General features: G+C 62.1%; 51 protein-coding genes and 2 tRNA genes (1 of these 53 only partly in view). 35 read left to right on the top strand and 18 right to left on the bottom strand.

Annotation, left to right across the window (positions count from 1 at the left end; all coding sequences use genetic code 11):
• The 3 genes in view from carB to F6X59_RS08775 are tightly spaced (each overlapping or abutting the next) and all read left to right on the top strand, a layout consistent with a single transcriptional unit that may run on beyond the window.
• Positions 1–2042, top strand: the 3' portion of a protein-coding gene (gene carB, locus F6X59_RS08785) for a carbamoyl-phosphate synthase large subunit (protein WP_152955899.1). 1180 nt of this gene lie to the left of the window's left edge; the window shows 2042 of its 3222 coding nt (coding positions 1181–3222); its start codon lies off the left edge, out of view; it ends in the stop codon at positions 2040–2042.
• On the top strand, positions 2039–2521 hold the full coding sequence (gene greA, locus F6X59_RS08780; protein ID WP_152955898.1) for a transcription elongation factor GreA: 483 nt from the start codon (positions 2039–2041) through the stop codon (positions 2519–2521). The genes carB and greA overlap by 4 nt, the downstream gene beginning before the upstream one ends.
• On the top strand, positions 2499–2948 hold the full coding sequence (locus F6X59_RS08775) for an MFS transporter (RefSeq protein WP_079226471.1): 450 nt from the start codon (positions 2499–2501) through the stop codon (positions 2946–2948). Before greA ends, F6X59_RS08775 begins: the two co-directional genes overlap by 23 nt.
• 12 nt (positions 2949–2960) lie before the next feature.
• Here F6X59_RS08775 and yhbY read toward each other — a convergent pair whose 3' ends face one another.
• Entirely contained in the window at positions 2961–3269 is a 309-nt protein-coding gene (gene yhbY / locus F6X59_RS08770; RefSeq protein WP_027917692.1) for a ribosome assembly RNA-binding protein YhbY, read from the bottom strand.
• A gap of 102 nt (positions 3270–3371) precedes the next feature.
• Here yhbY and rlmE point away from each other — a divergent pair, with 102 nt between their 5' ends.
• The 16 genes from rlmE to F6X59_RS08690 all read left to right on the top strand — a co-directional run bounded on the left by rlmE (position 3372) and on the right by F6X59_RS08690 (position 19358).
• The gene (gene rlmE / locus F6X59_RS08765) at positions 3372–3998 is read left to right on the top strand and encodes a 23S rRNA (uridine(2552)-2'-O)-methyltransferase RlmE (RefSeq protein WP_060509365.1); all 627 of its coding nucleotides are present in this window, start codon (positions 3372–3374) and stop codon (positions 3996–3998) included.
• Positions 3999–4201: 203 nt separating this feature from the next.
• Positions 4202–6106 (top strand): ATP-dependent zinc metalloprotease FtsH, encoded by a 1905-nt coding sequence (ftsH, locus tag F6X59_RS08760; protein WP_152955897.1) that lies wholly within the window; start codon positions 4202–4204, stop codon positions 6104–6106.
• A gap of 8 nt (positions 6107–6114) precedes the next feature.
• The gene (gene folP / locus F6X59_RS08755) at positions 6115–6966 is read left to right on the top strand and encodes a dihydropteroate synthase (protein ID WP_152955896.1); all 852 of its coding nucleotides are present in this window, start codon (positions 6115–6117) and stop codon (positions 6964–6966) included.
• A 16-nt stretch (positions 6967–6982) separates the two neighbouring features.
• Positions 6983–8323 carry a phosphoglucosamine mutase gene (glmM, locus tag F6X59_RS08750; RefSeq protein WP_152955895.1) on the top strand — a complete coding sequence of 447 codons (1341 nt, stop codon included), beginning with the start codon at positions 6983–6985 and terminating at the stop codon, positions 8321–8323.
• A 66-nt stretch (positions 8324–8389) separates the two neighbouring features.
• On the top strand, positions 8390–9145 hold the full coding sequence (tpiA, locus tag F6X59_RS08745; RefSeq protein ID WP_152955894.1) for a triose-phosphate isomerase: 756 nt from the start codon (positions 8390–8392) through the stop codon (positions 9143–9145).
• A gap of 4 nt (positions 9146–9149) precedes the next feature.
• Positions 9150–9545, top strand: coding sequence for a preprotein translocase subunit SecG (gene secG / locus F6X59_RS08740; RefSeq protein WP_110639658.1), 396 nt, complete (start codon positions 9150–9152; stop codon positions 9543–9545).
• Between the two features lie 20 nt (positions 9546–9565).
• A tRNA-Leu gene (locus F6X59_RS08735) sits at positions 9566–9651 on the top strand.
• A 100-nt stretch (positions 9652–9751) separates the two neighbouring features.
• Positions 9752–9828 (top strand) — tRNA-Met (locus F6X59_RS08730).
• 132 nt (positions 9829–9960) lie between these two features.
• On the top strand, positions 9961–10419 hold the full coding sequence (rimP, locus tag F6X59_RS08725; protein WP_054885662.1) for a ribosome maturation factor RimP: 459 nt from the start codon (positions 9961–9963) through the stop codon (positions 10417–10419).
• Between the two features lie 59 nt (positions 10420–10478).
• Entirely contained in the window at positions 10479–11960 is a 1482-nt protein-coding gene (gene nusA / locus F6X59_RS08720) for a transcription termination factor NusA (protein ID WP_152955893.1), read from the top strand.
• 27 nt (positions 11961–11987) lie between these two features.
• Positions 11988–14534 (top strand): translation initiation factor IF-2, encoded by a 2547-nt coding sequence (gene infB / locus F6X59_RS08715; protein ID WP_152955892.1) that lies wholly within the window; start codon positions 11988–11990, stop codon positions 14532–14534.
• Positions 14535–14650: 116 nt separating this feature from the next.
• Positions 14651–15049 (top strand): 30S ribosome-binding factor RbfA, encoded by a 399-nt coding sequence (rbfA, locus tag F6X59_RS08710; protein WP_152955891.1) that lies wholly within the window; start codon positions 14651–14653, stop codon positions 15047–15049.
• 3 nt (positions 15050–15052) lie between these two features.
• A complete protein-coding gene (gene truB / locus F6X59_RS08705; RefSeq protein WP_372240336.1) occupies positions 15053–15970 on the top strand; it encodes a tRNA pseudouridine(55) synthase TruB in 918 nt (305 codons plus the stop codon).
• A 149-nt stretch (positions 15971–16119) separates the two neighbouring features.
• Positions 16120–16389, top strand: a complete 270-nt coding sequence (gene rpsO / locus F6X59_RS08700; protein WP_016391796.1) for a 30S ribosomal protein S15 — start codon at positions 16120–16122, stop codon at positions 16387–16389.
• Between the two features lie 249 nt (positions 16390–16638).
• Entirely contained in the window at positions 16639–18744 is a 2106-nt protein-coding gene (pnp, locus tag F6X59_RS08695) for a polyribonucleotide nucleotidyltransferase (RefSeq protein WP_346652456.1), read from the top strand.
• 263 nt (positions 18745–19007) lie between these two features.
• On the top strand, positions 19008–19358 hold the full coding sequence (locus tag F6X59_RS08690; protein WP_152955890.1) for a BON domain-containing protein: 351 nt from the start codon (positions 19008–19010) through the stop codon (positions 19356–19358).
• Between the two features lie 77 nt (positions 19359–19435).
• On the opposite strand, the gene F6X59_RS08685 is transcribed toward F6X59_RS08690, so the two are convergent.
• On the bottom strand, positions 19436–19738 hold the full coding sequence (locus F6X59_RS08685; RefSeq protein ID WP_346652455.1) for a putative quinol monooxygenase: 303 nt from the start codon (positions 19736–19738) through the stop codon (positions 19436–19438).
• A gap of 60 nt (positions 19739–19798) precedes the next feature.
• Between F6X59_RS08685 and F6X59_RS08680 the strand changes: the two genes are divergently transcribed.
• The gene (locus tag F6X59_RS08680) at positions 19799–20212 is read left to right on the top strand and encodes a VOC family protein (protein WP_054885629.1); all 414 of its coding nucleotides are present in this window, start codon (positions 19799–19801) and stop codon (positions 20210–20212) included.
• A gap of 31 nt (positions 20213–20243) precedes the next feature.
• On the opposite strand, the gene F6X59_RS08675 is transcribed toward F6X59_RS08680, so the two are convergent.
• The 13 genes from F6X59_RS08675 to dksA form a co-directional block, all read right to left on the bottom strand.
• Positions 20244–23180, bottom strand: coding sequence for a DUF748 domain-containing protein (locus F6X59_RS08675; RefSeq protein WP_152955888.1), 2937 nt, complete (start codon positions 23178–23180; stop codon positions 20244–20246).
• Between the two features lie 79 nt (positions 23181–23259).
• Complete coding sequence (locus F6X59_RS08670) at positions 23260–24129, bottom strand: oxygenase MpaB family protein (protein WP_152955887.1); 870 nt, start codon at positions 24127–24129, stop codon at positions 23260–23262.
• A gap of 42 nt (positions 24130–24171) precedes the next feature.
• A complete protein-coding gene (acs, locus tag F6X59_RS08665; protein ID WP_152955886.1) occupies positions 24172–26106 on the bottom strand; it encodes an acetate--CoA ligase in 1935 nt (644 codons plus the stop codon).
• Between the two features lie 115 nt (positions 26107–26221).
• The gene (pgi, locus tag F6X59_RS08660) at positions 26222–27886 is read right to left on the bottom strand and encodes a glucose-6-phosphate isomerase (protein ID WP_152955885.1); all 1665 of its coding nucleotides are present in this window, start codon (positions 27884–27886) and stop codon (positions 26222–26224) included.
• Between the two features lie 144 nt (positions 27887–28030).
• Positions 28031–28894, bottom strand: a complete 864-nt coding sequence (panC, locus tag F6X59_RS08655) for a pantoate--beta-alanine ligase (RefSeq protein WP_152955884.1) — start codon at positions 28892–28894, stop codon at positions 28031–28033.
• Positions 28891–29691, bottom strand: a complete 801-nt coding sequence (panB, locus tag F6X59_RS08650) for a 3-methyl-2-oxobutanoate hydroxymethyltransferase (RefSeq protein ID WP_152955883.1) — start codon at positions 29689–29691, stop codon at positions 28891–28893. Before panB ends, panC begins: the two co-directional genes overlap by 4 nt.
• 262 nt (positions 29692–29953) lie before the next feature.
• Entirely contained in the window at positions 29954–30433 is a 480-nt protein-coding gene (gene folK, locus F6X59_RS08645) for a 2-amino-4-hydroxy-6-hydroxymethyldihydropteridine diphosphokinase (RefSeq protein ID WP_346652450.1), read from the bottom strand.
• Entirely contained in the window at positions 30430–31821 is a 1392-nt protein-coding gene (locus tag F6X59_RS08640; protein ID WP_152955882.1) for a polynucleotide adenylyltransferase PcnB, read from the bottom strand. Before F6X59_RS08640 ends, folK begins: the two co-directional genes overlap by 4 nt.
• 732 nt (positions 31822–32553) lie before the next feature.
• The gene (locus F6X59_RS08635; protein WP_152955881.1) at positions 32554–34005 is read right to left on the bottom strand and encodes a sigma-54 dependent transcriptional regulator; all 1452 of its coding nucleotides are present in this window, start codon (positions 34003–34005) and stop codon (positions 32554–32556) included.
• A 4-nt stretch (positions 34006–34009) separates the two neighbouring features.
• A complete protein-coding gene (locus F6X59_RS08630; protein ID WP_178120056.1) occupies positions 34010–36985 on the bottom strand; it encodes a sensor histidine kinase in 2976 nt (991 codons plus the stop codon).
• On the bottom strand, positions 36969–37145 hold the full coding sequence (locus tag F6X59_RS08625; protein WP_003250005.1) for a hypothetical protein: 177 nt from the start codon (positions 37143–37145) through the stop codon (positions 36969–36971). The genes F6X59_RS08630 and F6X59_RS08625 overlap by 17 nt, the downstream gene beginning before the upstream one ends.
• A 146-nt stretch (positions 37146–37291) precedes the next feature.
• Entirely contained in the window at positions 37292–38179 is an 888-nt protein-coding gene (gene gluQRS / locus F6X59_RS08620) for a tRNA glutamyl-Q(34) synthetase GluQRS (RefSeq protein WP_152955879.1), read from the bottom strand.
• Between the two features lie 63 nt (positions 38180–38242).
• On the bottom strand, positions 38243–38689 hold the full coding sequence (gene dksA, locus F6X59_RS08615) for an RNA polymerase-binding protein DksA (protein WP_152955878.1): 447 nt from the start codon (positions 38687–38689) through the stop codon (positions 38243–38245).
• A gap of 210 nt (positions 38690–38899) precedes the next feature.
• Between dksA and F6X59_RS08610 the strand changes: the two genes are divergently transcribed.
• Positions 38900–40072, top strand: a complete 1173-nt coding sequence (locus F6X59_RS08610; protein ID WP_152955877.1) for a pyridoxal phosphate-dependent aminotransferase — start codon at positions 38900–38902, stop codon at positions 40070–40072.
• Positions 40073–40786 (top strand): DNA/RNA nuclease SfsA, encoded by a 714-nt coding sequence (gene sfsA / locus F6X59_RS08605; RefSeq protein ID WP_152955876.1) that lies wholly within the window; start codon positions 40073–40075, stop codon positions 40784–40786. It begins immediately after the preceding gene.
• On the opposite strand, the gene F6X59_RS08600 is transcribed toward sfsA, so the two are convergent.
• Positions 40776–41093 (bottom strand): Rieske (2Fe-2S) protein, encoded by a 318-nt coding sequence (locus tag F6X59_RS08600; RefSeq protein WP_152955875.1) that lies wholly within the window; start codon positions 41091–41093, stop codon positions 40776–40778. The genes sfsA and F6X59_RS08600 overlap by 11 nt on opposite strands.
• Positions 41094–41241: 148 nt before the next feature.
• Between F6X59_RS08600 and F6X59_RS08595 the strand changes: the two genes are divergently transcribed.
• The 4 genes from F6X59_RS08595 to F6X59_RS08580 are packed head-to-tail and all read left to right on the top strand — an operon-like array spanning position 41242 to position 44818.
• The gene (locus F6X59_RS08595) at positions 41242–42117 is read left to right on the top strand and encodes a hemin ABC transporter substrate-binding protein (protein ID WP_152955874.1); all 876 of its coding nucleotides are present in this window, start codon (positions 41242–41244) and stop codon (positions 42115–42117) included.
• A gap of 50 nt (positions 42118–42167) precedes the next feature.
• A complete protein-coding gene (locus tag F6X59_RS08590; protein WP_178120057.1) occupies positions 42168–43151 on the top strand; it encodes an iron ABC transporter permease in 984 nt (327 codons plus the stop codon).
• Positions 43151–43918 carry a heme ABC transporter ATP-binding protein gene (locus F6X59_RS08585; RefSeq protein WP_152955872.1) on the top strand — a complete coding sequence of 256 codons (768 nt, stop codon included), beginning with the start codon at positions 43151–43153 and terminating at the stop codon, positions 43916–43918. Before F6X59_RS08590 ends, F6X59_RS08585 begins: the two co-directional genes overlap by 1 nt.
• Positions 43919–43930: 12 nt before the next feature.
• On the top strand, positions 43931–44818 hold the full coding sequence (locus F6X59_RS08580) for a ChaN family lipoprotein (RefSeq protein ID WP_152955871.1): 888 nt from the start codon (positions 43931–43933) through the stop codon (positions 44816–44818).
• Between the two features lie 200 nt (positions 44819–45018).
• On the opposite strand, the gene F6X59_RS08575 is transcribed toward F6X59_RS08580, so the two are convergent.
• Both F6X59_RS08575 and F6X59_RS08570 read right to left on the bottom strand, forming a co-directional pair.
• Positions 45019–45294 carry a TfoX/Sxy family protein gene (locus F6X59_RS08575; RefSeq protein WP_152955870.1) on the bottom strand — a complete coding sequence of 92 codons (276 nt, stop codon included), beginning with the start codon at positions 45292–45294 and terminating at the stop codon, positions 45019–45021.
• Between the two features lie 185 nt (positions 45295–45479).
• A complete protein-coding gene (locus F6X59_RS08570) occupies positions 45480–47042 on the bottom strand; it encodes a bifunctional aminoglycoside phosphotransferase/ATP-binding protein (protein WP_346652441.1) in 1563 nt (520 codons plus the stop codon).
• 117 nt (positions 47043–47159) lie between these two features.
• On the opposite strand from F6X59_RS08570, the gene mrcB reads away from it, so the two are divergent.
• The 9 genes from mrcB (at position 47160) to msrQ (ending at position 57029) form a co-directional block, all read left to right on the top strand.
• Positions 47160–49481, top strand: a complete 2322-nt coding sequence (gene mrcB / locus F6X59_RS08565) for a penicillin-binding protein 1B (protein WP_152955868.1) — start codon at positions 47160–47162, stop codon at positions 49479–49481.
• Between the two features lie 16 nt (positions 49482–49497).
• Positions 49498–50301 (top strand): tetratricopeptide repeat protein, encoded by an 804-nt coding sequence (locus F6X59_RS08560; RefSeq protein ID WP_152955867.1) that lies wholly within the window; start codon positions 49498–49500, stop codon positions 50299–50301.
• Complete coding sequence (locus F6X59_RS08555; protein WP_152955866.1) at positions 50301–50633, top strand: YqcC family protein; 333 nt, start codon at positions 50301–50303, stop codon at positions 50631–50633. Before F6X59_RS08560 ends, F6X59_RS08555 begins: the two co-directional genes overlap by 1 nt.
• A gap of 408 nt (positions 50634–51041) precedes the next feature.
• The gene (locus F6X59_RS08550) at positions 51042–52766 is read left to right on the top strand and encodes an acetolactate synthase 3 large subunit (protein ID WP_372240335.1); all 1725 of its coding nucleotides are present in this window, start codon (positions 51042–51044) and stop codon (positions 52764–52766) included.
• Position 52767: 1 nt separating this feature from the next.
• The gene (ilvN, locus tag F6X59_RS08545; RefSeq protein ID WP_003250040.1) at positions 52768–53259 is read left to right on the top strand and encodes an acetolactate synthase small subunit; all 492 of its coding nucleotides are present in this window, start codon (positions 52768–52770) and stop codon (positions 53257–53259) included.
• A gap of 56 nt (positions 53260–53315) precedes the next feature.
• Positions 53316–54332, top strand: coding sequence for a ketol-acid reductoisomerase (gene ilvC, locus F6X59_RS08540; RefSeq protein WP_003250043.1), 1017 nt, complete (start codon positions 53316–53318; stop codon positions 54330–54332).
• 150 nt (positions 54333–54482) lie between these two features.
• The gene (gene pssA, locus F6X59_RS08535; RefSeq protein WP_152955864.1) at positions 54483–55325 is read left to right on the top strand and encodes a CDP-diacylglycerol--serine O-phosphatidyltransferase; all 843 of its coding nucleotides are present in this window, start codon (positions 54483–54485) and stop codon (positions 55323–55325) included.
• A 79-nt stretch (positions 55326–55404) separates the two neighbouring features.
• Positions 55405–56418 (top strand): protein-methionine-sulfoxide reductase catalytic subunit MsrP, encoded by a 1014-nt coding sequence (msrP, locus tag F6X59_RS08530; protein ID WP_152955863.1) that lies wholly within the window; start codon positions 55405–55407, stop codon positions 56416–56418.
• Positions 56418–57029, top strand: coding sequence for a protein-methionine-sulfoxide reductase heme-binding subunit MsrQ (gene msrQ / locus F6X59_RS08525; protein ID WP_152955862.1), 612 nt, complete (start codon positions 56418–56420; stop codon positions 57027–57029). The genes msrP and msrQ overlap by 1 nt, the downstream gene beginning before the upstream one ends.
• The last annotated feature ends 124 nt before the right edge of the window (positions 57030–57153 follow it).

Raw genomic sequence — 57153 nt, 5'->3', positions numbered from 1 at the left:
CCCTGCAGAAAGCCCTGCGCGGCCTGGAAGTCGGAGCCTGCGGCCTCGACCCGAAAGTCGACCTGGCCAGCCCGGAAGCGGCCGGCATCCTCAAGCGTGAACTGACCGTGCCGGGTGCCGAGCGTATCTGGTACGTCGCCGACGCCATGCGTTCGGGCATGTCGTGTGAAGAAATCTTCGCGCTGACCGGCATCGACATGTGGTTCCTGGTGCAGATGGAAGACCTGATCAAGGAAGAAGAGAAGGTCAAGACCCTGGCCCTGTCGTCGATCGACAAGGACTACATGCTGCGCCTCAAGCGCAAAGGCTTCTCGGACCAGCGCCTGGCCAAGCTGCTCGGCATCACCGACAAGAACCTGCGTCGTCACCGCCACAAGCTGGAAGTGTTCCCGGTGTACAAGCGCGTCGACACCTGCGCCGCCGAGTTCGCCACCGACACCGCCTACCTGTACTCGACCTATGAGGAAGAGTGCGAGGCCAACCCGTCGACCCGCGACAAGATCATGATCCTGGGTGGCGGCCCGAACCGTATCGGCCAAGGTATCGAGTTCGACTACTGCTGCGTGCACGCTGCACTGGCGCTGCGTGAAGACGGTTACGAGACTATCATGGTCAACTGCAACCCGGAAACCGTCTCCACCGACTACGACACTTCCGACCGCCTGTACTTCGAGCCGCTGACCCTGGAAGACGTGCTGGAAGTCTGCCGCGTCGAGAAGCCGAAGGGCGTCATCGTTCACTACGGCGGCCAGACCCCGCTGAAGCTGGCTCGCGCCCTGGAAGAAGCCGGCGTACCGATCATCGGTACCAGCCCGGACGCCATCGACCGTGCCGAAGACCGTGAGCGCTTCCAGCAGATGGTTCAGCGCCTGAACCTGCTGCAGCCGCCAAACGCCACCGTGCGCAGCGAAGACGAAGCCATCCGCGCTGCTGGCGGCATCGGTTATCCGCTGGTCGTGCGCCCATCCTATGTGCTGGGTGGCCGTGCCATGGAAATCGTCTACGAACTGGACGAGCTCAAGCGCTACCTGCGTGAAGCCGTACAGGTGTCCAACGACAGCCCGGTACTGCTCGACCACTTCCTCAACTGCGCCATCGAGATGGACGTGGATGCGGTCTGCGACGGTACTGACGTGGTGATCGGCGCGATCATGCAGCACATCGAACAGGCCGGCGTTCACTCGGGTGACTCGGCGTGCTCGCTGCCACCTTACTCGCTGAGCAAGGAAGTGCAGGACGAAGTGCGCGTACAGGTATCGAAAATGGCCCTGGAGCTGGGCGTTGTCGGCCTGATGAACGTGCAGCTGGCCCTGCAGGGTGACAAGATCTACGTGATCGAAGTCAACCCGCGTGCCTCGCGTACCGTGCCGTTCGTGTCCAAGTGCATCGGCACCTCCCTGGCAATGATCGCTGCCCGCGTCATGGCCGGCAAAACCCTGAAAGAACTGGGCTTCACCCAGGAAATCATCCCGAACTTCTACAGCGTCAAGGAAGCCGTCTTCCCGTTCGCCAAGTTCCCAGGGGTTGACCCGATCCTCGGCCCTGAGATGAAATCCACCGGTGAAGTCATGGGTGTCGGCGACAGCTTCGGTGAAGCCTTCGCCAAAGCCCAGATGGGTGCCAGCGAAGTGCTGCCGACCGGCGGTACCGCGTTCATCAGCGTGCGTGACGACGACAAGCCACAAGTGGCTGGCGTTGCCCGCGACCTGATCGCCCTGGGCTTCGAAGTGGTTGCAACGGCAGGCACTGCCAAGGTCATCGAAGCGGCTGGCCTGAAAGTGCGCCGTGTGAACAAGGTGACCGAAGGTCGCCCGCACGTGGTCGACATGATCAAGAACGACGAAGTGTCGTTGATCATCAACACTACCGAAGGCCGCCAGTCGATCGCCGATTCCTACTCGATTCGTCGCAATGCGCTGCAGCACAAGATCTACTGCACCACTACCATTGCGGCCGGTGAAGCCATCTGCGAAGCGCTGAAATTTGGGCCTGAAAAGACCGTTCGTCGCTTGCAGGATCTGCACGCAGGACTCAAAGCATGAGCATTACCAAATACCCGATGACCGTCCAGGGCGCTCGCGCCCTGGAAGAAGAGCATCTGTTCCTGAGCAAGACCGAGCGCCCGCGCCTGAGCCAAGCCATTGGCGAAGCGCGTGAGCTGGGCGACCTCAAGGAAAACGCCGAATACCATGCCGCTCGTGAAGAGCAGGGCATGGTCGAGGCGCGCATCCGCGATATCGAAGGCCGTCTGCAGAACTCGGTGGTGATCGACGTCACCACCATCCCCCACACCGGCAAGGTGATTTTCGGCACCACCGTGTTGCTGGCCAACACCGAGACCGGTGACGAAGTGACCTACCAGATCGTCGGCGAAGATGAAGCTGACGTGAAAATAGGCAAGCTTTCGAGCAGTGCGCCGATCGCCCGTGCCATCATTGGCAAGGAAGAAGGTGACACCGTGGTGGTGAAGACGCCAAGCGGTACGGTCGAGTACGAGATTGTCGAAGTCAAACACATCTGACCGGCGCCTGCGGGCGCCATCCCTCGAGGGGATCCTCTGGCAACTGGCCCAGGTGTTCTGGGTCGGTGGCCTGTGGGTGTTCCATGTGGGGCTGGTGCCGGCGCTGAAAGTCAGTGGCCTGGCACCTTTGCTGGTGCAGGACGTCGCCGGGCAGATCGACCGTTGGTTGATCGGCGTGGCATTGCTTGGCTTGTTGACCCAGCTGGCGGTGCTGGCAAGGGTGGACGGCCTGGCGGCCTGGTGGCGGCAGTTTCGCGGGCAGATGCTGTTGTTGGGCTTTGCGGCCTGCGTGGGGTATTACACCTTGCGCTACGGCATCTCGGTCGGCGAGCGCTGGCAGATGTTCTGTTTTCTCGTGTTGGGCTTCTCCGGCATCGTGCTGGTGGCCCAACCGGTCCCGGTCAGGGCGCGCCAGGCGCGCCACTGAGCGGAGCCACCGTCACTTGTAACGGTGGATGTTGGACAGTTGCTTGTTCGGCTGCGGATTCTTGCGATAGATCAGTGCCTTCTTGCCGATGGTCTGCACCAGTTCGGCACGGCCGGCCTTGCACAGTTCGGCAATGACGGCGGCGCGCTCTTCGCGATCTTCCGAGCGAATTTCGACCTTGATCAGTTCGTGATCGACCAGCGCACGCTCCAATTCGGCGATCACGCCTTCGTTCAAACCGTTGCCAGCAACGATCAGGACCGGCTTCAGGTCATGACCAATGGACTTGTATTGCTTCTTCTGCTCGTTATTGAGCGGCATAATCTGACCCTTTCCGTCTGATTCTGTAAAATTGACCGGCATTTTACCCGAGGGCCACCGGCTCCGCCCAGTCAATCACGACGCATATCATCGAGGTGCCCCGTGGTACAACGTTCCAAAAGCAGCGCAAACTGGCTGCGAGAGCATTTCAACGATCCTTTTGTGAAACAGGCACAGAAGGATGGCTACCGTTCGCGTGCGAGCTACAAGCTCCTTGAGATCCAGGAAAAGGACCGTCTGATCCGCCCTGGCATGAGTGTAATTGACCTCGGCGCGGCCCCGGGTGGCTGGTCACAGGTGACCAGTCGTCTGATTGGTGGCCAGGGCCGCCTGATCGCTTCTGACATCCTGGAAATGGACTCGATCCCGGATGTGACCTTCATTCAGGGCGACTTCACCGATGACGCGGTGCTCCAGCAGATTTTGCAGGCGGTCGGCGATTCGCACGTAGACCTTGTGATTTCCGACATGGCCCCCAATATGAGTGGTACGCCCGAAGTGGACATGCCGCGCGCCATGTTCCTTTGCGAGCTGGCCCTGGATCTGGCAACCCGCGTACTGAAGCCTGGCGGTGATTTCCTGATCAAGATTTTCCAGGGCGAAGGCTTCGATATGTACCTGAAGGACGTGCGCACCAAGTTCGACAAGGTACAAATGCGCAAGCCGTCCTCTTCGCGGGACCGTTCTCGTGAGCAGTACCTGCTGGGCAAAGGTTTCAAAGGCGTTTGAAAGGCGTGACACGTGGTGGCTGATAGTTATTTCCAATCGGCTGCCCCGTCTGGATCGTCCGAACTTCGTGTAGTCTAGGTTTCACAAAGGGTTACAGACGGTGCCTGCGGATGCGTAGGTAATGTAGTAAGTTAGGGCGATGAATATCATGCGAGGCACGGCTGCGTCGTGCGCCGGCCTCAGAGGGTAGCGAATTGAACGACATGGCAAAGAATCTGATCCTGTGGTTGATCATCGCAGCTGTCCTGGTGACAGTGATGAACAACTTCTCCAGCCCTAACGAGCCGCAGACCCTCAACTACTCCGACTTCATCCAGCAGGTCAAGGATGGCAAGGTCGAGCGTGTGACCGTCGACGGCTACATCATTACCGGCAAGCGCGCCGACGGGGACAACTTCAAGACCGTGCGTCCGGCCATCACCGACAATGGCCTGATCGGCGACCTGGTCGACAACCATGTGGTCGTAGAAGGCAAGCAGCCTGAACAGCAGAGCATCTGGACTCAGTTGCTGGTCGCGAGCTTCCCGATCCTGGTGATCATCGCCGTGTTCATGTTCTTCATGCGCCAGATGCAAGGTGGTGCAGGTGGCAAGGGCGGGCCGATGAGCTTCGGCAAGAGCAAGGCGCGCCTGCTGTCCGAAGACCAGGTCAAGACCACCCTGGCTGACGTCGCCGGTTGCGACGAGGCCAAGGAAGAGGTTGGTGAGCTGGTCGAATTCCTGCGTGACCCGGGCAAGTTCCAGCGCCTGGGTGGCCGCATCCCGCGTGGCGTGCTGATGGTCGGCCCGCCCGGTACCGGTAAGACCCTGCTGGCCAAGGCCATTGCAGGTGAAGCCAAGGTGCCGTTCTTCACCATTTCCGGTTCCGACTTCGTCGAGATGTTCGTCGGTGTGGGTGCCAGCCGTGTTCGTGACATGTTCGAACAGGCCAAGAAACACGCGCCGTGCATCATCTTCATTGACGAGATTGACGCCGTGGGTCGCCACCGCGGCGCCGGCATGGGTGGTGGTCACGACGAGCGCGAGCAGACCCTCAACCAGTTGCTGGTGGAAATGGATGGCTTCGAAATGAACGATGGCATCATCGTCATTGCCGCCACCAACCGCCCGGACGTGCTCGACCCTGCGCTGCTGCGCCCTGGTCGCTTCGACCGTCAGGTCGTGGTCGGCCTGCCGGATATCCGTGGGAGAGAGCAGATCCTCAAGGTACACATGCGCAAGGTGCCGGTCGGCGAAAACGTCAACCCGGCGGTCATTGCCCGTGGTACCCCGGGCTTCTCCGGTGCCGACCTGGCCAACCTGGTCAACGAGGCGTCGCTGTTCGCCGCCCGCTCCAACAAGCGCCTGGTCGAGATGAAAGAGTTCGAGCTGGCCAAGGACAAGATCATGATGGGCGCCGAGCGCAAGACCATGGTCATGTCCGAGAAGGAGAAAAGGAACACCGCCTATCACGAGGCCGGTCACGCTATTGTCGGTCGCCTGGTGCCTGAGCACGATCCGGTCTACAAGGTTTCGATCATCCCGCGTGGTCGTGCCCTGGGTGTCACCATGTTCCTGCCGGAAGAAGACCGCTACAGCCTGTCCAAGCGTGCGCTGATCAGCCAGATCTGCTCCCTGTACGGTGGCCGGATCGCCGAGGAGATGACCCTGGGCTTCGATGGCGTTACCACCGGTGCTTCCAACGACATCATGCGAGCCAGTCAGATCGCTCGTAACATGGTGACCAAGTGGGGCCTGTCGGAAAAGCTCGGTCCGCTGATGTATGCGGAAGAGGAGGGCGAGGTGTTCCTCGGTCGTAGTGCTGCCAGCCAGCACGCCAGCGTCTCCGGCGAGACGGCAAAGCTGATCGACTCCGAAGTGCGCAGCATCATCGATCAGTGCTATGCCACTGCCAAGCAGCTGCTGATCGACAATCGCGACAAGCTCGAGGCGATGACTGAAGCGCTGATGAAGTACGAGACCATCGATGCCGATCAGATTGACGACATCATGGCTGGCCGCACTCCGCGCGAACCCCGTGATTGGGATGACGACAAGGATTCGGGCACCCCGACTGCCCAGAATGATCGCCCGGAATCGCCAATCGGCGGCCCAGCGGCTCAACACTAAGGGCACTTATGAGCTCACAGCTGTACCCGACCCGGTTGCCTTGCGGCAACCGGGTTCTTGATCTTTCCCGTACCCATGTCATGGGTATCCTGAATATCACTCCCGATTCCTTCTCCGACGGTGGCCGTTTCAGCCAGCGCGATGAAGCGTTGCGTCATGCCGAGGCGATGGTTGCGGCGGGCGCCACGCTGATCGATATCGGTGGTGAGTCGACTCGCCCCGGTGCGCGTGCAGTTTCCGTGACCGAAGAGTTGGAGCGTGTTGCGCCGATGGTCGAAGCCATCAACAGCCGTCTCGATGTGGTCATTTCGGTGGATACCTCAACGCCTGCGGTGATTCGCGAGTCGGCGCGGCTGGGTGCTGGCCTGATCAACGATGTGCGAGCCCTGGAGCGCGATGGCGCCCTGGATGCGGCGGCGGACACCGGCTTGCCGGTATGCCTGATGCACATGCGTGGCGAGCCGGGGAACATGCAGGACGATCCGCATTACGAAGATGTGACTGCCGACGTAACGCGCTATCTTGAACAGCGGATGGCCGCTTGCGCAGCAGCGGGCATCCCTGCCGAACGAATCATTCTTGATCCAGGCTTCGGCTTCGCCAAGACACTGGCGCACAACCTCAGCCTGTTCAAGCACATGGAAGCGCTCTATCGCCTTGGGCGCCCGCTACTGGTGGGCGTTTCGCGCAAGAGCATGATCGGCCTGACGCTGGATCGTCCGGTCGGTGAGCGACTGTACGGCAGCCTCGCGCTGGCGGCTCTGGCCATGACCAAGGGGGCCAGTATCCTGCGCGTCCATGATGTGGCCGAGACTGTCGATGTGGTGCGCATGATTGCCGCGGTACAGAACGCCGAATAAGAACATTGGAGTCCCTATGAGCAGAAAATACTTTGGTACCGACGGCATCCGTGGCCGCGTCGGCGAATTTCCGATCACCCCGGACTTCATGCTGAAGTTGGGCTGGGCTGCCGGCATGGCCTTCCGCAAGCAGGGCCATTGCCGCGTGTTGGTGGGCAAGGACACGCGTATTTCCGGTTACATGTTCGAGTCTGCGCTCGAAGCCGGCTTGTCTGCAGCGGGGGCTGATGTGATGCTGCTCGGGCCGATGCCGACGCCGGCCATCGCTTACCTGACCCGCACCTTCCATGCCGAGGCTGGTATCGTCATCAGTGCTTCGCACAACCCGCACGACGACAACGGCATCAAGTTCTTCTCCGGCCAGGGCACCAAGCTGCCCGACGAAGTCGAGCTGATGATCGAGGAGTTGCTCGATCAGCCGATGACCGTGGTCGAGTCGAGCAAGCTGGGCAAGGTTTCCCGTATCAACGATGCGGCTGGTCGCTATATCGAATTCTGCAAGAGCAGCGTGCCGAGCAGCACCAGCTTCGACGGGCTCAAGCTGGTGGTCGACTGCGCCCACGGTGCCACCTACAAGGTTGCCCCAAGCGTATTCCGCGAGCTTGGCGCCGATGTGACCGTGCTGCATGCACAGCCGGATGGCCTGAACATCAACGAGGGCTGCGGTTCGACCCACATCGAATCGTTGCAGGCTGCCGTGCTGGTGGGGCATGCCGACCTGGGCATCGCCTTCGACGGCGATGGTGACCGGGTATTGATGGTCGATCACACCGGGGCCATCGTCGATGGCGATGAGCTGCTGTTCATCATCGCTCGTGACCTGCATGAGCGCGGCAAGCTGCAAGGCGGCGTAGTTGGCACGTTGATGAGCAACCTGGGCCTGGAGCTTGCGCTCAAGGACCTGGACATTCCGTTCGTGCGGGCCAAGGTCGGCGATCGCTATGTGATGGCCGAGCTGCTCGAGCGCGACTGGCTGGTGGGTGGTGAGAACTCGGGGCACGTCGTGTGCTGCAACCACACCACTACCGGTGATGCGATCATTGCCGCGCTGCAGGTGCTGATGGCGCTCAAACGCCGCGGCGAGACCCTGGCGCAGGCGCGTCAGGCCCTGCGCAAATGCCCGCAGGTGCTGATCAACGTGCGTTTCGGCGCTAGCAAGGTCGATCCCCTGGCGCATCCGGCCGTCAAGGAAGCCAGTGCCAAGGTCACTGAGGCCATGGCTGGGCGTGGGCGTGTGCTGCTGCGCAAGTCCGGCACCGAGCCTTTGGTGCGGGTGATGGTCGAAGGTGACGACGAAAACCAGGTGCGCGGCCATGCCGAAACCCTGGCCAAGCTGGTCGCAGAAGTTTGTGCCTGAAAGAGGCTTGCCAGCGCAGATCGGGTTGGGTAAGATCTGCGCCCACTTTGACCGACGAGGTAAAGCATGCGTCGCCCTATGGTAGCTGGTAACTGGAAGATGCACGGTACCCGCGCCAGCGTCGCTGAGCTGATCCTGGGCCTGGGCAACATGCCGGTGCCAAATGGTGTTGAAGTCGCAGTGTTCCCGCCAACGCTGTTCATCAATCAAGTGGTTGATGGGCTGAAGGGCAAGGGGATCACTGTCGGAGCACAGAATTCTGCGGTAAAGCCCGAAGAGGGCGCGCTGACCGGTGAAGTTGCACCAAGTCAGTTGGTTGAAGCGGGTTGCAAGTTGGTCTTGATTGGCCACTCCGAGCGTCGCCAGATCATCGGCGAAAGTGAAGAAGTGCTGAAAGAGAAGTTTGCAGCCGCTCAACTTAGTGGTTTAATGCCGGTGCTCTGCGTAGGGGAGACTCTCGAAGAGCGCGAGGCAGGCAAGACACTCGAAGTTGTCGGGGGTCAACTAAGCAGTATCATCGACGCGTTCGGTGTTAAGGCTTTTGCCAATGCTGTAATCGCCTATGAGCCGGTTTGGGCCATTGGCACAGGTTTGACGGCTTCGCCTCAGCAGGCTCAGGATGTGCATGCAGCCATCCGTGCTCAGTTGGCGGCCGAAGACACCGAAGTTGCCGCGAATGTGCAGCTTCTCTACGGCGGCAGCGTGAAGGCGGCCAATGCGGCCGAACTGTTCGGCATGCCGGATATCGATGGGGGGCTCATTGGTGGAGCGTCCCTGAACGCAGACGAATTCGGTGCAATTTGTCGCGCCGCAGGAAACTGAACAAATGCTGGAAACAGTTATCGTTGTTTTTCATCTGTTGGCAGCGCTGTCGCTGGTAGTGCTGGTTCTGCTTCAACAGGGTAAAGGTGCGGAAGCAGGTGCATCTTTCGGCGCGGGTGCCTCTAATACCGTGTTCGGGAGCCAAGGCTCTGCAACGTTCCTGAGTAAATTGACTGCAATACTCGCTGCCACTTTCTTTTTGACAGCACTTGGGTTAGGATACTTCGCGAAGCAACAAGCTCACCAGCTTAGCCAAGCAGGTCTTCCAGATCCAGCAGTGCTTGAAGTGAAAGAGCCGCAGAAACCGGCAGTTAATGATGATGTACCGGTGCTCCAGGAGCAGAAGAGTGACACCGCCCCTAAAGGTGATGTTCCTCCTCCAGCCGAAGAGCAGAAGTAACGGGTTTCAAATGTAGTATTGCCGAGGTGGTGGAATTGGTAGACACGCAACCTTGAGGTGGTTGTGCCCATAGGGTGTAGGGGTTCGAGTCCCCTTCTCGGTACCAATTGAAGCTTGAGAGCCCGCTTTAGCGGGCTTTCTTGCAGGTGAAGGTTTGGGTTTGACCCATAAGCAGGTTAAGTCTTATACTTTCGCCCCAGCTTTGTCGCGGGGTGGAGCAGCTTGGTAGCTCGTCGGGCTCATAACCCGAAGGTCGTTGGTTCAAATCCAGCCCCCGCAACCAGCTTCAGCGGAGCCCCTTTTCAGGGGCTTTTTGCTAGCCGAACAAAATTTACGGCGTCGTTGTCCTACGGCGCTTTCAGGGATGGGCGCTTCGCCCATTTTTTATTTGCACAGCATGCACGAGGGGGTTCAGGTGTCGAGCAAGCTAGAACAGTTGCAGGCCTTGTTGGCCCCGGTGGTCGAGGGTCTGGGCTATCAGTGCTGGGGGATCGAATTCGTATCCCAGGGTAAGCATTCGGTACTGCGCATCTATATCGACAAGGAAGACGGCATCCTGGTGGACGACTGCGAAGCAGTCAGCCGTCAGGCCAGCGCGATCCTCGATGTGGAAGATCCGATCAGCAGCGAATACACCCTTGAGGTCTCCTCTCCAGGCATGGATCGCCCACTGTTCACTCTGGAACAGTTTGCCTCGCATGCCGGCGAACAAGTGAAGATCAAGCTGCGTTCACCCTTCGAGGGTCGTCGTAACTTCCAGGGCCTTCTCCGCGGTGTGGAGGATCAGGATGTGGTGGTCCAGGTGGATAACCAAGAGTTCCTGCTGCCGATCGACTCGATCGACAAGGCCAATATTATTCCCAGTTTTGACTGAGACGTGCCGGGCCCGGCGGACTATCCGGGCCCAATGGCTTGCGCAAGGCGAGGCGTACGATGAGCAAAGAAGTACTGCTGGTTGTTGAATCGGTATCCAACGAAAAAGGTGTACCGCCCGGCGTCATTTTCGAAGCGCTGGAAGTGGCCCTGGCTACTGCAACCAAAAAACGTTTTGAGGACGAAGTCGACCTGCGTGTGGAAATCAACCGCCACACCGGTAGCTACGAGACTTTCCGTCGCTGGACCGTGGTCGACGAGAACGACCTGGACGATCCGGCGATCGAAACCTGGCTGGACAAGATCAAGGACACTCACCCGGAAGCGAAAGTCGGTGATGTGATCGAAGAAAAGATCGAGTCCATCGAGTTCGGCCGTATCGCCGCGCAGACCGCCAAGCAGGTCATCGTGCAGAAGGTCCGTGAAGCCGAGCGCGCCCAGGTGGTCGACGCCTACCGCGAGCGGGTCAACGAGATCATCTCCGGCACCGTCAAGAAGGTCACCCGCGACAACGTCATCGTCGACCTGGGCAACAACGCCGAGGCCTTGCTGGCGCGCGAAGACATCATTCCACGCGAGACCTTCCGGGTCGGTGTGCGCCTGCGCGCACTGCTCAAGGAAATTCGCACCGAAAACCGTGGCCCTCAGCTGATTCTTTCGCGCACTGCGCCGCAGATGCTGATCGAGCTGTTCCGCATTGAAGTGCCGGAAATTGCTGAAGGCCTTATCGAAGTCATGGCTGCATCCCGTGATCCGGGGTCGCGTGCCAAGATCGCCGTCCGCTCCAAGGACAAGCGCATCGACCCGCAAGGTGCCTGTATCGGCATGCGCGGTTCGCGTGTCCAGGCCGTATCCGGAGAGTTGGGCGGTGAGCGTGTCGATATCGTCCTGTGGGACGATAACCCGGCGCAGTTCGTCATCAACGCCATGTCGCCGGCTGAAGTCGCGGCGATCATCGTTGACGAGGATGCCCATGCCATGGACATCGCCGTCGCCGAGGACAACCTGGCCCAGGCCATTGGCCGTGGCGGTCAGAACGTTCGTTTGGCCAGTCAGCTGACCGGCTGGACCCTGAACGTGATGACCGAGAAGGACATCCAGGCCAAGCAACAGGCCGAAACCGGCGACATCCTGCGCAATTTCATCGATGAACTGGAAGTCGACGAGGAGCTGGCCCAAGTGCTGGTCGACGAAGGCTTCACTAGCCTCGAAGAAATTGCCTACGTACCGTTGGAAGAAATGCTCAACATCGATGGCTTTGACGAAGATATCGTCAATGAGCTCCGCGCTCGAGCCAAGGACCGTTTGTTGACCAAGGCCATCGCTACCGAAGAAAAACTGGCAGACGCCCACCCGGCCGAAGACCTGCTCTCCCTTGAGGGCATGGACAAGGACCTGGCGGCTGAACTGGCGGTGCGCGGCGTGGTTAACCGCGAAGACCTGGCCGAGCAGTCGATTGACGACCTGCTCGACATCGACGGCATCGACGAAGAGCGTGCCGGCAAGTTGATCATGGCCGCCCGAGCCCATTGGTTCGAGTAATTAGGCGCGGCCTGAGGAGAGAAGTGCATGACGCAAGTCACGGTGAAAGAACTGGCCCAAGAGGTCGAGGCACCGGTAGAGCGCCTGCTGCAGCAGATGCGTGAGGCAGGTCTGCCGCACACCGACGCCGGTCAGGTAGTGACCGACAATGAGAAGCAGACTCTGCTGACCCATTTGAAGAGCAGCCACAAGAGCAAGGTGGAAGAGCCGCGCAAGATTACCTTGCAGCGCAAGACCACCAGCACCCTGCGTGTCGCCGGTAGCAAGAGCATCAGCGTAGAAGTACGCAAGAAGAAAGTTTTCGTGCAGCGCAGCCCGGAAGAAGTCCAGGCTGAGCAGAAGCGTGAGCTGGATGAGCGCCGCGCGGCTGAAAATGCCGCTCGCGACAAGGTTGACGCCGAAGTTCGCCAGCGCAACGAAGATCAGGCTCGCCGTCTGGCAGCCGATAGCGCTGCTGCAGCGCCAGCCCCTGCGCCTGCCGCCAAGGCCGAGCCAGCGCCTGCTGCCGCTCCAGCCCCGGTAGTCGCCGACGTGCCTGCGTCCGAAGACGCCGCAGCCCGTGCTGCCGAGCGCAAGAAGGACGAAGCCCGTCGCAACGAAGGCCGCACCCGTGACGAAGACCGTCGTGGTGGCGAGCGTCGTGGCGAAGCGCCGCGCGTGTCGATCAAGGTCAAGGTCAAGGAGAAGGAAAAGGCTCCGACTCCTCGCGCCGCACCGCGCACCACCGACGAAGAGAGCGATGGCGCTCGTCGTGGCCGTGGTGGCAAGAGCAAGCTGAAGAAGCGTAACCAGCACGGCTTCCAGAACCCGACCGGCCCCGTCATTCGTGACGTGACCATCGGCGAAACCATCACGGTTTCCGAACTGGCCAACCAGATGTCCGTCAAGGGCGCCGAAGTGGTCAAGTTCATGTTCAAGATGGGCACCCCGGTTACCATCAACCAGGTGCTCGACCAGGAAACCGCTCAGCTGATCGCAGAAGAGCTGGGCCACAAGGTCACTCTGGTCAGCGATACCGCCCTGGAAGACTCCCTGGCCGAATCGCTGAAGTTCGAAGGCCAGACCGAGTCGCGTGCGCCGGTGGTTACTGTCATGGGTCACGTTGACCATGGCAAGACCTCGCTGCTCGACTACATCCGTCGTGCCAAGGTTGCTGCTGGCGAAGCCGGTGGTATTACCCAGCACATCGGTGCCTACCACGTGGAAACCGACCGCGGCATGGTCACCTTCCTCGATACCCCGGGCCACGCAGCGTTCACTCAGATGCGTGCTCGTGGTGCCAAGGCTACCGACATCGTCATCCTGGTGGTGGCGGCGGACGACGGCGTGATGCCGCAGACCCGCGAAGCCGTTCAGCATGCCAAGGCAGCTGGCGTTCCGCTGGTGGTTGCAGTGAACAAGATCGACAAGCCGGGCGCTGATCTCGATCGCATCCGCAACGAACTGTCGGTCGAAGGCGTGACCTCCGAGGACTGGGGTGGTGACACGCCGTTCGTCAAGGTTTCGGCGAAGATGGGTACGGGTGTAGACGAACTGCTCGAAGCCGTTCTGCTGCAGGCCGAGATCCTCGAACTGAAGGCTACTCCGACCGCTCCAGGTCGTGGCGTGGTCGTTGAATCGCGCCTGGACAAGGGCCGTGGCCCGGTGGCGACCATCCTGGTTCAGGACGGTACCCTGCGTCAGGGCGACATGGTCCTGTGCGGCTCCAACTATGGCCGCGTGCGTGCCATGCTCGACGAGAACGGCAAGCCTGTGAAGGAAGCCGGCCCGTCGATCCCGGTCGAGATCCTCGGCCTGGACGGTACCCCGGAAGCCGGTGACGAGCTGTCCGTGGTTGCCGACGAGAAGAAGGCTCGCGAAGTTGCCCTGTTCCGTCAAGGCAAGTACCGCGAGGTCAAGCTGGCCCGTGCTCACGCCGGCAAGCTGGAAAACATCTTCGAGACCATGGGTCAGGAAGAGAAGAAGACCCTCAACATCGTCCTCAAGACCGACGTGCGCGGTTCCCTGGAAGCACTGCAGGGCTCGCTTGCTGGTCTGGGCAACGACGAAGTTCAGGTGCGCGTGATCGGTGGCGGCGTCGGTGGTATCACCGAAAGCGACGCCAACCTGGCGCTGGCTTCGAATGCAGTACTGTTCGGCTTCAACGTGCGTGCCGATGCCGGCGCGCGCAAGATCGTCGAGCAGGAAGGTCTGGATATGCGTTACTACAACGTGATCTACGACATCATCGAAGACGTCAAGAAGGCCCTGACCGGCATGCTCGGCAGCGATGTTCGCGAGAACATCCTGGGTGTTGCAGAAGTCCGTGACGTGTTCCGTTCGCCGAAGTTCGGCGCCATCGCTGGCTGTATGGTCATCGAAGGTACCGTGTACCGCAACCGTCCGATCCGCGTACTGCGCGAAGACGTTGTGATCTTCGAAGGCGAGCTGGAATCGCTGCGTCGCTTCAAGGACGACGCTTCCGAAGTACGTTCGGGCATGGAGTGCGGTATTGGCGTCAAGAGCTACAACGACGTCAAGGTCGGCGACAAGATCGAAGTCTTCGAGAAAGTCCAGGTTGCTCGTACCCTTTAAGGGTGAGCAGGGCGCCAGCCCCCGCCGCAGGGCGGTGGGCAGCGCCTCAGTAGGTAGCGCCCGGTCAGGCTTCAGCCTCACCGGGCGTTTGCCGCTTTAAGTTACAGGTAGCAAGAATGGCCAAAGAATACAGCCGTACCCAACGTATCGGTGATCAGATGCAGCGTGAGCTGGCCGAGCTGATCCGCCGTGAAGTCAAAGACCCACGCGTCGGTCTGGTGACCATCACCGCCGTGGATGTGAGCCGCGACCTGGGCCATGCCAAGGTCTTCATCACCGTCATGGGCGAAGAAGCGCCAGACGCCGTGCAGCAGTCGCTCAAGGCCCTGAACAGCGCCGCAAGCTTCCTGCGCCTGCACCTGGGCCGCTCGATGCAGCTGCGCAGCGTGCCGCAGTTGCACTTCCACTTCGATGAAAGTGTCAGCCGCGGTGTCCACCTGTCGGCGCTGATCGAGCGTGCAGTGGCCGAAGACCGCCTGCACAAGGATGCCGACGAGCTGGACGCCAAGGAGTAAACGGTGGCCCAGGTCAAACGTATCCGCCGCAATGTCAGCGGCATCATCCTGCTCGACAAGCCGCTGGGTTTCACCTCCAACGCTGCGCTGCAGAAGGTCCGCTGGCTGCTCAATGCCGAGAAGGCCGGCCACACCGGCAGCCTCGACCCGCTGGCCACCGGCGTGCTGCCGCTGTGCTTCGGTGAGGCGACCAAGTTTTCGCAGTACCTGCTCGATTCCGACAAGGGCTACGAAACGGTCATGCAGATGGGGCAGACTACCAGCACCGCGGACGCTGAAGGCGAAGTCCTGCAGACCCGCGAGGTGACCGTTGGTCGCGCCGATATCGAAGCCGTGATCCCGCGTTTTCGCGGTGAAATCCTTCAAGTACCGCCGATGTACTCGGCGCTCAAGCGCGACGGCCAGCCGCTGTACAAACTGGCGCGTGCAGGAGAGGTAGTGGAGCGCGAGGCGCGTTCTGTTACTATTGGCCGCTTGGAGTTGCTCGAGTGCGAAGGCACCCGTGCGCGGTTGTCGGTTGGCTGCAGCAAAGGCACCTATATCCGCACCCTGGTGGAGGATATCGGCGAGGCCCTGGGCTGCGGCGCTTATGTCGCCGAACTGCGCCGGACCCAGGCCGGGCCTTTCGCCCTGGCCCAGACGGTAACCCTCGAGGAACTCGAGCAAGCCCATGCCGAAGGTGGCAACGAAGCGCTCGATCGCTTCCTGATGCCGTCCGACAGCGGGCTGCTGGACTGGCCACTGGTGTGCCTGTCCGAGCACAGCGCTTTCTACTGGCTGCATGGCCAGGCAGTGCGTGCGCCGGATGCACCGCAGTTCGGCATGGTCCGCGTACAGGATCACAATGGTCGCTTCATCGGTATCGGTGAAGTGAGCGAAGACGGGCGTATTGCGCCGCGTCGACTGATTCGGTCGGAATGACCGAAACCACAGGCCGAGGCTTTGGCTGAAACCGGTGGACCGAGGGTGGCTGTCAGTAGGCACGGTCACAGCTCATTTTATTAATACAGGGTTTTGTCCCTGGCCTATTGGAACCCGCTTGCGGGATCCGTTTAATTTGGAGAAGCCTCATGGCCCTCAGCGTTGAAGAAAAAGCTCAGATCGTTGCCGATTACCAGCAAGCCGCCGGCGATACCGGTAGCCCGGAAGTGCAGGTTGCTCTGCTGACCGCCAACATCAACAAGCTGCAAGGCCACTTCAAGGCCAACGACAAAGACCACCACTCCCGTCGTGGTCTGATCCGTATGGTTAACCAGCGTCGTAAGCTGCTGGACTACCTGAAGGGTAAAGACACCACTCGTTACAGCGCCCTGATCGGTCGCCTGGGCCTGCGTCGCTAATAGCGGCCTGGTCAGTGGTGTGCATGGCGTGTCGCAAGCTTCGGCTATGCTGTTTTGCAGCTTCGCCGTCGGGCACGCCACGCGTATCTCCGAGGTTGGCAGCCTGGTTTTGCTGAGCGGTTTACCGCGCAGCAGCCAGGCTCCCAACCTCGTGTTGTATCTGGACGGTCAATGGGGCCGATTCCCCGTTCTGCCCAAGAATTCGCAAGAAACCAGTTCCCCCAGAGCCACTGAAAAAGGTAGGAAACCGTGAACCCGGTAATCAAGAAATTCCAGTTCGGTCAATCGACCGTTACTCTCGAAACGGGCCGTATCGCCCGTCAGGCAACCGGCGCCGTGCTGGTTACCGTCGACAACGATGTCACCGTGCTGGTGACCGTGGTCGGTGCCAAACAGGCCGATCCAGGCAAGGGTTTCTTCCCGCTGTCGGTCCACTACCAGGAAAAGACCTACGCCGCCGGCAAGATCCCGGGTGGCTTCTTCAAGCGTGAAGGCCGTCCTTCCGAGAAAGAGACGCTGACCTCGCGCCTGATCGACCGTCCGATCCGCCCGCTGTTCCCAGAAGGTTTCATGAACGAAGTGCAGGTTGTCTGCACCGTGGTTTCCACCAGCAAGAAGACCGATCCGGACATCGCTGCGATGATCGGTACTTCGGCTGCCCTGGCGATCTCCGGCATTCCGTTCGAAGGCCCGATCGGCGCTGCCCGCGTTGCCTTCCACGAAAGCACCGGCTACCTGCTGAACCCGACCTACGAGCAACTGGCTGCCTCGAGCCTGGACATGGTCGTTGCCGGTACTTCCGATGCTGTGCTGATGGTTGAATCGGAAGCTCAAGAGCTGACCGAAGACCAGATGCTGGGCGCCGTCCTGTTCGCCCACGACGAGTTCCAGGTTGTTATCCAGGCTGTCAAAGAGCTGGCCGCTGAAGCTGCCAAGCCGACCTGGGACTGGAAACCGGCCGTTGCCAACACTGAACTGTTCAACGCCATCCGCGCCGAATTCGGCGAAGCCGTTTCCCAGGCCTACACCATCACCGTCAAGGCCGACCGCTATGCGCGCCTGGGCGAGCTGCGCGACCAGGCGGTTGCCAAGTTCTCCGGTGAAGAAGGCCAACCTTCGGCTGGTGAAGTCAAAGACATCTTCGGCGAAATCGAATACCGCACCGTTCGCGAAAACATCGTCAATGGCAAGCCACGTATCGACGGCCGCGACACCAAAACTGTTCGCCCGCTGAACATCGAAGTCGGTGTGCTGCCGAAGACTCACGGTTCGGCACTGTTCACCCGTGGTGAAACCCAGGCCCTGGTCGTAGCGACCCTCGGTACTGCACGTGACGCCCAGCTGCTGGACACCCTCGAAGGCGAGAAGAAAGACCCGTTCATGCTGCACTACAACTTCCCACCGTTCTCGGTAGGCGAGTGTGGTCGCATGGGTGGTGCCGGCCGCCGCGAGATCGGCCACGGCCGTCTGGCCCGTCGTTCGGTTCAGGCCATGCTGCCTGCCGCTGACGTGTTCCCGTACACCATCCGCGTGGTTTCGGAAATCACCGAATCCAACGGTTCCAGCTCCATGGCTTCGGTCTGCGGTGCCTCCCTGGCACTGATGGACGCTGGCGTACCGATGAAGGCTCCAGTTGCCGGTATCGCCATGGGCCTGGTCAAGGAAGGCGAGAAGTTCGCAGTCCTGACCGACATCCTCGGTGACGAAGACCACCTCGGCGACATGGACTTCAAGGTTGCAGGTACCGCCAAAGGTGTTACCGCACTGCAGATGGACATCAAGATCAACGGCATCACCGAAGAGATCATGGAAATCGCCCTGGGCCAAGCCCTGGAAGCGCGCCTGAACATCCTCGGCCAGATGAACCAGATCATTGGCGAGTCGCGTACCGAGCTGTCGGCCAACGCCCCGACCATGATCGCGATGAAGATCGACACCGACAAGATCCGTGATGTCATCGGCAAAGGCGGCGCTACCATTCGCGCCATCTGCGAAGAGACCAAAGCGTCGATCGACATCGAAGACGACGGCTCGATCAAGATCTTCGGCGAGACCAAGGAAGCGGCAGACGCTGCCAAGCAGCGCATCCTGGGTATCACCGCCGAGGCCGAGATCGGCAAGATCTACGTCGGCAAGGTCGAGCGCATCGTCGATTTCGGCGCCTTCGTCAACATCCTGCCTGGCAAGGACGGCCTGGTGCACATCTCGATGCTGAGCGACGCTCGCGTAGAGAAAGTGACCGACGTGCTGAAAGAAGGTCAGGAAGTCGAAGTGCTGGTACTGGACGTGGACAACCGCGGCCGTATCAAGCTGTCGATCAAAGACGTTGCCGCTGCCAAGGCTTCGGGCGTCTAAGCGACTGACACGCACCAGAAGAAGGGCCCCGTCGGGGCCCTTTTTTTATGGCTTTCGGGAACCTTTTGCGGACTTGCATCTTGCATGCAGGTTTTTCGCCCTGATTGCAAAATGCACGACATCCGTTAGCGTCAATTTTCCCTAACTTATTGATTTATAAGGGAACAAGCGAAGCGTAAAAGCTGGCACAGCACATGCAACTACACTCTTACCTGCCGCCAGGACATACGGCGCAGACCTTTCGACAAACAGGAGTGACCCAAATGAAGAAGTTCGCCATTGCTGCCGCTACTGCTACCGCGCTGACCCTGACCATGGCCAACGGTGCCTTTGCTGCCGAGGCCACTCAGGCTCCGCTGATGATGGCTGCCAATACCGTGGACAACGCCAAACAGGAAGGCTCTGATACCTGGATCACCACCAAGGTCAAAGCTGACCTGATGACCGAGAAAGGCGTACCGGGTAGCGATATCAAAGTGGAAACCAGCCACGGTGTCGTTTCGCTGTCTTCTGACGTGAAGGTGACTGAATCGCAAAAGGCTGAAGCTGTCCGCATCACCAAGAACATCAAAGGCGTAAAAAGCGTGATGGCTGATGGCTTGAAAGCCGAATAAGGAATGTCCCGTCGGCCAGAGGGATTTGGCCACCTGCAGCGAAGCCCCGGCAATTGCCGGGGTTTTTTCATTGGGCCTCAGTACACCGGGTTACGGGCGATCACGTCGCTTTCAAAGCACGCCTGCTCGACGATCAGTGGCTCGACCAACGGGCGGCTGTCGCGGAAATGGGCGGTCTGGGTGTGCGCTTCGTACGCATCGTCGTCGCGGTAGATCTCGTACAGGTAGATCACGTCTGGGTCGATGCGGTCCTGGGAGACATCGAACACCAGGCAGCCTGGCTCGGTGGCGACGGAGGCAGCGGCATTGACCTTGATGGCGGTGAGAAAGTCTTCTGCGCAGCCGGGTTTGACGCGGGTCTTGATGAACAGGCTATACACAAGGCGCTCCTTTTGTTTTAAATTCAATTACTAATTGTATACAAAAATGGAGTCGCGCCAATGTCCGAATTACCTGCCCGTCCCGGTCGCCTGAATGGCCTGCGCCATATTGCCTTGCTGGTGCCCAACCTGGAGGAGTGCGAGCGTTTCTATGTCGATGTGATGGGCATGGAGGTGCTGAACCGGGCCAACGAAGACCTGGTATACCTGACCTGCGGTAATGACAACCTGTCGCTGGGGCGTGGGGCAGGGGCGGCCAATGGGCTGCAGACCCTGGACCATTACGGTTTCATCGTCGATAGCGTCGAGGAGTTGGAGGCCTGGTATCAGTACTTCAAGGCGCGTGGGGTTACCTTGCTCGACAAGCCATTCAACCATGGTGATGGAGCGCGCAGCTTCCACTTGCTGGACCCGGCGGGCAACAAGGTGCAGCCGCTGTATCACCCGTCGGTGTCGGGCCAGCGGCTGGTGTAAGCCTGCCCCGGCCCTTCGCGGCTGACGCCGCTCATTCAGCATCCAGATGCATCGGCGTGACCACCCGCCCATCGCTCTCAGCCTGCCCCAGGTTGGTATCGATGAAGTACACCCGGTCATCCTCGAGTTTGCCCTTGTCGACCAGGTAGTCCTTGATGCTGCTGGCCCGCTCCTGGCCAAGGGTGCGCAGCAATGCCGTGCTTTCAGCCCACGACTTGATCACCGCCTCTCGCAGCTTGGCGGTGCGCTCGTCCCGGCTCAGTTGTTCCCATTCAGCCGGTGGCTGCTGCTTCAGGCGGGTGCGGTAGATACCTTCGAGCATCGCCGGCTTGTCGCTGTCATCGACCTGTAGCATGGAGGCATTGGCCGGTACCTTGTCACCACGACGCTGCAGGATCTTGTACCAGTTCGCCTGGTATTCGCGCTCCAGGCGTTGCTGGGCAATCAATGGGCCGTCGCTGCTCTGCGCGCTGGTCCCTTCGATCTCCAGGCGCAGCTCCGGGCGTTCCTTGAGGGCGGAAGCGAGCTTGTCCAGCGTCGACTGCGCATCGCCACTGAGTTCACTGGAGCCAGGGGCAAACGCCACCGTACCGAGGTCTTCCGAGCCGCCACCAGAAATCAGCCCACCGATAAACTTGAACGGCGCCTGGGCCGCACGGAGCACCAGGTTGCGCAGGGTCTGCCAGACGATCGGCATGACGCTGAACTGCGGGTTGTTCAGGTCACCTGAAACCGGCAGTTCGATGGAGATCCGCCCTTCGGTGTCCTTGAGCAGGGCAATCGCCAGGCGGATCGGCAGGTCCACCGCATCCGGGCTGTCGACCTTTTCACCCAGTTGCAGCTGCTCGACCACCACCTTGTTCTCGGCCTTGAGCTGGCCGTTGGTGATCAGGTAATGCAGGTCGAGGTTCAAGCGCCCCTTGCGGATGCGAAAGCCAGCGAACTTGCCGGAGTAGGGCGTCAAGGTGGTCAGTTCGACGCGCTTGAAGCTGGTGGCGATATCCAGGCTGGCCAGCGGGTTGAACGGGTTGAGTGCGCCCTTGATGGTGACCGGGGCATAACGGTCGACCTTGCCTTTGACATCGACCTTGGCCGGTGCCGGCTTGCGGTTGTCGATGGTGCCGATCTGGCCATTGAGCTGCTGGATGGCGGTGGCGAAGTTCGGGGTCAGGGTCAGGTCGGCGAAGTTGGCCGAGCCATCGTTGATGTCGATCTGGCCGATGTGGATGCCCAAGGGCTTGCTGCCCGAGGCACTGGCTGGCTTGGCCGGGCTGCGGGCCGGCGCGCCGGCCGGCTGCGGGATGAGCAGGTCGTCGACGCTGGTGGTGCGGTCTTCGTTGATGATGAAGCGCGCATAGGGCTGCAGCAGGGTCACCTTGTCGATCGACAGGGCATCACCGTGTACATACGACAGGCCGTCGACGTTGACTTGCTGCCATTTGACGAAGTCTCGGCCCTTGATGGTGTCCAGGGTGTGCAGCTGGTTGACCTGAGCCTTCCCGGCAACGCTGAAGGCCAGTGGTTCGGTGCTCTTGAGGTCGACCTTGAGGTCGCTGGCGAGCATGCCACTGCGCAGTTCGAGGCGAATGAACGGGCTGATGTAGGCCTGGGCGACGCGCAGGTCGATGTCACGGGTGCTGACATCGAGCTTGGCCGTGACCGGCGCCAGGTTCACTTCACCTGCCGCCTGCAGCTTGCCTTGTTTACCAATGCCGGTGTCGAGCTTGAGGGTGAAAGGCGACTGGTTGAGGCTGTCGAAACCCTGCATGTCGAGGTTCAGCGGGCCAACGTCCAGCGCCACCGGCTCCTTCTGGCTACGGTCGGCGAGGTGCACCTGATAGTTGCGCAGTTGCACGTCCTTGAGCAGTACCTGCCAGGGCTTGCTTGGCGCTTTAGCGGCTTTTTCTTCTGCGGTCGGTTCGGCAGCCGCCGGCTCGGCCTTTTCTTTCGGTGAGGGCTTGGCCGGCTGGCTGGCGAACAGCGTCTGCCAGTCGAGCTGGCCATCCTTTTCCAGGGCCGCCCAGGTTTCCAGTTTTTCGCTGCGGACCTTGCCGACGGTGACCAGTTGCTTGGCCAGGTCGATGGACGTCTCGCTCACCTCCAGGTTGGCCAGGCGCACCAGCGGCCGGCCATCCGGTGCTTTGATGGCGAAAGGCGCAACCTTGAGCGAGGTGTTGTCGAGCAACAGCTCGGTTTCCTTGGACAGGTTGAGCTTGTAGTGGGTGTCGAGGTTGACCACGCCGTCCTCGAGCACAAGGGGCAAGGCATCGCGCACATAGGGCCAGAACAGCTTCATCTTGCCGTCGGTGACTTTCAGCGTGCCTTGCGAGGCGATCGGCGCCAGGCTGAGGGTGCCGTTCCAGTCCACCCGCCCGCCGTTGGGGCCAAGCGCCACCAAGGTCATGTCGGCGTTGTCGTCCGGCAGGGTGCTGAGGTTCTTCAGCTCCAGGTTCATGTCGTCGTAGATGAATTCGATCGGCTCGCTGGGGCGCTGATCCTCGAAGTGCAGGTAGCCGCCACTGAGCTTGATGCTGTCGATACGCAGCGGGAACGGGTCGCTTGGGGGGGCTTCGGGTTGGGGTTCGCTGGCAGGTAACTTGAACAGTTGGGTCAGGTTGAGGGTACCGTCCTTGGCGAACAGCACCTCGTTGCGCGGCTTGTCGAGCTCGATCGCCTGCAGGTGCAGGGCACGTTTCCACAGGCTGTCGAGTGCCAGGTTGGCGTACAGCCGTTCGAAGCCGACCTGCTCCTTGCCGGGTTCGCCCAGTTGCAGGCCCCACACGGTCAGCTCAAGGCTGAAGGGGTTGAGTTCGATGCGTTGCAGGTGCGCCGGCACGGTGGCGTATTGCGCCAGCTGCTGGTTGGCGATACGCAAGGCGACACCAGGGAGAATGAGGAAGCCAAGCAGGCTGTAGAGGGCCACGAGAGCCAACAGGGCGCCGAGGGCGCGAGTCAATCCTTTGTACATGTGTCGCTTCGTCTGTCTAAGCAGGAGTGCTTGGAGTATGGCACGTTAAATCGGTTCCGCTGGGGCGACCATTTTCCCGTCACTCGATACCCATGCGTCGCCTGGCCCGGTGCGCCGAGCCGTCGCGCATGGCCCAACGCAGGATCGGTGCTGTGCGCTGCAGGCCAAGGCGGATCATGCGCCGTTGCAGCGGCCCCTGCTGCAGGCCGAGCATGGCCTGGGCCCAGTCCGGCAGCAGGTCGATGCCTGCCAGCAGCATCAGCTTGCCGACTGGCTCGGCAAGGCGGCTCGGGGCCGGGGCCTCGAGCAGGATCCCGACTACTTCCAGGCTACGTGCGCTGCATTGCAGTTGTGGGCGCATCTGCTGCAGATAGTCCTCGACCTGCTGGCAGGAGCGTGGCACCCCACGGGCACCCAGGCGTTCGGCAATCAGGGCGATCTCGGCGTAATAGGCGTCCTGCTCGGCACGTGACAGCTGGGGATCGCGGTAGCGCAGGTGGGCAGCGAGGAAGCTGCTCACTTCGGCCACGTGCACCCAGGTCAGCAGGTCCGGGTCGCTGGCGGCATATGGACGGCCATCCGGCGCGGTACCGGTTACCTGCAAGTGGATGGTGCGCACCTTGTCGATCAGCCATTCGGCATCGCGGGTGGAGCCGAACGTGGTGCCGGAGATGAACTGGCTGGTGCGCCGCAGGCGACCGAGCAGGTCTTCGCGGAAATTGGAGTGGTCCCACACCCCGGCCAGAGCCAGCGGGTGCAGCAGTTGCAGCATCAGGGCGCTGATGCCGCCGACCAGCATGCTCGGGAAATCACCATGCACCCGCCAGCTGATGCTGTGTGGGCCGAACAGGCCGGGGTCGCCCTTGGGGGATTCGAGGTCGAGCTGACCGAGGGCCAGCCCGGTTAGGCTCATGACCTGGGTTTCGATGCGTCGGCGTAGGGCTTCCATGGCGTCCTGTGCGTCAGGACGGCCATGGCAAGTGGCCGCCCGTTATTGATTGAGGCGTGTGTCGATCAGGCCCTGTACCACGCTTGGGTCGGCCAGGGTCGAAGTGTCGCCGAGGTTGTCCAGTTCGTTGCAGGCAATCTTGCGCAGTATACGCCGCATGATCTTGCCCGAGCGGGTCTTGGGCAAGGCCGGGGCCCACTGAATCAGCTCCGGCTTGGCGAAACTGCCGATCTCCTTGCTGACCAGCGCCAGCAACTCGGCCTTTAGCGTGTCGTCCGGGTCGATGCCGTTCATGGGGGTAACGAAGGCATATACGCCCTGGCCCTTGAGGTCATGCGGGTAGCCGACCACGGCAGCTTCGGCGACGCTGTCGTGCAGCACCAGCGCGCTTTCCACCTCGGCGGTGCCGATGCGGTGGCCGGAGACGTTGATCACATCATCGATGCGGCCGGTGATCCAGTAGTCGCCGTCGGCATCGCGGCGGGCGCCGTCGCCGGTGAAGTAGTAGCCGGGCATGGGTTTGAAGTAGGTGTCGACCATGCGCTGGTGGTCGCCGTAGACGCTGCGGATCTGCCCGGGCCAGCTGGCCTTGATCACCAGCAGGCCGGCGCCGGGGCCTTCGATCAGCTGGCCTTTTTCATCCAGCAGCGCGGGTTGCACGCCGAACATCGGCTGGGTGGCACAGCCGGGCTTGAGCCTTTGGGCCCCCGGCAGTGGGGTGAGCATGATGCCGCCGGTTTCGGTCTGCCACCAGGTGTCGACAATGGGGCAACGTTGCTGCCCGACGGCTTCGAAGTACCACTCCCAGGCTTCCGGGTTGATCGGCTCGCCCACGCTGCCGAGCAGGCGCAGGCTTTTGCGCGAGGTACTCTGCAGTGGTGCCGAACCCTCACGCATCAACGCACGCAGGGCAGTGGGCGCGGTATAGAAGATGTTGACCTGGTGTTTGTCCACCACTTGCCAGAAGCGCGAGGTGTCCGGGTAGTTGGGTACACCTTCGAACATCAGCGAAATCGCACCGTTGGCCAGTGGCCCGTAGACGATGTAACTGTGGCCCGTGACCCAGCCGACGTCGGCCGTGCACCAGAACACCTCGCCCTCGCGGTAGTCGAACACCACCTTGAAGGTCATCGTCGCCTGCAGCAGGTAACCAGCGGTGGTATGCAGTACGCCCTTGGGTTTGCCGGTACTGCCGGAGGTATACAGGATGAACAGTGGGTCTTCAGCGTCCATCGGTTCGGGCGGGCAGTCGTCGCCGGCCTTTTCGGTGACTTCGTGATACCAGTGGTCGCGGCCCTCGCTCCAGGCGACATCGCCGCCGGTTCGACGCACCACGAACACGCTGCTTACCGCCGGGCAGCTGGCCAGGGCCTTGTCGACGTTCTGCTTGAGCGGGATGCGCTTGCCGCCACGCACGCTCTCATCGGCGGTGATCACGGTGCGGCAGTCGGCATCGAGAATGCGATCACGCAGGGCATCCGGGGAGAAACCGCCGAACACCACCGAATGGATGGCACCAATGCGTGTGCAGGCGAGCATGGCATAGGCGGCTTCGGGAATCATCGGCATGTAGATGCACACCCGGTCGCCTTTGTGCACACCGCGTGCCTTCAGGGCATTGGCCAGGCGGCAGACCTGGCGGTGCAGCTCGCGGTAGCTGATGGCCTTGGAGTCCTTGGGGTCGTCACCTTCCCACAACAGGGCAGTCTGCTCGCCACGCTGGGCCAGGTGACGATCGATGCAGTTGTAGCTGACGTTGAGTTGGGCGCCGTCGAACCAGCGAGCCTTGCCGGTGTTCAGGTCGCATTGCTGCACGCTCGACCAGGGTTTGACCCAGTCCAGGCGTTTGGCCTGTTCGGCCCAGAAGGTGTCGGGGTCATCGACCGACTGGCGGTAGAGGCGGCGGTAGTCGTCGGCGCAGAGGCTGGCGGACTGGCTGACGGCCAGGGCCTGGGGATACTGCTTGATATCGAACATGGCGGGTGGTCCTGCTCTTGTGAGGGGCGAGGGACAGCAGCGGCTATTCGATGGACAGTGTAGCTGGAGGGCGCGTTCAACCTGTGCCGACCCCAAGGTCGGCACAGGTTTGCGGTCAACCGCGGTGACGGCCGCGGAAGTAGTTGATCAGGCCCTGGGTGGAGCCGTCTTCGGCGCTGTCTTCGAGGCTTCCCACAAGACGCTGGTAAACACCTTTGCCCAGCTCCTTGCCCAGCTCCACGCCCCACTGGTCGAAGGCGTTGATGCCCCAGATCACGCTCTGCACGAACACCTTGTGCTCGTACATCGCCACCAGTGCACCCAGGCGGCGCGGGCTGATGCGTTCGACCACCAGGGTGTTGCTCGGGCGGTTGCCCGGGATCACCTTGTGCGGCGCGAGCTTTTCGATGTCCGCTTCGTTCAGGCCTTTCTGGCGCAGTTCGGTCTCGGCTTCTTCACGGGTCTTGCCGAGCATCAGCGCCTGGCTCTGCGACAGGCAGTTGGCGTACAGCCACTGATGGTGGTCGGCCACCGGGTTGAAGCTGACCACGGGCACGATGAAGTCAGCCGGAATCAGCTGGGTGCCTTGGTGCAGCAACTGGTGGTAGGCATGCTGGCCGTTGCAGCCGACGCCGCCCCAGATCACCGGGCCGGTATCGGTCTTCACCGGGGTGCCATCCTGCAGCACGCTCTTGCCGTTGGACTCCATGTCCAGCTGCTGCAAGTGCTTGGTGATGTTACGCAGGTAATGGTCGTATGGCAGGATCGCGTGGCTGTTGGCGCCCCAGAAGTTGCCATACCAGACGCCCAGCAGGGCCAGCAGCACCGGCATGTTCTTGTCGAACGGCGCGGTCTGGAAGTGCTGGTCCATGGTGTAGGCACCCGACAGCAGCTCCTTGAAGTTGGCGGTGCCGATGGCCAGGGCAATCGGCAGGCCGATGGCCGACCACAGCGAGTAGCGCCCGCCTACCCAGTCCCACATCGGGAAGATGTTCTCTTCACGAATGCCGAAGGCCACGGCGGCGGCCTTGTTGCTGGACACCGCGATGAAGTGGCGGTACAGCTCGGCTTCCGAGCCGCCCTGGGCCAGGTACCAGGTGCGCGCGGCCATGGCGTTCTTCAGGGTCTCGAGGGTGTTGAACGACTTCGACGAGACGATGAACAGCGTGGTTTCGGCGCGCAGGTTCGCCGACAGCTCATGGAATTCGCTGCCGTCGATATTGGCCAGGTAGTGGCAACGCACGCCGCGCTGGGCGTAAGGCAGCAACGCTTCAGAGACCAGCTCGGGGCCGAGGAACGAGCCACCGATACCGATGTTGACCACATCGGTGATCGGCTTTTCGCTGTAGCCACGCCACAGGCCATCATGAATACGGCCGACCAGCTCGGTGATCTGGTTGAGTACCTTGTGTACTTCCGGCATCACGTTGACGCCGTTGACGCTGAGCTTGTCGCCTACCGGGCGGCGCAGTGCGGTGTGCAGCACCGGGCGGCCTTCCGAGGCGTTGATGATCTCGCCGCTGAACATCGACTTGATCGCATCCTGCAGGCCGACCTGTTCGGCCAGGTCCACCAGTAGCTTGCGGCTTTCGTCGGTGATCAGGTTTTTCGAGTAGTCGAGGAACAGGCCGCAGCAGCTCAGGGAGAACTGATCGAAGCGTTTGGCATCGGCGGCGAAGGCTTCGCGCATGCTGAAGCCTTGCATGGCGTCGCGGTGTTTCTGCAGGGCCTGCCAGGCAGGCAGGGCCGTCACATCGTGGGGGGTACGGTAATACGCCATTGCGCGGAATTCCTTGATGCGTGGTGAGCCTTGGACAGGGCAGTGATTGCCGGGTTCAGACTGGCCATCATTATAGGCAAAGGCCGCGCGCAGGGAATGGGTATGAAGGGAGGATTTTGGGGCCGCCAAGCGGCCCCAGGAGGCTTAGGCGGTCTTCTCGTCCAGGTGCAGATACAGGTTGTCGATCAACCGGGTGTTACCCAGATACGCCGCCACCAGGATCACCAGGTCCCGGTCACCAAAGGTCGCCGGGCGCAGGTTCAGCGCATGGCGCACTTCCAGGTAGTCCGGGCGCAGGCCGGCAGCGCTCAGCTGCGCCTTGCCTTGCTCGATCAGTGCCGCGAAATCGACCTGGCCGCGGCCAAGCGCCTCGCCGATCTGCTGCAAGGTGCGATACACCACCGGCGCCGTGGCCCGTTGCTCAGGCGTCAGGTAACCGTTGCGCGACGACAGCGCCAGGCCATCTTCGGCGCGCACGGTTGGCTCACCGATGATCTGGATCGGCATGTTCAGGTCGCGCACCATGGCGCGGATCACCGCCAGTTGCTGGTAGTCCTTCTCGCCGAACACGGCCAGGTCCGGCTGGACCATGTTGAACAGCTTGTTGACCACGGTCGCCACACCTTCGAAGTGCCCTGGGCGGCTGGCACCGCACAGGCCTTCGGACAGGTTGGGCACGCTGACGCGGGTTTGTACGCTCATGCCGTCGGGGTACATCTCTTCCACGGTGGGCGCGAACAGCAGGTTGCAACCGGCCTGCAGCAGGCGCTCCTGGTCGGCGGCGAGGGTGCGCGGGTATTTGTCGAGGTCTTCGTTGGCACCGAACTGCAGTGGGTTGACGAAGATGCTGGCGACCACGAAATCGGCACGTTGGGCGGCCTTGGTCACCAGCGCGGCGTGGCCGCTGTGCAGGTTGCCCATGGTCGGCACGAAGCCGATGCGCTTGCCTTCACCGCGTGCACGGGCGACGGCGGCACGCAGTTCGCGGACGGTCTTGACTGTGTTCATGCGCTGAATCCGTGCTCGGCGGCGGGGAAGGTAACGTCCTTGACGGCCTTGACGTAGGCGGTGAGGGCGCTCTGGATATCCGGCTGGCCTTCCATGAAGTTCTTCACGAACTTCGGTACCCGGCCGCTCAGCGACAGGCCGAGCATGTCGTGCAGGACCAGTACCTGGCCATCGGTGGCGTTACCGGCACCGATGCCGATCACCGGAATGTTCACCGCCTGGGTGATTTCTGCAGCCAGTTCGCTTGGTACGCATTCGAGCAGCAGCATCGCCGCGCCGGCTTGCTCCAGGGCAATGGCATCGGCGCGCATCTGCCGCGCTTGCGCTTCCTGGCGGCCCTGGACCTTGTAACCGCCCAGCACGTTGACGGTCTGCGGGGTCAGGCCCATGTGCGCACACACCGGCACGCCGCGTTCGGCCAGCAGGCGGATGGTTTCGGCCAGCCAGGCGGCGCCTTCGAGCTTGATCATGTGGGCGCCGGCCTGCATCAGCGTGGCGCAGTTGGCGAAGGCCTGCTCGGGGGTGGCGTGGGCCATGAACGGCAGGTCGGCGAGGATCAGCGCACCCTCATTGCCGCGTTTGACGCAGGCCGTGTGGTAGGCCATCTCGGCAGTGGTGACGGGCAGCGTACTGTCATGGCCTTGCAGGACCATGCCCAGGGAGTCGCCCACCAGCAACACGTCGACGCCGGCCTGGCTGCAGGCCTTGGCGAAGGTCGCGTCGTAGCAGGTCAGCATGGTGATCTTTTCACCCCTGGCCTTGAGGCCATGCAGGGTGGTCAGGGTTACTTCAGGCATGTAGGAAAATCCTCGTTCAGGCGCTGTGAAAAACGACTGCATACAACGCGTGTAGTCATCTTCCGGAGCGGCACATCATCGCGCGTGATGTTCGGGCACAGGTCCGTCCGGGCCTAAATACGGGTATGCGGCACTTTGGTGCCACACGGGACGCCTATAGTCGTGAGCGAGGTGGGGGAAGTCAATCACCCTGTTACCGCATTGTTACTAACAGGGTGTTACTGGCGTTACCGTGTCCTGGTGAATATCTCAAACGCCCGGTTTACAGGCGTTCCAGGCCGACGAATGGGCAGGCTTCGAGGAGTTGGGCGAGCGCGCGGCCATCGGCCAGGCAGAAGTCGTCCGCCACCAGTTCGGCCAAGGGGTACAGCACGAAGGGGCGTGCATGCATGTGGTAGTGCGGCACCTGCAGGCGTGGCACGTCGATGACTTGGTTACCGAACAGCAGGATATCCAGGTCGAGGGTGCGCGGGCCCCAGCGCTCCTGGCGCACGCGGCCCTGGTCGTTCTCGATGGCCTGCAGGGCGTCGAGCAGGTCCAGTGGTGCCAGGGTGGTGTCCAGGGCTGCCACCGCGTTGGTATAGCGCGGCTGGCCGGGCAACAGCGAATCGCTGGTGTACAGCGCCGATGCGCCCGCCAGGCGGCTGTCGGTAATCTGGTCGAGCGCCTGCAGGGCGCTGCGCAGTTGTTCTGCGGGCGCGTCCAGATTGCTACCGAGGCCGATGAAGGCGCGCGTGGTCACTCGAACGCCTCGTCACCGCCGCTGCGCTTGCGCTTGCTGCCACTGCGCTTGCGTTTGCGCGGGCCGGCACCGGTGCCTTCGTCACGGCTGCCAAGCTCGCGGATCATCTCGCGGCGCTCGCTGTCATTGGCATCCTGGTAGTCGGTCCACCACTGGCCGAGCTCGTCGGTTTCCTCGCCGGCGCTTTCGCGCAGCAGCAGGAAGTCGTAACCGGCACGGAAGCGTGGGTTGTCGAGCAGCAGGTCGGCACGCTTGCCGCTGCGGCGCGGCAGGCGTTCCTGCATGTCCCAGATCTCGCGGATCGGCAGGGTGAAGCGCTTCGGAATGGCGATGCGCGCGCACTGCTCGGCGATCAGATCGTGGGCCGCGCCGTTCATGGCGGGGATCGGCGGCACGCCTTGGTTCTGCAGATGCAGCACGCGGCCTGGCAGGGCTGGCCAGAGCAGGGCGGCGAACAGGAAGGCCGGGGTGACCGGCTTGCCTTGTTTGACGCGCAGGTCGGTGTTGTTCAGCGCCTGGCTGATCAGGGTATGGGTGTAGGTCGGGCGCTCGTCCAGGGCATGGGCACTGGCTGGGAACAGCGGCTCGAACAGCTCCAGGTCGACCAGCATTTCGAAGGCGATGGCGCCCTGCCCGGAGAGGAACAGCTTGAGGCATTCCTCGAACAGGCGTGCTGGCGGGATCTCGCGCAGCAGCGGGGCCAGTTTGCGAATCGGCTGGAAGGTGTGCTTCTCGATGCCGAAGTTGAGCTTGGCCGCAAAGCGCACCGCGCGCAGCATGCGCACCGGGTCTTCCTGGTAACGGTGGGTCGGGTCGCCGATCAGGCGCAACAGGCGGTTGCGGATGTCGTGCACGCCGTTGGCGTAGTCGAGGATGCGCTCGCTGACCGGATCGTAGTACAGGGCGTTGATGGTGAAGTCGCGGCGTTGCGCGTCTTCTTCCAAGGTGCCGTACACGTTGTCACGCAGGATGCGACCACTGGCGTTGTGCGACGAACGGTGGCTATCGCCCTGGTCGTCTTCCGAGTGTGGCGCACGGAAGGTGGCGACTTCGATGATCTCACGGCCGAAATGCACGTGGACCAGCTTGAAGCGCCGACCAATGATGCGCGCGTTGCGGAACTCGGCACGGACCTGCTCGGGCGTGGCGCTGGTGGCGACGTCGAAGTCCTTGGGCGTGATGCCCAGCATCAGGTCGCGGACGCAGCCACCGACCAGATATGCCTGGTAGCCCGCACTCTGCAGGCGCTCGACGATGTTCACCGCGTGGCGGCTGAACTGGTGGCGCTGCAGCGAGTGTTGGCTCTTGTTGATCACCTCAGGCGTGGTGCGCCGGTGGTGCTGGCCCGGTACGGGAGGGCGGAACGACTGGAACAGCTTCTTCAGCATGGGATGCACTGTTTGAAGGAATGTTCGGCCAAGAATAGGAGAATGGCCGCATGATGGGCGGGGATTCTAGCATTTACTCGGGGAATGGTGTAGGCGGTAGCAGGAGAGCCTGCCGAAGGGGAGAAACGACAAGGGGAGCCTAAGCTCCCCAAGAAGTCGTTGCGTGCTCTTATTGTTTTTTTACTGGGCTTCTTGTTTTTGTTGAGTGCCCTGTCCACAAATCTCAAAGCTTGTGGACGACCCCCAATCCAGGGGTAAAGAGCAAACGGATTGCTTTGGCCGCTGATGTCACGTTGATCCTTCGATCCAACCAGTTCAGGCGCTGCTTTTAAGTGCAGTTTTTGTTGTTCTCTGCCTGGTCGTGGGGCAAGCCCCAAACACGCATCCTCTCCAAAAGAATCAGTTAGCTGCGCCTCCGCCGTCTTGTTTTTATTGTGCGTGAGCCGTTTCGTCTTGTTCTTATTCTGAGTTGCTGTGCTTGTTATTGTTCTTGTACCAGACATATAGCAGGTGCCGTGCCAACTTTTTGAAACCCAGTAAAATCAAGGGGTTGAGGCGATTCGGCGGATTTCGGCAGGTCGAAAATGCAGGTTTTTCGTTACCGTACACCTCGGGAACTGTTACGTCGGAAAGGTTGGGTAACAGATTTGTGCGGGACCTGAGGTGTTACCTGGGGGAGGGGCTGTGGCCTTACCGCCGCGAAGCGGGCGGTAAGGCGGATGGCGCTCTGAATCAGTTGTCGCTGGTTACGTTGCTCTTGCGCCGCGGGATGCCCAGGCGCTGGCGCCGTTCCCACAGGCACTTGCGGCTGACACCGAGCTTGCGTGCCAGCTCGGTCTCGGTCATGTGGTCCTGGTGCTCGAGCACGAAGTGCTGGAAGTAGTCTTCCAGCGAAAGGTCTTCGGTCGGCTCATGGCTGGCACTGCTCGCGCTGGCGCTGGCCGCGACCAGGGCATTGTCGAGGAGGTCATCCTCTTCAAGGTCGCTCAGCTCGATGTCGATGCCCAGCATGTCGGCGGAAATTTCCGCGCTCTCGCTGAGGATCACCGCGCGCTCAACGGCGTTTTCCAGTTCGCGTACGTTACCCGGCCAGCTGTAATGACGAATGGCTTGCTCGGCTTCGGCCGAGAAGTGCAGGTCGTCACGGCCGATGCGTGCGCTCTGGCGGGCGAGGAAGGCATTGGCGATCTCGTTGACGTCACTGCCGCGTTCGCGCAGGGCCGGCAACTTCAGGGCGATCACGTGCAGGCGGTAATAAAGGTCTTCGCGGAACTGCCCGGCCTTGGCCAGGTTCTTCAGGTCGCGGTGGGTCGCGGCGATCAGGCGCACGTCGACTTTTTGCGACTGTACCGAACCGACCCGGCGAATCTCGCCTTCCTGCAGCACGCGCAGCAGGCGCGCCTGGGCTTCGAGCGGCAGCTCACCGATTTCGTCGAGGAACAGGGTGCCACCGTCGGCGGCTTCCACCAGGCCGGCACGACCGGCGCTGGCGCCGGTGAAGGCGCCTTTTTCGTGGCCGAACAGTTCCGATTCGATCAGGGTTTCCGGAATCGCCGCGCAGTTCACCGAAATCATCGGCGCCTTGGCGCGCCGCGACAGGTTGTGCAGGGCACGGGCGACCAGCTCTTTACCGGTGCCCGACTCACCCTGGATCAGCACGTTGGAGTCGGTGGGCGCAACCTTGCGGATCTTGCTGTACATGTCCTGCATCGGCGGGCACGAACCGATGATGCCGATCTCGCCATTGGCGGCGGCGGCAGCCTTGTCGGCTGGCGCGGCCTTGCCGTTGGCCCGCGGCTCGGCGGCCGGGGACGGCGCGGCTGCCGGGGCGTTCTGGCGGTCGCGCAGGATGCGCGCCACGGCCTGGAGCATTTCATCGTGGTCGAAGGGTTTGGCGATGTAGTCCACCGCGCCCATCTTCATCGAGTCCACCGCCGAGCGCAGGCTGGCGTAGCTGGTCATGATCAGCACCGGGGTGCCCTGGCCGAGCTTGATCAGCTCGGTGCCCGGGGCGCCCGGCAGGCGCAGGTCGCTGACGATCAGGTCGAAGGTGGCAATGCTGAAGCGTTCCTGGGCTTCCTGCACCGAGCCGGCTTCGCTGACCTGGTACTGGTTGCGTTCGAGTAGCCGACGCAGGGCCGAGCGGATGATGGTTTCGTCTTCGACGATCAGAATATGCGGCATTGATTCAATTCTCTCGACGGTCTCGAATTTCAGGGGACGTCGCTACGACATGCCGGGGCAGGGTCACGCGGATCCGGGTGCCACGTTGCCGTTCGATGTCGGCCGGGCTGTCGATGGTGATTTGCCCATAATGCTCTTCCACGATGGAATAGACCAGAGCGAGCCCCAGTCCGGTTCCTTCGCCCGGGTCCTTGGTGGTGAAGAACGGTTCGAACAGGCGGTCCATGATGTTCTTCGGGATCCCGCTGCCTTCGTCCTCGACGATCAGGTCGACGGTGTGCTCGCTGACTTCGCTGCGCACCCGCACGGCGCTGCCGGGCTTTGATGCGTCGCGGGCGTTGGAGAGCAGGTTGATCAGCACCTGGGCAAGGCGCTGTGGATCCCCCTCGGCCCAATGGTCCGGGTCGCAGAGGTTGAAGAACTGTACTTCGAAGTTGCGCCGGTTCAATGCCAGCAGACCGATGGCGTCTTGCGCCACCTCGGCCAGGCATACCGGTTCTTCGCTGTTCTGATGGCTGCCGCCAGCGTGGGCGAAGCTCATCAGCGACTGGACGATGCGCGACACGCGCTTGGTCTGTTCGAGGATCTGGCTGGACAGCTCGATGATTTCGCCATCGCCTTCGCGCTCCTCGCGCAGGTTCTGCGCCAGGCAGGCGATGCCGGTGATCGGGTTGCCGATTTCGTGAGCCACGCCGGCCGCCAGGCGGCCGATGCTGGCCAGGCGCTCGGAATGCACCAGCTTGTCTTCCAGGGCCTGGGTTTCGGTGAGGTCTTCGACCAGTAGCACCAGGCCGCTGTTACCGGGCGCCAGGGGCTCGTCGATGGCCGCCTTGTGCAGGTTCAGCCAGCGCGGCTGGCCGTCCAGCGCCAGGCGCTGCTTGTGCAGGTGCTCGTCGGGCACGTTGATGAAGCCTTGCAACAGGCCGCGCCAGGGCTCGTCAATGGTCATCAGGCGCGAGCCGACCACGTGCTTGGCAGCGATGCCGGTCAGCTCTTCCATGGCCTTGTTCCACATGAGGATTTCCTGGTCCTTGGCCAGCGAGCAGACGCCCATGGGCAGCTCCTGCAGGGTCTGGCGGTGGTAGCGGCGCAGGGCGTCGAGTTCGGCGGCCAGGCCGGTGAGGCGCGAGTGGTAGTCTTCCAGGCGGCTTTCGATGAAGTGGATGTCCTCGGTAACGTAGTTCTCGTTACCGGACTTGTATGGCAGGAAGGTCTCGACCATGTCCTGGGCCACACTCGGCCCCATCAGGCCAGAGAGGTTGGCCTCGATACGGTCACGCAGGCGGCGCAAGGCATAGGGGCGGCGCTCGTCGAACGGCAGGTAGAGGTCGCGCAGGGCCTGTTCAACTTCCTTTTGCGCCGCCTTGGCGCCCAGCGGCTTGGCCAGCTGGGTGGCGAATTCCTGTGGCGATGCGGCATGCAGCTCGCGGCGCTGTGGCCGGCGCACGTTATCCACGGCGCAGGCTTCGGCCGCGCTGACTTCTTCGCTGCTGGCATTGGTGAACAGTGAAATCAGCGTAAACAGCAGAACATTGGCTGCCAGCGAAGCGATGGCCGCCATGTGCCAGCTGGTGTCATCGAGCACATAGATCATGTCCAGCAGCGGGATGTAGAAGCCCTGCAGGTTGCCCAGCAGCGGCAGCAACATGGTCACCAGCCACACCACGGTCCCGGCCAGCAGCCCGGCGATGAAGCCGCGGCGGTTGGCGGTCGGCCAGTACAGCACCGACAGCACACCTGGCAGGAACTGCAAGGTGGCGACGAAGGCGACGATGCCCAGGTTGGCCAGGCTCTGGTGGTTGTTCTGGGTCAGGTAGAAGACGAAACCGGCCGTGATGATGGCGACGATCAGCGCCCGGCGGGTCCATTTCAGCCAGCGGTAGATATTGCCTTCGGCCGGTGGCTGGTACAGCGGCAGCACCAGGTGGTTGAGGGCCATGCCCGACAGCGCCAGGGTGGTGACGATGATCAGCCCGCTGGCGGACGCAAGCCCGCCAACGTAGGCCAGCAAGGCCAGCGCCTGGTTGTTGGCGGCGATCCCCAGGCCCAGGGTGAAGTACTCGGGGTTGGTGCTGGCGCCCAGGCGCAGGCCGGCCCACAGCACCAGCGGTACAGCCAGGCTCATCAGCAGCAGGAACAGCGGCAGGCCCCAGCTGGCGCTGACCAGCGAGCGCGGGTTGAGGTTTTCGGTGAAGGCCATGTGGTACATGTGCGGCATGACGATGGCCGAGGCGAAGAACACCAGCAGCAGCGTGCGCCATGGCCCTTCCTGCAGCGGTGTGTGCAATGCCGCCAGGGCAGTCTGGTTCTGCAGCAGCCACACTTCCAGCTGGTGCGGGCCGCCGAACACGCCATACAGCGCGTACAGGCCGATGCCGCCCAGGGCCAGCAGCTTGATCACCGATTCGAAGGCGATGGCGAACACCAGGCCTTCGTGCTTCTCACGGGTGGCGATGTGGCGCGAGCCGAAGAAGATGGTGAACAGGATGATCAGCGTACAGAAGGCAAAGGCCACCCGGGCCTTGACCGGTTCGCCGGTGAGGATGCTGATCGAGTCCGCCACCGCCTGGATCTGCAGGGCCAGCAAGGGCAGCACGCCGATCAGCATGATGACGGTGGTCAGTGCGCCGGCCCAGGTGCTGCGAAAGCGGAACGCCAGCAGGTCGGCCAGTGACGACAACTGGTAGGTGCGGGTGATCTTGAGGATCGGATACAGCAGCACCGGCGCCAGCAGGAAGGCACCGGACACCCCCAGGTAACAGGCGAGGAAGCCGTAACCGTATTGATAGGCCAGGCCCACCGAACCATAGAAAGCCCAGGCACTGGCGTAGACGCCAAGCGACAGGGTGTAGGTCAGTGGGTGGCGAATGATGGAACGCGGGATCAGCCCACGCTCGCTGATCCAGGCCACGCCGAACAGCACCATGAGGTACGCGGCGCTGATCAGGATCATCTGGGTCAGGCTAAAGCTCATCGGCATCTCGTTGGCTCTGCAGGATGAAGGTGACGACGATCAGGATCAGCCAGAGCAGGTAGGGGCGGTACCAGGCACCGGTCGGTTCGATCCACCAGTCCATGATGGCCGGGGAGAACAGGTAGATCCCCACGACCAGAAGCAGGACCAAACGATAGATGTACATGCTGGCCTCGATGGTTGGGCGCTGCGGGCTTGGACTTATTATTGGCGCAAATGGCTGGGGGGATGCTAGCGGGAATCCATAGGGTTCGCCAAGGGTTTGAATTTGTTGGGCTTTTGATTTTTAGAGGTGTGTTGCCTGTGCCGGCCTCACAACAAATCGGCCTCTGGCACCGTGGCCCGCTGCGCAATCGCGTCCGGCCGCCACTGCTTGCGGGCAATCGCCAGCACTTCAGCAGGGGTCGCCAGCAGTAACTCCGGGTCTGCTTCCTGGCCCAATGCCCGCAACGCTCTCAACAACAGCGGCGTCGCATGCTCCGCCTGCAACGGCGGTGAACGGTACGACTTGCCCAGCTTGTGCCCATCCGGTTGCACGATCAGTGGAATATGCAGGTAACGCGGTTGCGAAAAGCCCAGCAACTCCTGCAGGTACAGTTGGCGCGGCGTGTTGTCGAGCAGGTCGGCGCCGCGCACGATGTCGGTGATGCCTTGCCAGGCATCGTCCAGCACCACCGCCAGTTGATAGGCATACAGCCCATCACGGCGCTGGATGACGAAATCGCCCACTTCGCGCCCCAGGTGCTGCTGGAACTCGCCCTGCACCCGGTCAGTGAAGCGGTAGGTCAGTTCTGGCACCCGCAGCCGGATCGCCGCACCTTCACGGGCATGCCCGGCGTTGCGGCAAAAGCCTGGGTAAATGCCGTTGTGCCCCTCCAGCTGCTTGCGCGAGCAGGTACAGGCGTAGGCCAGGCCCATGCTGAACAGGCGGTCGACCACAGCGGCATAGGCTTCGTGGCGCTGGCTTTGATAAACCACTTGGCCATCCCATTCCAGGCCGTAGCGTTCGAGGGTCTGCAGGATCGCGTCGCGAGCCCCTGGCATTTCCCGGGGCGGGTCGGTGTCTTCCATGCGCAGCAGCCAGCGGCCGTCTACCGCGCGAGCGTCGAGCCACGAGGCCAGGGCGGCGACCAGCGAGCCGAAGTGCAGGAAACCGCTCGGAGTAGGGGCGAAGCGTCCGATGTAACGGGAGTCTTTCATGGCATTGCCGGGCATATAAATGAAACGGGGCGCATGATGCGCCCCATTCGGATAGAGGAAGAGTCAGCCTTTGCCGACGGTCTTTTCCTTTTTCTCCGAGATTTCCTTGCAGTCGAAGCACAGGTCGGCGGTCGGGCGGGCTTCCAGACGGCGCAGGCCGATCTCGATACCGCAGGACTCACACCAGCCGTAATCGTTGTCCTGGATCTTCTGCAGGGTCTTGTCGATCTTTTTGATCAGCTTGCGCTCGCGATCGCGGTTGCGCAGCTCCAGGGCGAACTCTTCTTCCTGGCTGGCGCGGTCGGCCGGGTCGGGGAAGTTGGCTGCCTCGTCCTTCATGTGGTCCACAGTGCGGTCCACACTGGTCATGAGCTCTTGCTTCCAGGCCCCGAGAAGCTTGGTGAAGTGCTTTTTCATGGGCTCGCCCATGTACTCTTCGCCCTTGGTCTCTTTATAGGGCTCGACACCGTACATGGTCTGACCGGTTTTTTGCTTTTCTACGGTGGACATGAATAGACCGCCTCTCACTCATCTGATCCAATGCGCAGGCTGCTCCATCTCCGGCACCCGCCGGCCCTGCGACTGCGAGCCGCCGAACTTACCAGATAGATCGGGGGTGCGCTACCCCGCCCGACCCTAGCTGTTGACAGCGGCACGCGCCTCACGTTCGCTGCCGTGCAAAGGTAGAATCAACAGTTTAGACCCAATTGAGAGAAGGTCATGGCCCACACCTACAGTGCGCGCAGCCGCGCCATCGAACCCTTCCACGTCATGGCCTTGCTGGCGCGGGCCAACGAGCTGCAAGCGGCCGGCCATGATGTGATCCACCTCGAAATCGGCGAGCCGGACTTCACCACCGCCGCACCGATCGTCGCTGCCGGGCAGGCCGCATTGGCTGCCGGGCATACCCGCTATACCGCCGCCCGCGGGCTGCCAGCACTGCGCGAGGCCATCGCGGGCTTCTATGGCCAACGTTACGGCCTGCAGATCGACCCTGAGCGGATTCTTGTCACGCCGGGCGGTTCCGGGGCGCTGCTGCTGGCCAGCAGCCTGTTGGTCGACCCCGGCAAGCACTGGTTGCTGGCCGACCCGGGTTACCCGTGCAACCGCCACTTCCTGCGCCTGGTCGAGGGCGGCGCGCAACTGGTGCCGGTGGGGCCGGAGGTCAACTACCAGCTGACTGCCGACCTGGTCGAGCGGTACTGGGACAAGGACAGCGTCGGCGCCCTGGTCGCCTCGCCAGCCAACCCGACGGGTACCGTGCTGGGCCGCGACGAGCTGGCCAGCCTGTCCAAGGCCACCCGTGAGCGCCATGGGCACCTGGTGGTGGACGAGATCTACCACGGCCTGACCTATGGCATGGATGCGCCGAGTGTGCTGGAAGTGGACGACTCGGCGTTCGTCCTTAATAGTTTTTCCAAGTATTTCGGCATGACCGGCTGGCGGCTTGGCTGGCTGGTGGCGCCACCCAATGCCGTGACCGACCTCGAGAAGCTGGCGCAGAACCTCTACATCAGTGCCCCGAGCATGGCCCAGCATGCGGCGCTGGCCTGTTTCCAGCCAGAGACGCTGGCGATTTTCGAAGAGCGCCGTGCCGAATTCGCCCGCCGCCGCGACTACCTGTTGCCGGCCCTGCGTGAACTGGGCTTCCGCATTGCCGTCGAGCCGCAGGGGGCGTTCTACCTGTATGCCGACATCAGCGCGTTCGGTGGCGATGCCTTTGCCTTCTGCCAGCACTTCCTCGAAACCGAGCACCTGGCCTTCACCCCGGGCCTGGACTTCGGCCGCCACCTGGCCGGCCACCATGTGCGGTTTGCCTATACCCAGAGCCTGCCGCGCCTGGAACAGGCGGTCGAGCGCATTGCCCGTGGGCTGCGGAGCTGGCAGGGCTGAATGGTGTTCTTTCCCCAACTTGAGCAGGGGCGCCTGCTGCGTCGCTACAAGCGCTTCCTGGCTGACATCGAGCTGACCAGTGGCGAGCAACTGACCATCCACTGCCCGAACACCGGTTCCATGCTCAACTGCATGCGCGAGGGCGGGCAGGTGTGGTTCAGCCGCTCCAACGACCCCAAGCGCAAGCTGCCAGGCACCTGGGAAATCAGCGAAACGCCCCAGGGCCGCCTGGCCTGCATCAATACCGGGCGTGCCAATGCACTGGTTGAAGAGGCACTGCGCGCCGGGTTGATCCACGAACTGGCTGGTTTTACCGCGTTGAAGCGTGAAGTGGCCTACGGCGAAGAACGCAGCCGGGTGGATTTTCGCCTGGAATTTGCCGGCGGGCCGGCCTATGTCGAGGTCAAGAGCGTGACCCTGGGTTATCCGGATACCGCCGTGGCGGCGTTCCCGGATGCCGTGACCCAGCGTGGCGCCAAGCACTTGCGCGAGCTGGCGGCCTTGGCCCGTCAGGGCATTCGCGCGGTGCAGCTGTACTGCGTGAACCTTACCGGCATCGCGGCGGTACGCCCTGCCGATGAAATCGACCTCGCTTATGCCAACGCCTTGCGCGCTGCGGTGGCAGATGGGGTCGAGGTGCTGGCCTACGGCGTACGCCTGGATAGCGAGCAAATCGTCATCGACCGCCCGCTGCCGGTGCTGCTCAACCCTTGAGCCAGATCCCCTGGCTGTCTTCATGGCAGTCCAGGGCCTGCAGCATTTCGCCTTCGCAGGGGCCGGCCACGCACTCACCACTCTCCATCAGAAACAGTGCGCCATGATGGGCGCAGTGGATCAGGCTGGCGCTGTCGTCGAGAAAGGCGTCTTGCGCCCAGTTCAGCGGGATGCCGCGGTGAGGGCAGCGGTTGCGGTACAGGTACACCTGGCCTTGGCGGCGCACACCGAACAGGTCGATGCCGTCTACGCTGAAGGCGCGGCTGTGGCCCTCGGCCAGGGCCGTGGAAGGACAGAGATAATGCATTGCAGGGAAGGCTCGTGAAACAAAGTGATGGCTTGACGCGTCAATGCGAATAATTATCAAATTGCCCGCATTTGCTGCGCCGCCCGCCTATGGTGCGCAGTTCCGCCGCCCGCCACAAGGCGTGCGGCCCTCCTTCAGAAGGAATCCGATGATGCGCCTTCCCGCTGCCTTGCTCGCCCTGTGCGCAGCTTTCGTTGCTTCCACCCAGGCCTTGGCCGCCGAATTGCCGCAGCGCTGGGTCAGCGCTGGCGGGGCACTGAGCGAGTGGATCAGTGAACTGGGCGGCGAGCCACGCCTGGTGGGCGTCGATACCACCAGCCAGCACCCCGAATCGCTGAAGGCCTTGCCGAGTGTCGGTTATCAGCGGCAGTTGTCGGCCGAGGGCATTCTCAGCCTGCGCCCGGATGTACTGGTGGGCACCGAAGAGATGGGGCCGCCGCCCGTGCTGGCGCAGGTGCGCAAAGCGGGGGTGCGGGTCGAGTTGTTCTCCAGCCAGGCCGATCTGGCTGCCGTGGACGAGAACCTCAGGCACCTGGGGACCTTGCTGGGCGCTGAGGAGAAAGCCGCACAGTTGGCGGCGCGCTATCACCAGCAACTCGCAGCGCTGCAATTGCAGGTCAAGCAGGCTCAGCAAAATCACAAGGCACCTGGGGTGTTGCTGCTGGTTGGGCATGCGGGCGCCAAGCCGCTGATTGCCGGGCAGGGTACCGCAGGTGACTGGGTGCTGCGCCAGGCGGGGGCGCGCAACCTGGCCGGGCACCAAGGCTACAAGAACTTCTCCAACGAGGCGCTGGCGGCGCTCGACCCGGATGTCGTGGTGTTCTCTGATCGTGCGTTGAGCGGCGAGCAGGCGCTGCAGGCGTTGCTCAAGGAAAATCCGGCGCTGGCCGCTTCCCGTGCCGTGCGCGACAAGCGCCTGGTGTCGCTCGACCCGACATTGCTGGTGGGTGGCCTTGGCCCGCGCCTGCCAACCGCCTTGCAGGAACTGGCGGCTGCGTTCTACCCGCCAAGCGCTGCCCAATGAAACAACGCATCCAGCCGCGGACGCTTTTTGTTTGCCTGACATTGTTGTGCCTGCTGGCCGTCTGGCTGTCGCTGGCCTTGGGGCCGGTCAGCCTGCCGCTATGGGACACCTTGCGCGCCGGCCTGCGTTTGCTCGGGCTGCCAATTGCCCCGGGGGGCCTGGAACAGGCCGACATGATCCTTGGCCAGATCCGCATGCCCCGCACGCTGCTGGGGCTGGCAGTGGGCGCTGTGCTGGCGCTTTGCGGTGTGGCCATGCAGGGGCTGTTCCGCAACCCGCTGGCGGACCCTGGCTTGGTCGGCGTCGCCAGTGGCGCGGCACTGGGGGCGGCGGTGGCGATTGTCGGCGGCAGCTGGCTAGGGGGCATCCCGGAATGGTTTGGCCCGTACCTGCTGTCGGCCTGCGCCTTCATCGGCGGGTTGGGCGTTACGGCACTGGTGTACCGGTTGGGACGGCGCGATGGTCAGACCAACGTCGCCACCATGCTGTTGGCCGGTATTGCGCTGACAGCGCTGGGCGGCTCGGCGGTGGGGCTGTTCACCTACCTGGCCGATGACGCCACGCTGCGCACGCTGACTTTCTGGAATCTGGGCAGCCTCAATGGCGCCAGTTACGAGCGGCTCTGGCCTTTGTTGCTGGTGACGGCGGGGGTTGCGCTGTGGCTGCCGCGCCGGGCTCAGGCGCTCAATGCATTACTGCTCGGTGAGTCGGAAGCGCGGCACCTGGGCATCGAGGTGGAGCGGCTCAAGCGTGAGCTGGTGTTCTGTACGGCTTTGGGGGTTGGCGCCGCAGTTGCCGCAGCGGGCCTCATCGGTTTCGTTGGCCTGGTGGTGCCGCATCTGGTGCGGTTGTTGGCTGGCCCCGACCACAGGGTATTGTTGCCAGCCTCGCTGTTGGCGGGGGGGACCTTGCTATTGTTCGCCGACCTGGTGGCGCGCCTGGTGTTGGCGCCGGCTGAATTGCCCATTGGCATCGTGACCGCTTTCATCGGGGCTCCGTTCTTCCTGTTTTTGCTGGTTCGAGGGCGTAATTGATGCTCGAAGTGCAAAACCTTCATTTGCGCCGAGGCAGCAATGAAGTGCTGCATGGCATCAACCTGCAGCTGCTGCCTGGCCAGGTACTGGGTGTGCTGGGGCCCAATGGCGCGGGCAAGAGCAGCCTGCTGGGGGCCTTGTGCGGTGAGCTCACGCCAAGCCACGGGCAGGTGACCTTGCAGGGCAAAGCCCTGGCCGAATGGCCGGGCCAGGCGCGGGCACAGCGCCTGGCAGTGTTGCCACAGGTATCCAGCCTGGGCTTTGCCTTCCGTGTCGAAGAAGTGGTCGGCATGGGGCGGCTGCCCCATGGCAGTGGTCGGCAGCGTGACCGGGAGATTGTCGAGGCAGCGTTGCGTGCCGCCGATGCCTGGCATCTGGTCGAGCGCAGTTACCTGGCGCTGTCCGGTGGCGAGCGCCAACGTGTGCATCTGGCTCGAGTTCTGGCCCAGCTGTGGCCGGGTGAACAGGGTGCCACGCTGTTGCTCGACGAACCGACCTCCATGCTCGACCCTTTGCACCAGCATACGACGCTGGAGGCTGTGCGCAGCTTCGCCGACCGGGGTGCAGCGGTACTGGTGATCCTGCATGACCTGAACCTGGCAGCGCGCTACTGTGATCGCATCCTGCTCCTTGAAAGTGGGCGTTGCCATGCCCTGGCCGCACCACCGGAGGTACTGACGCCTGCCTCACTCAAGGCCGTGTTCGGGATCGAAGTGCTGGTGCAGGCGCACCCGGAACGGGGCCACCCGTTGATCATTACCCGTTAGGAGGCACTGCCCATGGGTCACCCTTTGCTGTGCGGTTCATTACTCTGCCTGGCGCTGGCGTTGGGGGGCTGCCAGGCCAGCCTGCCGCCTCTGCCGGCCTGGCAGAGCAGCGAAGGGCGGGATAACGCCGAACTGGGGCATATTCACGATCTGGCCAGCGGGCAGGTGATCAGCCCTGAGCAGCTGATCGAGGCCCTGGCCGCTGCGCCGCGGGTGTTGGTCGGCGAGAAGCATGACAACCCGGATCATCACGCCTTGCAGCTGTGGTTGCTGCGTGCGTTGCAGCAACGCCGGGCGCAGGGCAGCCTGCTGCTGGAAATGTTGCAACCCGAGCAGCAGGCCCGCGTCGATGCACTCGCGGGCCAGGCGCATTTGCCACAGGACCTGCCCAAGGCCCTGGCCTGGGAAGACGGCTGGGACTGGCAGCTTTACGGCCCTATCGTGCGAGAGGCCTTGCAATACCCTGTGCCGCTGCTGGCGGCCAACCTGTCACCCAGCGAAATGCGCCAGGCCTATCGGCACCCGACGGCGCTGTCGGGAACCCGGTCCAATGCGCCAGCGGTGAAGGCGGCACTGCTCGAGCAGGTAAAGCAGGGGCATTGTGGCCTGCTGCCGGAAAGCCAGCTGCCAGCGATGCTGGCCGTGCAACAACAACGGGATCGGCGTATTGCCGAACGGCTGCTGGCGGCGCCGCAGCCGGCATTGCTGCTTGCTGGTGCGTACCATGTGCGCAAAGACCTGGGGGTGCCTTTGCACCTCGCCGATCTGGGCGCGACAGGCGAGAGCAAGGTGGTGCTACTGGCCGAGGTGGGCGAGCAGGTCGAGACCGGGATGGCCGACTATGTCTGGTACACCGCGGCGATGCCGGAGCAGGACTACTGTGCCCAGTTGCGCCAATAGCGCTCACGCATCTGGCGGGGTAAACCTGCGGGCAAAAAAAGACCCGGCAAAATGCCGGGTCAATAACCGTGATTAGCCTGATGAGGAGATAATCTGAGAGTCCGAACCAGGGGCTCTTAGCTTATCCAACCAGTCTCGCGACCAGTTGTGGTAATCATAACGATTCTCATTACCGCGTCAATCCCCTTCGTGCGCTTATTTCAGTTTTTTTTGGGTACAGGGCATTTCGCATCGAGTTGTTGATTGAGCGCTTCCTTGCGTTCGGCTGGCAAATCGTTCCAGTGCATGTCCAGCAATGCACCTTCAATGGCGTACAACAGCACCTTCGACGCCCGGAAACCTCGTGTTTTCACCGCTTGGTAGGCACCCACCGCGCCCAGCCGGCGCAAGTCCGATGCACTGTGGATACCGGCCGCGTGCAACCACTGCGCAGAGGTCTTGCCAAGATTCTTCAGGTGCTGCAATTCATCGTTCATCGAGCCTCCTTGCGATGGCTGAACGGGTCTAGGGGATAAATCGCGAGCAGGTCAGAGAGGAGTGTAGCGGGGGTTGGGAAATGCGCGGCCTTTTGCCATCGGGGACGACGAGCTGACAGTGGCGGCCTGTACCGGCCTCTTCGCGGGCGTGCCCGCGAAGAGGCTGACAACAGGAAACGGTGAACTTACAGGCCAGGCAGACGCTGGCGAATCTGCTCGATCACCTGGTCCATGCCGCTGGCTTCCTGGGTATCGATGCGGGTGCTGTGTACCCGCTCCTGGGCATCCAGTGGTTCACGGCTGGCCTGCTGGGCCTTGACCACCTCCAGTGTGGCATCCGAGGGGTCGCTGTTCTCGGCCTGGCGCTGCTCCAGCCAGCTGGCGATTACCGCTTCCGGGGCATGGCAGTCGAGGATCAGGAACGGCACGCCAGTCTCGCTGGCCACGGCTGCGGCGGCATGGCGCTGCTCAGCCTTGAGGTAGGTGGCATCGAGCACCACCGGGAAGCCGGCGCGCAAGATCGTCGCTGCCAGCTCATGCAGGCGCTGATAGGTCGCCACGCTGGCGTCCTGGTCATAGATGCCGGCAGCGAGCTGACCCGCATTCTGTTGCGTCTGTTCACCGAACAGGCGCTTGCGTTCTACATCCGAGCGCACGCGAACCGCGCCCAGCGCTTCGACCAGGCGCATGGCCACGTGGCTTTTGCCCACTGCCGAAACGCCGTGGGTAATGGCCAGCAGGCGGGAAGGGATGGCGCTGTAGCTTTCCGCCAGGTTGGCGTAGTTGCGGTAGGTGCGCAGGGTGGTGGCGCGCTGCACGGCATCGGCATCGGCCGACAGGCTGAACAGGGCGACCTTGGCCCGTACCAGTGCGCGGTAGGCCTTGTAGAAGTTCAGCAGTTCCAGGCCTGCGTAGTCGCCGGTCAGCTCCAGGTACTGGCTGATGAAGCGACGGGCCAGGCACTTGAGGCCACGGTCTTCCAGGTCCATGGCCAGGAAGCCGACGTCGGCGTAGACGTCGGTCAGGCGGAACGGCTCATTGAACTCGATGCAGTCGAAGATCACCACCTTGCCGTCGATCAGGGTGGCGTTGCCCAGGTGAATGTCACCGTGGCATTCGCGGATGAAACCATTGGCCTTGCGCGCCTGCAGCAGGCCATGCAGGCGCTCGAAGCTGCTGCGCGCCCAGGCCTGCAGGTTGTCCAGTTGCTGCAGGTCGGCTTTTTCGCTGAGGAACGGGCGGATCTGCTCGAAGTTCTGTTCGACCGGAGCCATCACGCTCTCCGGGGTGCCCAGCGGATGCTCCGGCGACACTTTCGGCGCTTGCAGGTGGAACTCGGCAATCTGCCGGGCCATCTGGTCGATGTGGCCGGTGTTCAGCTCGCCATTGGCCTGCAGGGTGTTGAGCATCTGGCCCTGAGGGAACTGGCGCATCTTCAGCACATATTCGATCGCTTCGCCGTCACCACCGATCTGTGGTGCTTCGGCACTGCCGGTGATCGGCAGGACTTCAAGATACAGCCCTTCGGTCAGGCGCTGGTTCAGGCGCAGTTCTTCGTTACAGAAATGCTGGCGCTGGCCCAGGCTGGTGAAGTCGAGGAAGCCGAAGTTCATCGGCTTCTTGATCTTGTAGGCGTACTCGCCAGTGAGCAGGACCCATGAGATGTGCGTCTCGATGAGTTGGAACCCGTCCACGGGGTGAGGGAACAGGGCAGGGTTCTGCAACGCGTTGATCAAGGCTTGGCTCACGGGAAATCCTTCCGGCGTCAGGGAATTCGAAAGCGCCATTATGGTCAATGGTGCCGTCCCTGCCTACCGCCAGAGGGCGCCTGCCTACCCTTTATAAAGTGCGTATAATCCGCCGCCATGACTCGAACCCGAAATCCCCGTACCCCTCAGAAACGCCCGACCGGCCGCTCGCGCGCCTGGCTGGGCTGGGCCTTGAAGCTCAGCCTGGTCGGCCTGGTGATCGTCGCCGGCTTCGCGGTTTACCTTGATGCCATCGTTCAGGAGAAGTTCTCCGGCAAGCGCTGGACCATCCCGGCCAAGGTGTATGCCCGGCCGCTGGAGCTGTTCAGCGGCCAGAAACTGAGCAAGAACGACTTCCTCACCGAGCTCGATGCCCTCGGCTACCGGCGTGAAAGCGCAGCCAGCGGCCCGGGTGCGGCGGCGATCAACGGCAATACCGTCGACCTCAATACCCGTGGCTTCCAGTTCTACGAGGGCATGGAGCCTGCGCAGTTCGTGCGTGTGCGCTTCTCCGGCGACTACGTGGCAGACCTTGCCGGTGCCAATGGCAAGAAGCTTGACGTGGTGCGCCTTGAACCGCTGATGATCGGTGGTATCTACCCGAAAAACCTCGAAGACCGCATCCTGATCAAGATCGACCAGGTGCCGCCATACCTGCTCGAAACCCTGGTAGCCACCGAGGACCGGGACTTCTACAGCCACTTCGGCGTGTCGCCCAAGTCCATCGCCCGGGCCATGTGGGTCAACACCTCGGCAGGCTCGATGCGCCAGGGCGGCAGTACCCTGACCCAGCAGTTGGTGAAGAACTTCTACCTGACCAGCGAACGTAGCCTCAGCCGCAAGCTGACTGAAGCGATGATGGCCGTGCTGCTGGAGATGCACTACGACAAGCGCGAAATCCTCGAAGCCTACCTCAACGAAGTGTTCGTCGGCCAGGATGGCCAGCGCGCGGTGCATGGCTTCGGCCTGGCCAGCCAGTTCTTCTTCAGCCAGCCGCTTTCGGAGCTGAAACTGCACCAGATCGCCTTGCTGGTAGGCATGGTCAAGGGGCCGTCCTACTACAACCCGCGGCGTTACCCTGACCGTGCGCTGGCGCGGCGTAACCTGGTCCTCGACCTGGTGGCCGAGCAGGGCGTGGCCAGCCAGGCGGAAGTCGATGCGGCGAAGAAGATGCCGCTGGGCGTGACCAAGCGCGGCAGCCTTGCCGACAGTTCGTTCCCGGCGTTCCTTGACCTGGTCAAGCGCCAGCTGCGCCAGGACTACCGCGACGAAGACTTGACCGAAGAAGGCCTGCGCATCTTCACCAGCTTCGACCCGATCCTGCAGATGAAGGCCGAAACCTCCATGGCCGAAACCTTCAAACGCCTGGCCGGGCGCAAAGGTGCCGACGAGGTGGAATCGGCGATGGTCGTGACCAACCCGGAAACCGGCGAAGTGCAGGCATTGATCGGCAGCCGCCAGTCCGGCTTTGCCGGTTTCAACCGTGCCATCGACGCCGTGCGGCCGATCGGCTCGCTGGTCAAGCCGGCGGTCTACCTGACCGCGCTGGAGCAGCCAAGCAAGTACACCCTGACCACCTGGGTGCAGGACGAACCGTTCTCGGTCAAGGGTGCCGACGGCCAGGTATGGCGCCCGCAAAACTATGACCGGCGTTCGCACGGTACGATCTACCTGTACCAGGGCCTGGCCAACTCGCTGAACCTGTCGACCGCCAAGCTCGGCCTGGAAGTGGGTGTGCCGAATGTGATCAAGACCATTGGCCGCCTCGGCGTCAACGTCGACTGGCCAGCCTTCCCGGCGATGCTGCTGGGCGCTGGCGGCATGTCGCCAATGCAGGTCGCGACCATGTACCAGACCATCGCCAACGGTGGCTTCAACACGCCGATGCGCGGCATCCGCAGCGTGCTCACCGCCGAAGGCGAGCCGCTCAAGCGCTACCCGTTCCAGATCCAGCAGACCTTCGACCCGGGTTCCATCTACCTGGTGCAGAACGCCATGCAGCGGGTGATGCGCGAGGGTACCGGCCGCTCGGTCTACAACGTGCTGCCAAGCTCGCTGACCCTGGCGGGCAAGACCGGCACCAGTAACGATTCACGCGACAGCTGGTTCTCCGGCTTCAGCCAGGACCTGCTGGCGGTGGTGTGGATGGGCCGTGACGACAACGGCAAGACGCCATTTACCGGTGCCACCGGCGCCCTGCAGGTCTGGACCAGCTTCATGAAGAAGGCCGACCCGCTGCCGTTGGACATGCCGCAGCCCGACAACGTGGTGCAGGCGTGGATTGATCCGTACAGCGGCCATGGCTCCGACAGAAGCTGTCCGGGAGCCGTGCAGATGCCGTATATTCGCGGCAGTGAACCGCCCGCCGGCGCAACCTGTGGCGGCGAGCAGAATCCCGTAGAGTCGGTCATGGACTGGGTCAAGGGCTGGATGAACTGAGCCCAATGCAGCATTGATGAGGTGTGAATTGAATAAGTGGCTGTTTCCTGCCGTGACGGCGCTGGTGGTGCTCCAGGGTTGTTCCAGCGTGCCGCGAGGCAACATTCCGGTAGTGGACTCGAGCACCCGGGTGTCCAATAGTGAGCGCGTCCAGGCCCACCGTTCGGCTGCGGGCATGAGCAACGGCACCGCGCAGGCACAGTCGCTGCCCGAGGACTCGGGTGTGACCGTGATGATTCCGCAAGGTGCGGGTGCCGCTGGCATCCAGACCTTCCCGGCGGGCAATGGCGCGGCGCCGATCAGTACCGGCCCGATCACGCCAGGCCCTGTCACGTCGGGCCCGGTCACTTCGGCACCGATGACCACCAATCCCAACCCGATCGCCGACGAACCGTTCGACATTGCTTCGATGAGCAACGCGCCGGTCGCTGCCAGCGCACCGACCGGCATTCCGCGTAGCAACGCGGCTTCCGGTGGCCTCTCGGCCGATGAACAGCTCGACGGCCCGGTACTGGCTTTGCTGACCACTGCCCAGTCGCAGCAGGGCAGCGGTGACTACAATGGTGCCGCGTCGAGCCTGGAGCGTGCCCAGCGCATCGCCCCGCGCGAGCCGCAGGTACTGTTCCGTCTGGCGCAGGTACGCCTGTCGCAAGGCGACGCACCACAGGCCGAGCAACTGGCCCGCCGTGCGCTGACCTACGCCAATGGTCGCCCCGACCTGCAGGCCGAGCTGTGGAACACCATCGCCCAGGCCCGTGAGAAGCAAGGTGACAGCGCCGGTGCCGCCCTGGCGCGGCAGAAAGCGCGGGTCAACTCGTGATGGTCGAGCAACGCATTCTCGATATCGCCGACCACCTGCTGCTCATCGAGCGTGAGCTGCAGGTGCAGGGTTGGTGGGATGACGCGCCGCCCAGTGACGAAGCGCTGGCCAGTACCGTGCCGTTCGCGGTCGACACGCTCAGCTTCGAGCAGTGGTTGCAGTGGATCTTCCTGCCGCGCATGAAGATCATCATCGAGCTCGGCCACCCGCTGCCCAATGCCTCAAGCATCCTGGTGATGGCGGAAACCGTGTTCACCGATCGTCCGGAAGAAAGTCGCGAGCTGCGCCGGCTGTTGGCAGCATTCGATCAATTGATCGCTCCTTCCGCCTGATTTCTTCAGTTTTTCCTTCAAGGGCCGCAGATTGTGGCCCTTTTTTATGGAAATCTTATTTATTCTGCTGCTGACTCGGTTTTTAGTGGTGGCAGGAATTCATCTTGGGGAAAAATTGGCAATAATTTTTCTTGACTTGTAGGCGCCAAATCACAAGAATCCAGATTCCGCTGTAGAGGGACTGCCAGAAGCAGACCCGCTAAGCAGATCATGAGGCGCATACCCGCGCCGCCTGTTACACCCCGCAACGCGTTACCTCGCGCTGGGTGGGAAAACCCCGCAACACTCTGGGGTGCTCCCAATACTTGCTCAGTCAGTGCTGAACGTTCGCTCATGCTCTGCTTGGCAGTAAACCTATTAAGACCCGCCCAGTGAGGGCGGTATTCTGGCGTTTTAGAGGTGAACAACGTGGAGCTTTTATCTGGCGCTGAAATGGTCGTCCGCTTCTTGCGTGACGAAGGCGTTAAGCACATCTACGGGTACCCTGGTGGTGCTCTCCTTCATGTTTACGACGCACTGTTCAAAGAACCGGAAGTGGAACACATCCTGGTTCGTCACGAGCAGGCGGCAACCCATATGGCGGACGGCTACGCCCGCGCCACCGGCAAGGCCGGTGTGGTGCTGGTAACCTCCGGCCCAGGCGCGACCAATGCCATTACCGGCATTGCCACCGCCTACATGGATTCGATTCCGATGGTCATCCTGTCCGGCCAGGTGCCTAGCACCATGGTAGGTACCGATGCCTTCCAGGAAACCGACATGATCGGTATCTCGCGGCCGATCGTGAAGCACAGCTTCATGATCAAGAACCCGACCGAGATCCCTGAAGTACTCAAGAAAGCCTTCTACCTGGCGCAATCCGGTCGCCCAGGCCCGGTCGTGGTCGACATTCCAAAAGATATGACCAATCCGGCCGAGAAGTTCGAGTACGTCTATCCGAAGAAGGTCAAGCTGCGCTCGTACAGCCCGGCTGTGCGCGGTCACTCCGGCCAGATCCGCAAGGCTGCCGAGATGCTCCTGGCCGCCAAGCGTCCGATCGTCTACGCCGGTGGCGGCGTGATCCTCGGTGGTGGCTCCGAAGCCCTGACCGAAATCGCCAAGTCGCTGAACCTGCCAGTCACCAATACCCTGATGGGGCTGGGTGGCTTCCCGGGTACCGACCGTCAGTTCCTCGGCATGCTCGGCATGCACGGCAGCTACACCGCCAACATGGCCATGCACAATGCCGACGTGATCTTCGCTGTCGGCGCGCGTTTCGACGACCGCGTGGTCAATGGCCCGGCCAAGTTCTGCCCGAACGCCAAGATCATCCATGTCGACATCGACCCGGCGTCGATCTCCAAGATGATCAAGGCCGACGTGCCGATCGTCGGCCCGGTCGACAGCGTGCTCAGCGAAATGCTCGGCATCCTCAAGGAAATCGGCGAGCAGCCTGACAAGGTGGCGCTGGATGCCTGGTGGAAGCAGATCGACGAGTGGCGTGGCAATGGCGAACTGTTCCCTTACGACAAGGGCGACGGCAACGTCATCAAGCCGCAAAAAGTCATCGAGACCCTGTGCGAAGTGACCCATGGCGATGCCTTCGTCACCTCCGACGTTGGCCAGCACCAGATGTTCGCGGCGCAGTACTACCGCTTCAACAAGCCGAACCGCTGGATCAACTCCGGTGGCCTGGGCACCATGGGCTTCGGCTTCCCGGCGGCGATGGGCGTCAAGCTCAACTTCCCGGACCAGGACGTTGCCTGTGTGACCGGCGAAGGCAGCATCCAGATGAACATCCAGGAGCTGTCCACCTGCATGCAGTACGGCCTGCCGGTGAAGATCGTCAACCTGAACAACGGTGTGTTGGGTATGGTCCGCCAATGGCAGGACATGGCCTACAACGGTCGTCACTCGCACTCGTACGTCGAGTCGCTGCCTGATTTCATCAAGTTGGCCGAGGCCTATGGCCATGTCGGTATCCGCATCACCAGCCTGAAGGATCTCAAGCCGAAGCTGGAAGAAGCGTTTGCGATGAAGGACCGCCTGGTGTTCATCGACATCGCGATCGACCGCAGCGAGCACGTCTATCCGATGCAGATCAAGGATGGCTCGATGCGTGATATGTGGCTGAGCAAGACGGAGCGTACCTGATATGCGGCACATCATTTCCCTGCTGCTGGAAAACGAACCCGGTGCTCTGTCCCGTGTGGTCGGCCTGTTCTCCCAGCGCAACTACAACATTGAAAGCCTGACCGTGGCGCCGACCGAAGACCCGACCCTGTCGCGTCTGACGCTGACCACCGTTGGCCATGACGAAGTGATCGAACAGATCACCAAGAACCTGAACAAACTGGTCGAAGTGGTAAAGCTTGTCGACCTGTCGGAAAGCGCTCACATCGAGCGTGAACTGATGCTGGTCAAGGTCAAGGCCACCGGTGCCCAGCGCGCCGAGATCAAGCGCACCACGGATATCTTCCGTGGCCAGATCGTCGATGTGACCGCCAGCGTGTACACCGTGCAGCTGAGCGGCACCAGCGACAAACTGGACAGCTTCATCCAGGCGATCGGCACCGCATCGATTCTCGAAACCGTGCGCAGCGGCGTTACCGGCATTGCCCGTGGCGACAAAGTGCTCAGCATCTAAATTCAAAAATTAGCGATGGCTCCGCAGGGGGCCGAGATATAACCAGGGGTATTTTCATGAAAGTTTTCTACGATAAAGACTGCGACCTTTCCATCATCCAAGGTAAGAAAGTCGCCATCATCGGTTACGGTTCCCAGGGCCACGCTCAAGCGTGCAACCTGAAGGACTCCGGTGTAGACGTTACCGTCGGTCTGCGTAAAGGTTCGGCAACCGTTGCCAAGGCTGAAGCCCACGGCCTGAAAGTTGCCGACGTGGCTACCGCCGTCGCTGCTGCCGACCTGGTCATGATCCTGACCCCGGACGAGTTCCAGGGCGCTCTGTACAAGAACGAAATCGAGCCGAACATCAAGAAGGGCGCTACCCTGGCCTTCTCCCACGGCTTCTCGATTCACTACAACCAGGTTGTTCCGCGTGCCGACCTCGACGTGATCATGATCGCGCCGAAGGCCCCGGGCCACACCGTTCGCTCCGAGTTCGTCAAAGGCGGCGGCATCCCTGACCTGATCGCCATCTACCAGGACGCTTCCGGCAACGCCAAGAACGTCGCTCTGTCTTACGCTTCGGGCGTAGGCGGCGGCCGTACCGGCATCATCGAAACCACCTTCAAGGACGAGACCGAAACCGACCTGTTCGGTGAGCAGGCTGTTCTGTGCGGCGGTACCGTCGAGCTGGTCAAAGCCGGTTTCGAAACCCTGGTCGAAGCTGGCTACGCGCCAGAAATGGCCTACTTCGAGTGCCTGCACGAGCTGAAGCTGATCGTTGACCTCATGTACGAAGGCGGCATCGCCAACATGAACTACTCGATCTCCAACAATGCCGAGTACGGTGAGTACGTCACCGGTCCGGAAGTCATCAACGAAGAATCCCGCAAGGCCATGCGCAACGCTCTGAAGCGCATCCAGGACGGCGAGTACGCGAAGATGTTCATCTCCGAAGGTGCTACCAACTACCCATCGATGACTGCCAAGCGCCGTAACAACGCCGCTCACGGCATCGAAATCATCGGCGAGCAGCTGCGTTCGATGATGCCTTGGATTTCGGCTAACAAAATCGTCGACAAGACCAAGAACTAAGTCTTATCGAAAGATGAAAAACGCGGCTTCGGCCGCGTTTTTTCGTTCTGACAGTCAGCTTCTGGTATAAAGCAGACCAGTGGCTCGCCGTCAGAACCTGTTTCGCGGGCCCGTGTCGAACATTTTCCATCCTGTTGCAAGGTACCCTCCATGAGCGAACGTCCCGAAGAGCCGAACAAGCCCTCCGACGCCGAAAGCCTGCTACCTGTCGATGAGCACATTGAAGAAGGGCATGACGCCGAAGGGCGCAAGGTGCGTCATCGCGGCATCTATCTGCTGCCTAACCTGTTCACCACCGCCAACCTGTTTGCCGGTTTCTATTCCATCATCAGCTCCATGAGTGCGCAGAGCGCTGGCGACCCGCGCGAGGCGAGCAAGTATTTCGCCTTCGCCGCCATTGCGATCTTCGTGGCCATGGTGCTCGACGGCCTCGACGGCCGTGTGGCGCGCATGACCAATACCCAGAGCGCCTTCGGTGCCGAGTACGACTCGCTGTCGGACATGGTCGCCTTTGGCGTGGCCCCGGCCTTGCTGGCCTTCGGCTGGGCGCTGGGTGACATGGGCAAGGTCGGCTGGATGGTCGCTTTCATCTATGTAGCGGGTGCTGCGCTGCGCCTGGCGCGTTTCAATACCCAGGTCGGCACTGCCGACAAGCGCTACTTCATTGGCCTGGCCAGCCCGGCCGCCGCCGGTGTGGTCGCCGGGACCGTCTGGGCATTCAGCGACTACGGCATCCAGGGTTCGAAGCTGTCGTTCCTGGTGGCACTGCTGGTTGCCGCTGCCGGCATGCTGATGGTCAGCAACATCAAGTACAACAGCTTCAAGGAGCTGGACCTCAAGGGGCGCGTGCCGTTCGTGGCAATCCTCGCGGTGGTGCTGGTGTTTGCCGTGGTGTTCAGCGACCCACCGCGCATCTTGCTGCTGATATTCCTCGCCTATGCGGCATCGGGGCCGATCCAGTTCCTGCTGCGCGGTCGTCGGCGCAAAGCGTGATAATGATTTAATGCTGGAATAACCCTCCGGCTCCATAGTCTTACTGGTACATCCGATATCCAGTGCTATGGAGCCGACCATGCTCTTCAAGCTTCCCAGGTCTTCCGACTGCAAGGCAGCGGAGATCACCCCCGAAGGTATCTACCTTTCCCGTCGTACTTTGCTCGGTGGCTCGCTGGCCGGTCTGGCCCTGGGCGCGTTGCCCGGCGGGGCGAGCGCGGCTGATGTGTCGCGCTATGCCGATGTGGCGCCCGGCGCTGCGCCAGGCTGGTTCACTGACAAGCTCGCTGCCGCTCGCTGGCAGGCGGTGACGGTCAAGGACGAGGCGATCACGCCGTTCAAGGATGCCACTCACTACAACAACTTCTACGAGTTCGGGCCCGACAAGGGCGACCCGGCCGCCAATGGCGGCAGCTTGAAAACCGAGCCTTGGTCGGTCGTGGTGGATGGCGAGGTGGGCAAGCCAGGGCGCTATGCACTGGAAGACTTCGTCAAACCCTATCAACTTGAAGAACGCATCTACCGGCTGCGCTGTGTCGAGGCGTGGTCGATGGTCATTCCCTGGCTGGGTTTTCCCTTGGCGCAGGTGCTCAAACAGGTCGAGCCGACTTCGAGGGCACGCTATGTCCGTTTCGAGACGCTGAAGGATCCGCAGCACATGCCCGGGCAGCGTTCAGGCTTTGCCTTGATCGACTGGCCATATAGAGAAGGCTTGCGCCTGGATGAGGCGATGCATCCGCTGGCGATTCTGGCCGTAGGGATGTATGGCCGGGAGCTGCCTAACCAGAATGGTGCACCGTTGCGTCTGGTGGTGCCTTGGAAGTACGGCTTCAAGAGTATCAAGTCTATCGTGCGAATCAGCCTGGTGGCCGAGCAGCCGGAGACTACCTGGCAGGGGCTGGCACCCGATGAGTATGGCTTCTATGCCAATGTGAATCCGACCGTTGACCATCCGCGCTGGACTCAGGCGCGCGAGCGGCGCTTGCCCAGCGGGCTGTTCAGCCCCAATGTGCGGCAGACACAGATGTTCAATGGCTACGCCGATGAAGTGGCGTCGCTGTATACCGGTCTCGATCTGAGGAAGAACTATTGATGCGCTATCCCTGGTTGCGTCTGGGCATCTTTGTCGTGGGCTGTTTCTTCCCCGTGTGGTGGTTGTATGAGGCCGCAATGAGCCTGCTGGGGCCGGACCCCGGGAAGATCATGATGGACCGCCTTGGGCTTGGGGCGCTGACCTTCCTGCTGGTTACCTTGAGCATGACGCCACTGCAGAAAGTCACGGGGTGGTCGGGCTGGATCGTGGTGCGGCGACAGCTGGGGTTGTGGGTGTTTGCCTATATCGTGCTGCACATCTTGGCCTACCTGTTCTTTATCCTTGGGTTGGATTGGGGGCAGTTGGCAGTTGAGCTGCGCAAGCGGCCTTACATTATTGTCGGTGCGCTCGGCTTTCTCGGGTTGCTGGTGCTGGCGGTTACCTCGAATCGATATAGCCAGCGGCGACTGGGCGCGCGGTGGAAGAAGCTGCACAGGCTGGTTTATGGGGTGCTTGGTCTGGGGCTGCTGCACTTCCTGTGGATCGTTCGCTCGGATCTGAGGGAGTGGGCTGTTTATGCAGGCGTTGGTGCTGTGCTCATGTTGATGCGGGTTCCTGTGGTTTCGCGGGTGCTTCCGAGGCTTGCTCGGAGGCAGGGGAGGGCGGTTTGAGGGTGGGGGCTGGCGAGCACCTGGTGGCCCTGACGCGGTCTTTTCCTCTTATATTTCAATTTATTGAAATTAAAGGTTGACGGCCTTTCGAATCCCCTTATAATGCGCCCCACTTCCAGCGACA

The sequence above is a fragment of the Pseudomonas sp. MN1F genome, from assembly GCF_009391885.1.
Classification (GTDB): Bacteria; Pseudomonadota; Gammaproteobacteria; order Pseudomonadales; family Pseudomonadaceae; genus Aquipseudomonas.
This window is presented reverse-complemented; position numbering and strand designations above follow the sequence as displayed.

Excerpts from the sequence above, each read along its gene's own strand:
- ilvC (WP_003250043.1), top strand. The coding sequence starts at position 53,316 with ATGAAAGTTTTCTACGATAAAGACTGCGACCTTTCCATCATCCAAGGT.
- F6X59_RS08630 (WP_178120056.1), bottom strand. The coding sequence starts at position 36,985 with ATGCCGATGAGCTTTAGCCTGACCCAGATGATCCTGATCAGCGCCGCG.
- F6X59_RS08635 (WP_152955881.1), bottom strand. The coding sequence starts at position 34,005 with ATGCCGCATATTCTGATCGTCGAAGACGAAACCATCATCCGCTCGGCC.
- panB (WP_152955883.1), bottom strand. The coding sequence starts at position 29,691 with ATGCCTGAAGTAACCCTGACCACCCTGCATGGCCTCAAGGCCAGGGGT.
- F6X59_RS08690 (WP_152955890.1), top strand. The coding sequence starts at position 19,008 with ATGAAGAAGTTCGCCATTGCTGCCGCTACTGCTACCGCGCTGACCCTG.
- pssA (WP_152955864.1), top strand. The coding sequence starts at position 54,483 with ATGAGCGAACGTCCCGAAGAGCCGAACAAGCCCTCCGACGCCGAAAGC.
- folP (WP_152955896.1), top strand. The coding sequence starts at position 6,115 with ATGAGCTCACAGCTGTACCCGACCCGGTTGCCTTGCGGCAACCGGGTT.
- infB (WP_152955892.1), top strand. The coding sequence starts at position 11,988 with ATGACGCAAGTCACGGTGAAAGAACTGGCCCAAGAGGTCGAGGCACCG.
- greA (WP_152955898.1), top strand. The coding sequence starts at position 2,039 with ATGAGCATTACCAAATACCCGATGACCGTCCAGGGCGCTCGCGCCCTG.
- sfsA (WP_152955876.1), top strand. The coding sequence starts at position 40,073 with ATGGTGTTCTTTCCCCAACTTGAGCAGGGGCGCCTGCTGCGTCGCTAC.
- pgi (WP_152955885.1), bottom strand. The coding sequence starts at position 27,886 with ATGGCGTATTACCGTACCCCCCACGATGTGACGGCCCTGCCTGCCTGG.
- rpsO (WP_016391796.1), top strand. The coding sequence starts at position 16,120 with ATGGCCCTCAGCGTTGAAGAAAAAGCTCAGATCGTTGCCGATTACCAG.
- F6X59_RS08640 (WP_152955882.1), bottom strand. The coding sequence starts at position 31,821 with ATGCTGAAGAAGCTGTTCCAGTCGTTCCGCCCTCCCGTACCGGGCCAG.
- F6X59_RS08625 (WP_003250005.1), bottom strand. The coding sequence starts at position 37,145 with ATGTACATCTATCGTTTGGTCCTGCTTCTGGTCGTGGGGATCTACCTG.
- F6X59_RS08575 (WP_152955870.1), bottom strand. The coding sequence starts at position 45,294 with ATGAACGATGAATTGCAGCACCTGAAGAATCTTGGCAAGACCTCTGCG.
- F6X59_RS08675 (WP_152955888.1), bottom strand. The coding sequence starts at position 23,180 with ATGTACAAAGGATTGACTCGCGCCCTCGGCGCCCTGTTGGCTCTCGTG.
- mrcB (WP_152955868.1), top strand. The coding sequence starts at position 47,160 with ATGACTCGAACCCGAAATCCCCGTACCCCTCAGAAACGCCCGACCGGC.
- tpiA (WP_152955894.1), top strand. The coding sequence starts at position 8,390 with ATGCGTCGCCCTATGGTAGCTGGTAACTGGAAGATGCACGGTACCCGC.
- msrQ (WP_152955862.1), top strand. The coding sequence starts at position 56,418 with ATGCGCTATCCCTGGTTGCGTCTGGGCATCTTTGTCGTGGGCTGTTTC.
- acs (WP_152955886.1), bottom strand. The coding sequence starts at position 26,106 with ATGTTCGATATCAAGCAGTATCCCCAGGCCCTGGCCGTCAGCCAGTCC.
- F6X59_RS08600 (WP_152955875.1), bottom strand. The coding sequence starts at position 41,093 with ATGCATTATCTCTGTCCTTCCACGGCCCTGGCCGAGGGCCACAGCCGC.
- ilvN (WP_003250040.1), top strand. The coding sequence starts at position 52,768 with ATGCGGCACATCATTTCCCTGCTGCTGGAAAACGAACCCGGTGCTCTG.
- nusA (WP_152955893.1), top strand. The coding sequence starts at position 10,479 with ATGAGCAAAGAAGTACTGCTGGTTGTTGAATCGGTATCCAACGAAAAA.
- F6X59_RS08560 (WP_152955867.1), top strand. The coding sequence starts at position 49,498 with ATGAGGTGTGAATTGAATAAGTGGCTGTTTCCTGCCGTGACGGCGCTG.
- dksA (WP_152955878.1), bottom strand. The coding sequence starts at position 38,689 with ATGTCCACCGTAGAAAAGCAAAAAACCGGTCAGACCATGTACGGTGTC.
- F6X59_RS08585 (WP_152955872.1), top strand. The coding sequence starts at position 43,151 with ATGCTCGAAGTGCAAAACCTTCATTTGCGCCGAGGCAGCAATGAAGTG.
- glmM (WP_152955895.1), top strand. The coding sequence starts at position 6,983 with ATGAGCAGAAAATACTTTGGTACCGACGGCATCCGTGGCCGCGTCGGC.
- msrP (WP_152955863.1), top strand. The coding sequence starts at position 55,405 with ATGCTCTTCAAGCTTCCCAGGTCTTCCGACTGCAAGGCAGCGGAGATC.
- F6X59_RS08680 (WP_054885629.1), top strand. The coding sequence starts at position 19,799 with ATGTCCGAATTACCTGCCCGTCCCGGTCGCCTGAATGGCCTGCGCCAT.
- panC (WP_152955884.1), bottom strand. The coding sequence starts at position 28,894 with ATGAACACAGTCAAGACCGTCCGCGAACTGCGTGCCGCCGTCGCCCGT.
- F6X59_RS08580 (WP_152955871.1), top strand. The coding sequence starts at position 43,931 with ATGGGTCACCCTTTGCTGTGCGGTTCATTACTCTGCCTGGCGCTGGCG.
- ftsH (WP_152955897.1), top strand. The coding sequence starts at position 4,202 with ATGGCAAAGAATCTGATCCTGTGGTTGATCATCGCAGCTGTCCTGGTG.
- F6X59_RS08555 (WP_152955866.1), top strand. The coding sequence starts at position 50,301 with ATGGTCGAGCAACGCATTCTCGATATCGCCGACCACCTGCTGCTCATC.
- F6X59_RS08670 (WP_152955887.1), bottom strand. The coding sequence starts at position 24,129 with ATGGAAGCCCTACGCCGACGCATCGAAACCCAGGTCATGAGCCTAACC.
- gluQRS (WP_152955879.1), bottom strand. The coding sequence starts at position 38,179 with ATGAAAGACTCCCGTTACATCGGACGCTTCGCCCCTACTCCGAGCGGT.
- rbfA (WP_152955891.1), top strand. The coding sequence starts at position 14,651 with ATGGCCAAAGAATACAGCCGTACCCAACGTATCGGTGATCAGATGCAG.
- F6X59_RS08610 (WP_152955877.1), top strand. The coding sequence starts at position 38,900 with ATGGCCCACACCTACAGTGCGCGCAGCCGCGCCATCGAACCCTTCCAC.
- secG (WP_110639658.1), top strand. The coding sequence starts at position 9,150 with ATGCTGGAAACAGTTATCGTTGTTTTTCATCTGTTGGCAGCGCTGTCG.
- yhbY (WP_027917692.1), bottom strand. The coding sequence starts at position 3,269 with ATGCCGCTCAATAACGAGCAGAAGAAGCAATACAAGTCCATTGGTCAT.
- F6X59_RS08595 (WP_152955874.1), top strand. The coding sequence starts at position 41,242 with ATGATGCGCCTTCCCGCTGCCTTGCTCGCCCTGTGCGCAGCTTTCGTT.